The following is a 57,671-nucleotide window of genomic DNA, read 5'->3' as shown; positions in this document are numbered from 1 at the left end:
CGCGGCCCATTTTGCATTATATACGGTTTTGGCGGACTGGGAGCATATACGCTTCTTGCTCCTGTAGCCCAAGAACCGTTTCGTCTGTTTGTTGCTTCTATGGTGATGGCAACAAGTATGGAACTTGTAACAGCAAAGTTGATGATCCGGCTGTTCGGTTCATTCTGGTGGGATTACAGCCAGAAGCCTTTTAATTATAAGGGGATCATCTGCCTGGAAAGTAGTCTGGGCTGGGGATTCCTTGGGATATTTTTCTTCTGGTTCCTGGATGGATTTGTCCACGGCCTCGTTTATCTGATCCCCGACGGAATGGAAAAATGGCTGGCGGTTGGTCTTTTGTTTTATTATATAATGGATTTTACATATTCCATCTGGAACGAAAGAACGAATGAAGAAGATGATGATACGCCAATGATTGGCAGATTGAAAATATATTGATGATTGAATGGCTGCACTTCCATTTGGGACGGGCAGCTATTTTACCATATCAGCTTCGCCGATATGGCGCCTCCGGCAGAAAGAAGCGCCTGGCTTTTGGCGGTGAACGCCAAAACCAGCATGCGCAGGTATAAGGCCAATGAACGGCTTATACCATATCAGCTTCGCCGATATGGCGCCTCCGGCGGAAAGAAGCGCCTGGTTTTTGGCGGTAAGCTCTCAAACGGGGGTGTGCTTGGAATACCTGTAGTTTATTAAGAAAGAGGAACGTAATCATGAAAATTGTGCTGGCTTCTGCATCTCCACGGAGGAAGATGCTTTTGGAGCAGATTGGAATTATACCGGAAATACTGCCCAGCGGGGTGGAGGAAACAGTAACGAAGATTGTGCCTGAAGAAGTCGTTAAGGAGCTGTCGGAGAGGAAGGCAGAAGATGTGGCTTCAGGATATGGTGCGAGCAGAGAAGACGTTCTCGTAATCGGAGCCGATACGGTAGTGGCAGCCGGGGACGTAATTCTTGGCAAGCCGGTGGATCGGACAGAGGCCGTAAAGATGATCAGCATGCTTGCCGGAGGTACCCATCAGGTCTGCACGGGAGTTACTGTAATACGGATGAAAGATGGAAAAACGGCGGGCAGATGTACATTTGCAGAAAAGACGTACGTTTCCGTATACCCTATGACAAGAGAGGAAATCGAAGCATACGTGGACAGCGGGGAACCGATGGACAAAGCAGGAGCCTACGGGATACAGGGAAGGTTTGCTGCTTATATTAAGGGTATCAGCGGAGATTACAGCAATGTGGTGGGGCTGCCAGTAGGCAGGTTGTACCAGGAGCTGAAAAAATGGAATGAAAATGCACCAGGAGGGAATTTGCATGATTAAACTGATTGTTTCCGATATTGATGGGACATTGGTTCCGGAGGGGTCTCACGAGATCAACCCGGAACTGTTTTCGGTGATACTGGAATTAAAAGACAGAGGGATTCAGTTTGCGGCGGCCAGCGGCCGTCACTGGAGCAGTGTGGACAAGGTATTTGCTCCAATTCGCAGACGAATTTTTTATATAGCAGACAATGGGGGCTTTATCGGCCTCTATAATCGCTCCCTGTTTCTGAAGACGATTCCGAACGAGGCAGCAAAAGCATTTATTCGCGACATGAAGAAGGTTCCGGGAATGGATATCGTAATCAGCAGCCCGGAAGTCGCGTATATGGATTCTAAGAACAGGAGTTTCTGGACTGGATTCATGACGGATACCTCTATGACGTCAAGGTGGTAGATGATGTGGAGAACGTCGACGATGAGATTCTGAAAGTAGCGTGTTACTATGAAGGCGGACTGGAAGGAATCGCCGAACGGGCAGAAGCAGAGTATGGAGCATATGGGACCGCTACCATATCCGGCAGAGCGTGGATGGATTTTATTCCGCGGGATGTGAATAAAGGATGGGCTATGAACGTGCTTCAGGACAGCCTGAATATTAAACCCGAAGAGACAATGGTATTTGGAGACCAGTTAAATGATATCGAAATGATGAATCAGGCATACTACAGCTTCGCAGTTGCAGGAGCAAGAGAAGAAGTGCGCCGTACGGCCAGGTTTCAGACGGACAGAAGTGAAAGAGACGGCGTGCTGAAGGTGCTGAAATGCCTGTTGTGATTATAATGGAAGTCTTTGCGAGGAGAGCAGAATGAAGTTTGGAAAACGATGGAAAACAGTAGTGCTGCCTCTGACGGCAGCGGCTCTGCTGCTTGGAGGCTGCAAGGGGATTCCCCTTATGTCTGAGGCAAAGGAGTCCAAACAATATACGGAGCCGCAGACGATGATCTTTGTGGCAACGGAAAGAAACCGCTATGAATCGATTTATACGGACCAGATATGGGGAGTAAAAATGGACGACAGCGGTACTACATTTGAAAATTACCTTTTGGATCAGATAAAAAGCTTTTTAGAAGAGATGCGGACGGTCACTATGATGGCCAGGGAACAGGACATCAGCCTGGATGCCGCGGAAAAGGAAAAAGTGAACAGGCTGACAGAGGATTACTACAAAAAATTAAGCAGAGAAGACATTGAATATATGGGCATCGATAAGGACGATGTCCGGATCATGTATCAGGAATACTGCCTGGCTAATAAGATGGTTACAGAGACCACGAAAGATATGGATCTGGAAGTCAGTGACAGCGAGGCAAAGGTCATGGTGCTGCAGCAGATCGAAGTGTGGAACAAGGAAACGGCCGACCTCGTCTGGCAGAAGACTCAGGAAGAAGGAGCCGATTTCGCGGCGATTGCGGCAGAATATTCCCTGAATCCTGATTTGGAACGGAAACTGGGGCGGGGCGAGGATGATAAAGCGCTGGAGGATGCGGCTTTTGCCCTGACAGAGGGAGAAGTGAGCAGCGTGATTGAAGTGGGCCCTGCTTATTATATTGTAAAGTGTTTGAATGAATATGATATGGACGCGACGCAGGAACGGAAAAAGGTGCTGGAAATCGAGAAGAAAGATCAGATTTTCAGACAGATATACAACGAATATGCCCAGAAAAATCCGGTGGATTTTGGAGACGAAATGTGGGAAGAGCTGAAATTTTCGGGAGATGACGGCTGTACAACTACGAATTTCTTTGAAATGTATCATGAATATTTTAAAAACTGACTGTGACCTGAAAAGTGTGTGGCTGCCTGATGCAGCTTTTCAGAAAATAAGGGTGCTGTAAAAGGAAAATCATACATATCCCAATATCAGAAGGAACGGCCTGACCGCTGTCCAGGAGCAAAAGCTGGTATTTGGATATGAAATTCCTTATGCAGCACCCTTTTTACATAAAATCAGCTGGTTTAACGGAAGAATGCCCGGCAGAGATCAGTCAGCGCTTTCTGGTCGCTGGAGCCCATAAGCTCCCGGGCAGAATGCATGGCCAGCATGGGAATTCCCACATCTACTGCCGGCATGTTCAGCTTGCCGGAAGCGATGGCGCCAAGTGTGGAACCTCCCGGAATATCGGAACGATTGGAAAATTTTCTGTATGGAATCTCATTTTCCAGACAGAGGGATTCCGCCACGCTGACAAAACGGGCGTCCGTAGCATAAGACTGCCTGGCAGCCATTTTGATGACAACGCCGTCGTTCAGCATAATTTTATTCTTAATATCATTTCTCTCCCCGTGATTCGGATGAGTAGCGTGTGCCACATCCATAGAGAGGAGAAAACCGCGAAACAATGCGTCGTCCAGGAACTCTGTGAGACCGAAGGAAGAGTAAATTTTGCGCAGAATCCGTTCAGTAACTGCCGTATCCGCCCCCTGTTTTGTAAAACTTCCGATCTCTTCATTATCATACAGAGCGATGACGTTCAGTCCGTCGTCACGGGATGTTTCCACAAGGCCGCTCAAAGCCGCCTGAACGGATGTGACATTATCCAGCCGGGGAGCGGAATAGAATTCATTGGCGAGTCCGAGCTGTGTTCCCTGTTCTGTATTGTAAATATAGAGTTCATAGTCCAGAATTTCCCCTGCCATCACCTTCAGCTCAGAAGCCAGCAGATTGATAAAGTAGCATTCACGATCCAGAGCCTCCGTAATAAGCGTGAGTACAGGAAGCATATCGGACTGAGGATTCAGCGCCACGCCGTCATTGACCTTCCTGTTCATGTGAATCGCAAGGTTGGGAATGGTGAGGAGAGGCCGTTTGAAGTCCACGAAAACAGTTTTAGGGGAGAATGGATTGTTCCCTTTCAGACATACTTTTCCGGCGATGGAAAGAGGGCGGTCCAGCCATGTGCTGAGGATCGGCCCGCCGTAAACCTCCACGTTCAGCTTGCCATAGCGTTCGGAAGAAACCTCAGGAGATGGCTTCAGCTTGAGGCAGGGCCAGTCTGTGTGGGCGGAGGCGATGCGTATGGAAGCGGTTTCACGGAATTCCTTACCGATGCGGAATGCAAATAAGGTGGAGTCAAAAACATTAACAAAATAAGAGCCGCCCCGTTTCAGTTTAGTCCAGGGATTTCCAAGGCTGAGCGGAAGAAAACCGGCTTCAGACAGCTGACGTTCCGCTTCCAGAATGCAATGATATGGGGAAACGGAAGCATGAAGCGTCTGAGCCAGCGTTTGAAGGTCGTTGTCAGTATATAGATTCATAAAAAAAGTCCTCCTGGTATTTGTCCGGCGTTTTTAACGCCGCTGTCATAGTTCCTATCATATCATAATCAGGCGGAACTATACAAGTTCACTTGTGCGGAATCAGAGGATGATCCCAGGCCCAGCCGGCTGCTGAAGATTGAACTTGAAATCGATCTATGATATGATGGAGGAAGATTGTTTTACGGAAAGGATTAAGGGATGAACGAACAAAATACGGTTAAGGAGATGGTCCAGGAATTCTGTCATACCTGGTTTGAGCAGCGAGATGCGGAAGGGACGCTAGGGTTTCTTTCTGATGAAGTAGAATTTATCGGAACTGGTGAAAATGAGTCTGCATCCGGAATTACGGAAATGACCGAATATCTCAGGCAGGATATAGAAGAAAATCCTGAGCCGTTCGTTTGTAATCTCACAACGATTCATGAGTATGCGCCGGCAGAGCGCGTGCGCTGCATATCGACGAAGCTGACATTAAAGAATGCACATTATACATGGCGTCTGCGCGGCTTTTTTACATGCATACAGGAAGCAGACGGAAATTGGAAGATACGGAGCTTTTATGCTGCCGAGCCTGGCCTCAGCCAGAGAGAAGGCGAACATTATCCCCGTGCACTGGTGATGGAAACCATCGTCCGGCAGCGGCAGGAACTGCTCAATGATTCCCTTCCCGGCGGGATGATGGGCGGCTATATGGAGGACGGATTTCCGCTTTACTATATTAACCGTCATATGATGGATTATCTCGGATATGAGAATCAGGAGGAATTTGATGCGGATATCGGCGGACGGATATCAAACTGCATACATCCGGACGATCAGAAGATGGTGGACGAGGAAGTCGCGACCCAGCTGGCTGTAGGGGATGAATATGTCGTCGAATACAGGATGAAGAAAAAGGACGGCTCTTACATATGGGTTCACGATCTGGGCAGGAGAATTACGGCGGAAGACGGACGGCCTGCGGTTTCTTTTGTCTGTATCGATATTACGGTCCAGAAACAGCTTCAGGAACAGGTAAAGAAACTGTATGAAGAAGAACTGACGTATTTTGCAAAGCTATCTTCTGCGAACGGCTGCATTCAGGGTACGATCAACCTGACACAGAACAGGCTGGAAACCTTTTTGGCAGGCGAAGAGCGTTCTTCCCTGAAAGCAGGCGCCTCTTATTCGGAGGCTGTTGAAAATCTGGCCGATTCCGCTGTAGATGCGGAATATGGGGAGTATATCCGCAGGACCCTGGATCGTGAACGGGTGCTCCTCGACTACGAAAATGGTATCGTGGACTATCAGTTCGATTTTCTGCGGAAACGAAATGACGGAACGATTTTCTGGGCGAGTACGAAATTCCACTCTTGCCTTAACCGGGTTACAGGGGATATTATCGTATTCTTTTATACTGCGGACATTACAAAACAGAAGCTTCAGGAACGGCTTCTCAGCAGGATTGCCGATTTGGATTACGATATTATTATGGATGTTGATATGCAGAAGGACACGTACAGACTTGTTTCGTGTCACAAGGCTCTTGAGGGGGTTATTTCTGCAAATGGAAAATTCCAGAAGGGCATACGGGCGATTTCCGCACAGTATATGGACGAACATGGACAGAAGACGTATACGAAGAAACTGGATTATGCTTATATGAAACATCAGCTGCTTCAGCAGGATGCATACAGCTTTGTGGTGGAGATGAAGGACGTCTACGGCAATAAAGAAGTCAAGCGCGTTCAGGTATCATATATCAGCGAAGTCCTGGGCCACGTATGTGTTGCGTGTACGGATGTAACCGACGTGGTGCAGCAGGAGCAGAGGCAGAAAGAAGAACTGGCTGCTGCTCTGATTGCGGCAGAACAGGCCAATGCGGCCAAAACAGATTTTCTCTCCCGTATGAGCCATGAAATCCGCACGCCTATGAACGCGATTATCGGTATGAGCACCATAGCGGCGCAGTCGATCGGGGATGATGAACAGGTGGCGGACTGTATTTCAAAAATAGGAATTTCCTCCCGTTTCCTGCTCTCGCTGATTAACGATATTCTCGATATGAGCCGGATTGAAAGCGGAAAAATGCTTCTGAAAAATGAAAAGATACCTACAGAAGAGTTCCTCAATGGCATCAACTCCATCTGCTATGGGCAGGCAGCGGCCAAGGGCGTGGACTATGAATGCATTACGGACCCGATACTGGACGATTACTACATCGGGGATGCCATGAAGCTGCAGCAGGTACTCATCAACATTTTAAGCAATGCGATTAAATTCACAGGGGAAAGCGGCAAAGTTACATTTTCCGCCTCCCTGCATAAAAGGACGAAAAATGACGCTGTCCTGAGATTTATTGTGAATGATACGGGAGTGGGAATGAGCGGGGAATTCCTTCCCCATCTATTTGAACCGTTCTCCCAGGAATCTACGGGCACTACGACTCAATTTGGAGGAACCGGGCTGGGACTTGCCATTTCCAAGAGCATTGTGGACATGATGGACGGCCAGATTACGGTGCGTTCCATTAAAGGGATCGGCACGGAGTTTACCATAGATGTGAAGCTGGGAATTACAGAAGAAGAAAAACTGCGTCACCATCAAAAGACCCAGAGCTATAACTTTTCCCATTTGAAAACCCTGGTAGTAGATGATGATGTGGCTGTCTGCGAAAGCGCCATCGTCACTCTTCACGAAATGGGAATCAGGGCGGAATGGGTGGACAGCGGCCGTAAGGCGGTTGACCGTGTGAAGGAGTTCTGGGACGCAGGCAGGTATTACGACTTGATTCTGATCGACTGGAAAATGCCGGATATGGACGGGATTGAGACGGCGCGCAGGATTCGCTCTATTGTGGGGCCGGACGTTACCATTATTATCATGACTGCCTATGACTGGATTTCAATAGAACATGAAGCAAAACTTGCAGGAGTCAATCTGCTTATGAGCAAGCCGATGTTTAAATCCTCCCTTGTATCTGCATTTACAAAAGTGCTGGGAGGAAGGGAAGAGCCGGAGCATCAGGAAGAACCGGCAGATTTCAATTTCTCAGGCAGGAGGCTGCTGCTGGCTGAGGATAATGCGATTAATACGGAGGTGGCAGTAATGCTGCTTGAAAACAAAGGCTTCCAGGTAGATACGGCCGAAAACGGTCTGCGTGCCATGGAGCTGTTCAGCAAATCCCAGGAAGGATATTACAGCGCAATTTTGATGGATATCCGTATGCCGTTAATGGACGGTCTTGCAGCGGCTGTAAATATCCGCCATCTCAGCAACGCAGATGCAAAAACCATACCGATTATTGCAATGACGGCCAATGCATTTGATGATGATATTGAAAAGAGCAAAGCAGCAGGCATGAATGCCCACCTGGCCAAACCTATTGACCCGGAACGGCTTTATCAGACGCTGTATGATTTCATTTACGGAGAGGGGGTTTAAATAATGCAGGAGGATTCTCCTTCCATGCTTTCCACGATCCAGACGGCAGCTGTCATGGACAATGCGCCGATTGCAGTCTTCGTCAGCGCCTCAGACAACCGGGAGCTGCTCTACCTAAACCGTCTAGCGAAAGAGTTTGTGAGTACAATGCCTTCGGAGCAGAGGCGTACATGTTACCAGGTGGCAGGCTTTCAGAAGCCATGCCCATTCTGCAGTGCAGGGAAGATGAACAGGACGGAACTGTTTACAAGACAGTACCGCCATCCGGTCAATCAGCGCGTTTATCAGGTCAGCGGAAAATTGATCGAATGGGACGGAAGACCGGCTCAAATTGAGTATATATCGGATATAACGGAAGCACAGGCAAAGGAAATCCAGACGAAAGCTCTCAGCGAGGAGCTTCAGACCACCTTCAGCAGCATTCCTTGCGGGCTCTGCGTTTACCGCTATGACGGCCAACGTATTTATCCCGTGTTCCACAACCATGTTTTTTATGAGGTCATGGGATATTCCGAAGAGCATATTCATTCGGTCGAACAGGAGACGGATTACCTGGGGGTTCATCCGGATGATGTGGCGGCTTTGGAGGGAATCATTCAGGAAGCGATATGCAAAAACAGCATTCTTCATCATGTCTACCGTGTCTGGAATGATAAAAAACAGCAGTACAGTTGGATCCGTTTGGAAGGTTCTGTAAAACCCCAGGAAGACGGTACGAAACTGCTGTACGGCGTTTACAGTGACGTCAGCAGTCAGTACAGGATGGAAGAGTATTTTCAGACGGTCGTCAGGCATCTGCCGGGAGGCGTCGCTGTTGTCCGTTATGGAAAAGACGGAAGAATGGCGACGGAATTTCTGTCTGAAGGATTAGCTGCGATGACAGGTATGACGATGGAAGAAGCATGGGAGACGTACCGGAGCGATGTAATGGCCGGCATCCATCCTGACGATCTGGAGATGGTAAAAAAACAAATGGCTGACTTCATTGCCGGAGGCAGAAGCCAGTGTGAGATTTTATACCGCCTGAAAAAAGGGAACGGCTGTTATCTGTGGGTAAAAAATACGCTTTCTGTGATTCAGAGCGGAAACGGAGAATACAGGCTCTATACCAGTTTTCACGATGTGACCAGGGATCAGGAAATACAGGAACAGCTGCGCAGACAGTATAAGGAGCTGATTCTGCAGCACTATCGAACTATGGATCCGAATGCGCTTGTTGTCGGCCACTGTAATGTGACGAAAAATCAGATATATGAGATCATTGATCATACAGATTCCGATCTGCTGAGAACGTTTGGCACTGTCCGTGAAACATTTTTTACCGGACTCAGCAGCCTTGTAGTAGAAGGTGGAGAGCGCAGAGAATTCCTGAATCGGTATCTGAATGCACCGGCGCTTGCGGCGTTTGAACGGGGAGATACGGAGCAGATCATGAACTGCTTTATGAAACTTCCGAAGGAACAAGCAGGCCGTTATGTACAGTTTAAAATGAGCCTCGTAGAAACTCCGGATACCAGAGACATTACGGGAATACTGACGGTCACCGATGTAACGGAACAGGTTATTTCTGAACGGATTCTGAAGCAGCTTTCGGTAGTCAGCTATGATCTGGTGGCGGATGTGGATCTGAAGAATGATCACTTTACGCTTCTAAACGGGACCCTGGAATGTGGCGATATAGCAGCTGATGAAGGGCGGCATTCCCACAGGATTGCATATATGCTTAAGAACCAGGTGGTTCCAAAAGACCGGGAACAGGTAGCCAGAATGCTGGATCCGGCCTACATAACAGAGCGCCTGGAACGGGACGGTTCCTATTCCTTCCCCTATTCGATTGTAGGGGAAAGCGGCGATATTCTGACGAAAAACCTGACTGTTTCCGCTGTGGACCTGCGGCTGGGGCGCATTTGCCTGGCACGTACGGATATTACCGAATCGGTCAGGGAAGAGCAGGGGCTGCTAAACGTAGTTGCGTATACATTTGAACTACTGGCATTTATTAAAACAGATACGAGTCATCTGACGTTGCATACCCGCCAGACCGTACTGGAAAATCTGCCTCCGTTTGTAATAGAAAACTACGATCGTGCAGTAAAGAGTTTTACAAAAGATTTTGTTCAGAATAAAGACAGAGAATCGATTGAAAAACAGTTCCGGATGGAAACAATGCTTAAGAAGCTGGAGGATTCGCCGTCCGGTTATGATTTCGTCCTCCCATGGAAGGGCGACACCGGCCTACGGTATAAGCAGGTAAATGTACTTTGGGGAGACAGCGGTCATAAAACGATCTGTCTGGTGAGAGCAGATGTGACGGATATGCTGGCGGCGGAGCGGCGTACGAAAGAAGCTCTGGAGAAAGCGCTGGCGCAGGCGGAAGAAGCAAATCAGGCAAAGAGCGATTTCCTGTCATCCATGAGCCATGATATCCGTACACCTATGAATGCGATTATGGGAATGACAGCACTTGCTTCTGCCCACCTGGATAACCGGGAGAAATTGGAGAATTGTCTGCGGAAAATATCGTTTTCGTCCAGACACCTGTTGAGCCTGATTAACGATATCCTGGATATGAGCAAGATTGAACGTTCCAAGATTACTCTGAACCATACGAAAATCGTCCTGTCAAAACTGATGGGGCAGTTGGCCGATATGATGATCCCCCAGGCAGAGGCAGCAGGACTGGAACTTACATTCCTGGAAAAAGGAATTCATCATCCCGGCTTTTATGGGGATTCCCTCAGGATCAATCAGATCATGATTAACATCTTGGGAAATGCGATTAAATTTACTCCGGAAGGCGGAAGGGTAGAATTCACAGCAGAAGAAATTCCGCCCAAGAAGGACCTGGGAAATGCCCGGTATCGTTTTGCCATCAGAGATACGGGAGTGGGTATGGAGGAAGCCTTTCTGACTCACATTTTCGAACCGTTTACCCGGAGCCGCAATGCGGCGTCTGTGGAAGGTACCGGACTGGGACTCAGCATTACAAAGGGACTTGTAGATTTGATGGAAGGTACGATTGCCGTGGAAAGCCGTGTGGGTGAAGGAACCGTGTTCCTGGTGGAACTGGAGGGGGAAGCTGCAGCAGCCGGAGAAAGCACGGCAGAGATGGAGGAAACAGAAACAGTGAATGAGGAAGCAGAAAAACTGCTGGAAGGACGCCGCTTTCTCATCGCTGAGGACAATGCGATTAACTCGGAAATTCTGTGTGAGCTGCTCAATATGTGCGGTGCGCAGTCTGTGGTTAAAACGGATGGTTTCCAGGCAGTAGAGGCATTTTGTACTGCTCTTCCGGGGACGTATGACGCAGTTTGATGGATATACAGATGCCCGGCATGAACGGTTATGAAGCGGCCAGAACGATCCGAATGACAGACCGGGCGGATGCAATGACAATTCCAATCATTGCAATGACGGCCAATGCCTTTACTGAAGATATACAGGCAGCGCTGGAGGCGGGAATGAATGCCCATATTGCAAAACCAATCGATGTGAAACTGCTCTGGAGTACGCTGAACAACGTACTGGGCAGGGCGGATAAGGGCCATACAGGCAGATGACGGCCAAAATGACAGAATGTATTCATGACAAGGCAAAAGAGAAATCATCACTGATGCGAATGATTCTTTTAAAGTTTTTACTATCAACAAAGGAGAGAAAATAATGTCCCATGATAATTTAGCCAATCTGCTGGACTCTTTAACGGGCGTCAGCGTCTTTGTTATTGAGGACAAAACACAGCGTCTGTTATATTACAATCAACGCTGTAAAGACGCCGGCTGCGGCCGCATCGAACTTGGTATGAGATGTCAGGAGATTTGGCCGGCCGGGTTTGTCAGCAGCTTGCTTAAATGTGCGGAGGAAGGTTCTTCCAACCATATGGTACGCTATGCACCTTGGCTGAAATGCAGTCTGAATATTACGGCGGACCGCATTCTATGGGACGGCCGCATACCGGCAGTAGCAGTGACTGTGAGCCTCAGAGAACCGAACCGGCGCAGTCCAAGGAGAATAGTGATATTGGACGAATGTATGCCCAGAGCCTTGTGACGGTCTTCAATGAATGTGTAATTGCCAATCTCACATCTAATTCCTATATTAACTGTCAGAAGGATGGGATGTGGGATGGGATTCCAGTACAGGGCAATTTTGCGGTTGAGAACCTCAGATATGCACAAAAGACGATTCATCCCGATGACCTTGAGACGTTTAACATATATTTTTCCCGTGAGGCTCTGATCAGGCAGTTTGAAAAAGGAAGAACATATATTTCCAGACGTCTGAGGCGCATGGTAGAAGGCGGTGACTACCACATGGTAGAATTTACTGCAGCGAAGATCAGCCGGACAGAGGAAGGGGAATTCTGGTGCGTTCTTGTCTTTCGCGATGTTCAGGATGAATATCTGGCGGAACAGCAGCGGAATATTGAGGTCAGCCAGCTCGCAACGGCTGCCCGGACCGCTTATCAGATGCTGATTGCGGTCAATTTAACCAGGAATACATATCATATGTTGGAATATGGCCGTTTTCCTGTACAGAGGCCTGACGAGGCCGGCAGTTTTGACATGTTGATCGAACAGGAGCTGTCTACCGTACATCCTGATTACCGGGAAGAATTTATTAATAAATTTTCAAGGGAATCCCTTACCGACGTATTTGCCAGAGGAGAGCGGATTATAACGATGGAAGTGCCGCATCTGGGGGTGGATGGGACATATCACTGGCATTTTACACAGGTAGTGGGCGTGGAAAGCCCCTTTACTGATGATCTGATTGAGATCACCTTGTCCAGAAATATCGATGAGGAGCGAAGAATTCAGGAAGAGGCGCTGGAAAAAGAGCGAAAGGCTAAATTGCTGATGGAGGAGACTTTGAAGAAGGCGGAAAAGGCAAGCCAGGCTAAAAGCGATTTCCTTTCGAGGATGAGCCATGATATCCGCACTCCTTTAAACGCGATTATCGGAATGACTGAATTGGCACAGCTGCATTTGGCAAATGAAGAGCGGATGAAGGATTATCTGAGTAAAATTGCCGGTTCGGGAGCCCACCTGCTGGGACTGGTCAACGAGGTGCTGGATGTAAGCAAAATCGAAAGCGGCGCAGTTCAGCTGGCAGAGGACAGATTTGATTTATTCAGTATAATGAGGGAAACGGCAGAGATGGTCCGCCTGTCCATTCAGAACAAGGGACAGGTTTTGACGGTCGATATCGAAGAGGCGCTTCATTCAGAGGTGACGGGTGATGAAAGGCGTCTCAGGCAGGTGCTGGTCAATATTCTTGACAACGCGTCAAAGTATACCGAAAAGGGCGGCCGGATATTTTTCAGGCTCAGGGAACTTAAAAAAGACGAACAGCACATAGGCACATATCAGTTTATAGTCGAGGATGACGGCACCGGAATGAAGCCGGAATATCTCAGGCACATTTTCGAACCATTTAGCAGAGCTGACGAGAGCCGGCTCTGCAAAATTACAGGGACCGGCCTTGGAATGACAATTGTACAGAATATCGTTGCAATGATGGGAGGAGACATTCAGGTGGAGAGTGAGTATGGAAAGGGGTCGCGTTTTACGGTTACCCTTTGTCTGACACAATACAGCGCTTTGGAAAGCGACGTGCTGGCAGAGGAACTTCCAATTAAGGAGTCTTTTCCCGGTATCAGGGTGCTCCTGGCGGAAGATAATGCGATTAACCGGCAGATTGCCACGGAGATGCTTGAGTTGCTGAACGTACAGGTCGAGACTGTGGAAAATGGGCAGGAGGCCGTTGAGGCCGTTTGCCGCCATCCATCATCTTATTACAGTATGGTATTTATGGACATCCAGATGCCTGTCCTCAACGGCTATGATGCCGTAAGGAAAATACGGGATTCGGGGAAACAGGGAATTGAAGCTCTGCCGATTATAGCCATGACGGCTGATGCATTCGCTGAGGATGTGAAGCAGGCGCGCCTGGCGGGGATGAACGGACATCTCCCGAAACCAGTTTCAATCGACCGGTTAAAAAGCGTCCTGACGAAATGTCTGGAATGGAAAAAGGAAAAGCCTTTTGTACAATAGCCGGGCAGATAACATTCAGAGGTTGGAAAAAAACATGCAGCAGGGAGAAGAAGAGTATGATTGCACTGAAAATTGATGATATCAGGACGTTTACGTCACAGCTTTTTGTAAAAGAGACATTTGATTTCTTTCTCGTAAAGGATGCTCAGATTGTGACATTCAACACATTTTCCATAGACGGACGGATTCGTCAGGGATATTATACAGATGAGGAGCTGGAGGAAAACAGGATCGAGGCATTTTCTTACTGGAAAACGCTGCGTCCCGTATGCTATTCGCTTATTAAGGGAAAACGGCTTCCGGAGAGTTTTCATATCGTTCTCAAGCTGGCGCCGGGTGAGGCTGAGAAAGTCGTACGGCGTGCCGGAACTGCTGTCAGGGAAGAGGATGTGGAAGGGCTGTATCTGAACATCCGCTATGAAAACAGGGAGCTGGTCTGTGTAACAGGACTGTCCGTAAATTACTTTACTTTAGATAAGACTCTGGATGTGGAATGGGACAATACGGTCAGGCAGTTTTTTAAATCAAAAGAGATCATATATATGGAGGGGTAGGATAAAAAGATGAATATATACGAGTACATTGTAGTCGGCATAGACGGAGATTACGCGAATCTTAGACGGACGGACGCAGCAGATGAAGAGATTAAAATTGTAGCCCGCGCTCTTCTGCCGGAAGAGACGGATGAAGGGACAAAATTACGGTATGAGATGCTGGAGTATTCCATCATTGAATGAGAAAGTGCGTGAGAAAGAGAGGAGAAAATACAATGAAACATATTAAAATCACATCCGGGAAATATGAGTTTATTGCGCGTCTTGAAGAGGAAAAATCACCGGAGAGCTGTAAATGGCTGCTATCCATGCTGCCGTGGACGGATCAGATGATACACGTGTCATGGAGCGGGAACGCCTGCTTTTTCCGTCTCCAGGAGAGAGCCTTCAGCGTGCCTTTTGAAGATCCGATCAGAATTCCGTCAAAGGGCGAGGTGATTTTATATCCTGGAAATATACCGAGCCTTCAGATGGGTGGAGAACTCTATCTGGCATGGGGACCGAACGCGATCGCCTGCGGAAACGGAAACCTCATGGGAAATCATGTGCTTACGATAGAAGAGGGCCTTGAACAGCTGGCGGAATACGGAAATGAAGTCCATATCGGCGGAGGACAGACGACGACGCTGACGCTGATGGAAGAGTAAACGGGATAAGATTCCCTGATAGAAACAGAAAAAAGAATAAAAAGAGAGTGTTGCAAAAAATAAAATCAGATATGTCTTTGATAGAATTTCGCTCCAGGCAGTGATCGTGTCACTCCTTCTGGCATCAAAGGCGGTATTGATTCTTTTTTGCAACACTCTTTTTCAATTACAGAAAGAGTGAGAACAAAGAGTTCGCTAAAGCGGGGAACAACTACAATGGATCTATTTATCCGTTTACAAAGATCGGAAACTGACATGTGAAATCTGCCGCTACAGAGGGGCAATCATGATTTCCGTATTGTTTTTTTTACAGAATTCTACAAATGAAGCGGGAATATGGGAATCCGTTATTATGGTGTTAACTTCCGAGATGTGACCCATCTGGAGGAAACTGGGAGTACCCAGTTTGCTGCTGTCTATCATAATGACAATTCTCTTGGAGTGTTCCATCACCGTCCGCTTGAGGGAATATTCTGCGGTGCTGGGCGTGGAGAAATATCCGTCTTCCGTGATGCCGTACAGGCCGAGAAAGGCGCAGTCAAAATGCATGGTATGCAGCATATTTTCAGCGAACATGCCTGCGCAGGAATTCGAATTTTTCTGAAGCTCGCCGCCGAGGCAGATCACATGGATATTCGTTCTTGTATTCAGCTCAAGAGCTGTGGATAGCGTATCGGTTACAACGAGCAGATTCTGGTCGTTGGTGAGCAGGCGCGCCAGGCAGTAAACAGTCGTGCTGGAATCGAAAAAAATCTTGGATCCAGCTGTGATCAATGGAAGCGCCATCTGTGCAATTGCTTCCTTTTCAGATGGATGTGACATAATGCGCATTTGATAAGGCCGTTCGGTGACCATGGTATCAGGAGGAGCGATCGCTCCTCCGTGAGAACGGATAGCCATATGATTTTGCTCCAGTTCATTCAGATCGCGGCGGATCGTCATTTCCGTCACATTAAACAGGCGGCAAAGACTGCGGACCTCAACCTTTCCATATTTATTCAACATGCCCTGTATCTGGGCTAATCTTTCGCTTTTTAACATAATATCCCCTTCTTTCTGTTTGAAACGAACAATTTAATTAAACATTATCATACCAGAGATTATAAAAAATGTAAAGTTAAGATGATTTGACTAAAAAATAACAAAAACATCACGAATAAATATTATAAACGAACAATAGATGTCTTGACAAATGAGCAATTTGTGACTAATATAAACATATAATGATCGAATAAACGAACAATATTGGGCAAAATAGAAAAAGGGGATGGAATGAAACACGTTTATCTTACAGCGTTGACACCTGAAAAATTTGCGCCTTATGGAAGAGTTGTTGAACCTTATAAGAACAAAATTACAAAGTCAGGCGAACATTGGAAGTGCTGTTCACCAGTAGACTTCATCACTCTCCAGTCGCCGGTAGGGATCGGAATCGTATATTCGGAAGAACTGCCGGAGAAGATCAGCGCAATGGAACGCCATGTAAGCCGGGAAGAGGTTCTATAGGCGGGGACGGAGGATCTCGTGATGCTTACCGGGCTGCCCTGTATCTGGGAGCAGAAGAGGCAAGACCGGACCCTGAAACGGTAAAGGCATTTCTGATCAAGGCCGGACAGGTCGTCATTATGAGCCGGGGGACATGGCATTCCCCAGCCTTTGCAGTCAGTGGCCAGGCGAAATGCTACTTTATGGTGGAGTGGAAAAAGACCTGATCGATCAGGACGACAGCCCGTGGATTCCATTTGAAGGCGGAGAAGAAATCGCTGTAATCATGGAAATGGCAGGAGGAGCGGATGGAGAGGACAGAGTTTAAGCCTGACATTATTGGAATCGGAGAGTCCGATGTGGATTTATTTCTGAGAGTAAAACGGATGCCGGGAAAGGGAGAAAAAATACGGGCGGAAGAAATCGGAAAGATGCCGGGCCTTTCTGACAGAAGACATCAGGGATACAACAGGAGCGGGGGACAGTTTTAACGGCACGTTTCTGGTCTGTATCGCCAAAGGAATGGAAGCGGAACAGGCCGCAGAATACGGCGCAGCCGCGGCCGCCTTCGTTATACAGAAAGAAGGGGCCAGAACGGGTCAGCCGGATTTAAAGAAAATAGAGGCATTTCTCAGTAAAAAGCCTCAGAAAATATGGTGAGGAAACATGGAAGAAATTAGACAGTTACTGTCGGTCAATGGACAGAAGCAATTTGATGATATTGTAAGTCAGCGGGTGCTGGGAGCCTCCAGGCATATCCATATGATCGGTGATATGTTCCTGGATCTGGCGAAAAAAGCGGAAACGGAGAATATGGAACCAGGTCGCTTGATCGAAGAGATTACACAGGTTGCCGATTATTTTAAGCGGACAAGAGGAGAGGCCAGCTGTGCAGTTACGAATGCAGTGAATGAAATGCTGGTGGGCATGAAGGACATCGAAAAGAAGGCAGGGACGGAAGCGGTATGTACCGTCAGGCAGGCTGTTTTTGCATACAGGGAAAAAGCAGAATGTGATATCCGCATCGTTGTGGATTGCGGCGCACAGCTGGCAAAGGAAATGAGGAAGATTCTTGTATTTGATTATTCCAGTACAGTGAATGCTTTTCTGCAGAAGCTGGACAATCCGGAAGTCGAAGTGTATATACCTGAGAGCCGCAGCATTAACGGAGGTGCGGAATTTGCAAGGACGGCAGTTAGAAAAGGAATGAAAGTGCATTTTATCCCGGATTCGGCCATGATGTATTTTTTGAGGGATTGTGAGGCGGCGTTCTGCGGGGCGGAAACCCTGTTTCCGGACGGCACAGCCTTTAATACCACTGGTTCAGAAATCGTAGGTCTGATCTGCAAAGAGCTTAAAATCCCCTTTTACATACTGACGCCGATGGTGAAGCTGGATATCCGTGGAATCTATGGATATCGCAGAAAGACGGTGACCAATGATCTGAAACAGAGATTTCGATCGGTAGGCCTGACAGAGGAAGAAATGAAAAGTATTGATTTCAGATGTCCCGAACTCCTTCCGATCGACCGGTCCTATATTACGGGTTTCATAACGGAAATGGGAATTATTCCGACGGACAGCCTGTATGAGCAGGCGCTGGAATATCACAGAAAACTGGAAGGAGGCCGCGGGTATGTCTGAAAAAATAAAACTTCCGATGGTGTTGTCCATGATACAGCCGGAGCCTCTTCCTGGAAGCTACCGTCATGAGTCGATGAAGATCGGCGAAATTGCAGACCTGGTACTCAGGGAAGCAGATATGGTGGTTAAAAATGGTTTTGACGGTTTTATACTGCAGAACATGAATGATATGCCTGTGAAGCAGACGGCTCCTGTTGAAGCGGTCGCTTATATGACGGTGATCGGAGAACGCTTAAAAAGAGAGTTTCCAGAAGCTATACTGGGCATCCTTGTTAACTGGGACGGCGTGGCGGCTCTGTCTGTGGCCGACGCCGTAGGCGCTGATTTCGTAAGGGTGGAGCACCTGTTTACAGGCGCGGAGGTTACAAGCGCAGGATTATTGCAGGCACAGTGTTGTGAAATTGCAGCATTGAGGAAGAAAATAAAATCCAGAATTCCTGTATATGCAGATGTATATGAGGTCCACGGCGTTCCGCTGGGTGCAAAAAAAATTGAGGACGCAGCGTGGGAAAGCGTCCATGAAGCATTTGCCGACGGCCTTTTTATGGCTGGAAAAACGTCGGAGGAAAGTATCGCGATGGTGAAGAGAGCCAGGACTCGGACAGGAAGCGTACCGATTTTTCTGGGGGGAGGCGCTACGGGCGACAATATTTGTGAGCTGCTCCAATACTACGACGGCGTCAGCGTAGCTACATGGGTAAAGGACGGCGATATGAAAAATCCGATTAATCCGGATAAAGCGCGGATTTTTATGGAGCAGGTGCAGAAAGCGAAAGAGATGAAACTTGTAAACCAACATACATAAGGAAAAGGAAAGGGAAAGGGAATGATGCTATGAAAATGGTAAAAATGACATCAGGTAAGTTCACATTTATCGCCAGACTGGAAGAGGAAAAGAGTCCTGAGACATGTAAGTGGCTTTTGGAACGGCTGCCATGGGATGCAAAGATGATACAGGTCATCTGGAGCGGAAAAGCCTGCTTTATGCCGCTGGAGGACTGGGCCTACGGCTTGCCGGACGAACACATCATGAGAATCCCATCCAAGGGAGAAGTGATCGTATATCCGGGCGGCGTGCCTCACTTGCAATGGGACGGAGAATTCTTTATGTCCTGCGGACCGTGCAGTATTGCATGCCAGATGGGCCATCTTTACGGCAATCTGGTACTGACGGTTACAGAAGGGCTGGATGATCTGGAAGAGTTTAGCCGAGTCGTACAGATACAGGGGGAACAGACGCTTCACATTGAACTGATGGAAGAGTAAAAAAGGAAATAAATTCAATTGGGAGAAGGAGGGACTATTATGGCAGGAAGTACAGAAAAGAAAAAGATATCCATGACAACACAGATTCTGATTGCCACTATTGGGGGTGTGGTATTCGGCGGAATCGTAGGTCCATGGGCGGGCAATCTGAAGTTTATCGGCGATATCTTTATCCGCATGATCCAGATGTCGGTTGTCATTCTGGTTATGACGGCTGTTGCCGGTTCTGTAGGCAACCAGCAGGGCAAGGGTCTTGGAAGAATGGGATTTAATACTTTTAAGTGGTTTATTATCTTTACCGTGTTCGCAGCTGCTCTGGGATACATGCTCTGCGTTATCATTCAGCCGGGGCTTGGAATTGTGATTGCCAATCCGACGGAGATTACGGAAGTGGCAGAGGCAGGCAGCATTCAGGATACTCTGCTTGGATTTTTCTCTACCAATATCATTTCTTCCATGGCGGCAGGAAGCATGATTCCATGTATTATTTTTGCCCTGTTCTTTGGAGCGGCCTGCAGTATGTATACGGCTTCATCGGGAGACGACATAGTACTGAGATGGCTGAAGGGCGTTAACGGCGTTGTACTGAACATTATTCAAATGGTTATGAAACTGGCTCCGATCGGCGTGTTCTGCCTGCTTGCCAACGTAGCGGGAGCGATCGGATTCAAGGTTATTATTCCAATGATCAAGTTCCTGGCCTGCCTGGCGATCGGCGATCTGATTATGCTGGCCCTTTACATTCCGCTGGCAGGAATCCGCTGCGGCGTTAATCCGCTGATGATGCCTAAGAAGTTCATGAAAATGTCCATGATCGCTTTGACGACCACGTCTTCAGCAATTACCCTGCCAACAAAGATGGAAGACAGCGTAACAAAATTTGGCATCAGCCGCCGCGTATCCGATTTCGTAGGTCCCCTTGCAATGTCCATGAACAGCAACGGAGCAGCCATGTGCAACGTATGCTACATTATGTTTATGAGCCAGGCATGCAACGTGGCGCTGAAACCATCCCAGATCATCATGGGAATCGTGCTGTCCTGTATGCTCTGTATGGGCACAATTACCGTTCCGGGCGGTGCTGTCGTCAGTATGACGTTCCTTGCAACAAGCCTTGGACTGCCTGTAGACGCAATCGCTCTTCTGCTTGGAATCGACTGGTTCTCCGGAATGTTCCGTACGCTTCTGAACGTGGACGCAGATGTGATCGTTGCGATGCTGGTAGCAAATGCAGAGGGCGAATTTGACAAAGATGTTTATAATGGAACGAAAACCGTGGACTACATCGCTTAATGGGAGGATAAGACATGCCGATTAATAAAGAAAGGCTTTTTAACCGATTGCAGGAATTAGGGGAGATCGGAAAGCAGGAAGACGGTATCTACTGCCTGGCACTGTCGGAAGAAGAGAATAAGGCCCATCTGGTATGATTTTTATCCGTTCAAAGGACGGTTTGAGTCATAACGGGGCGGAATACAGCTCTCCGGAAGACTGCGCGGCGGGAACTGCAGTGCTTTACGGAGCGCTTTACAGGCTGGCCCAGGATATGCAGGAATCATAAGGCAGCGATACATAAAAACTATAGTAATAAGAACGCAGTGTTAATTTAAGAGGGGGATTGCAAAACTGAAACTGCAGTCCCTCTTCTTTCATAATTTTATAAAAGGTGCGGGATATGAAATCAGAATTTGATCAAATGCATGATATATGGAAAAAAATCATCTCTTTCGGACCAAGACCCATGGGTTCCTCCGCTCTGAAAAAATGCGGCTTCTTTCTCGAGGAAGAGATGGAAAAAACGGCTGACCGGGCTTTTACCGAGTGCTGGGACATACAGGCATGGAGTACAGGGGGATGGACGCTGGAAATAGAAGGATTTGAAGGTACGAAATCTTACCTCTTCCTCGGCAGCGGACCGTCTGAAGAATTTGAAGGGACGCTCAGGTATCTGGGAAAGAACAGATTGTGGAATATGTATTCCTGGGACAGATACGCGGTTGCAGGCAGGGATGGTGAGACTGAAGCATATGTAACGGTCAGGGGGAATGGCGAGGCCATTCCCCAGATGCTTTTTACAGGAAGAACAGAGCATCCTCATTTTCTTGTGGGACAGGAGGATGGAGAGCGGATGAAAGAAGCTGAGAGCAGAAAAATGAGCGTGCGTGGCTTTGCGAAAGTGGAGTGGAAGCCTGCGCAGTGTCGCAATGTAGTCGGACTTCTGGAAAGTAACCAGAAAAATCAGAAGGAAGAGAAGATCGTGATTTGCGCTCATTATGACACGGTTTATAATACAGCAGGAGCTTATGATAACGCTTCCGGCGTCGCCGTCGTGCTGGAGTTGGGCCGCAGGCTGAAGAAATACAGCCGGAACTGTACGATTGAACTTCTTTTAACGGATGGAGAAGAATATGACCTGACAGGAGCCAGGTACAGAGCCGAAAAATGCAGGGATGAGAAAATCTCCATGGTTTTATGTATTGACGGCGTGGGAAGAGAGCGGATTATGGAGGTGTGGAGCGGACCGGAACCATTGGAAAGAAAGATCAGGGCGTCACTTGATAAGAGCAAAGAATATTTTACTCCCGTCTATATCTGCCCGCCGCCCCCAGGAAGCGATCAGGAAGCATATTATTCCATGGGAATTCCATCATGCATGCTGACCTTCAATGACCAGGGAATTCTCCATTCTCCAAAGGACATTTATGAGAAAGACAAATTGGACAATATGAAGGTCATGGTAAGAATCACGGAGGACCTGCTGGAAAATCTGGGAATTATACATAAAAATGAATGGCAATGAAAGGTGAGGATTTATCATATGGAAAAAATAAAAGTATTGTTTGCGGGGGAATCCTGGTTTTTTACGACAACTGAAACGAAGGGATTCGACCAGTTCACTATAGGAGGATATGAGACGGAAATCGGCCGGGTCAGGGATTACATGAAGGACTATGCTGACATTACTCACATACCGGCTCATCTTGTATGCCAGGATTTTCCGAAAACGGCGAAAGCCCTTTCAGAATATGACGTGGTTCTGATCAGTGATGTGGGAGCGAATACATTTCTGCTCCATCCTGATACCTTTTTCAGGAGCCAGACGACGCCGGACCTCATGAAAGCCATTGCAGAATATACGGCAGCAGGAGGCGCCTTCGGTATGATCGGCGGCTATATGACATTTATGGGAATTGAAGGAAAAGGAAGATGGCGCGGCACGGTGATCGAGGAAATCCTTCCTGTTACCATGATGGATGGGGACGACCGTTCGGAATGCCCGGCAGGCGTCGTAATCCAGATCGACCCAGCCAGTCATCCGCTCCTTTCCGGACTTCCGAAACAGTGGAGTCCCCTGCTGGGATATAACCGGCTTAATGCAAAAGAGGGAGCTGAGATTGTTGTGTCTTATAAAAATGATCCGATTCTTACAATTGGGACTTATGGGGAAGGCAGGACTTTCGCATGGGCCAGCGACTGTGCGCCTCACTGGATGCCTGGCGAATTTTGTGATTCCCCATGCAATAAGCGGTTGTGGAAAAATATACTTTCCTGGGCGTGCGGCAGGATGTAAACAATAATGTAAAGGAATATGAGGGATTGGGACAGGATTGAGAGAATGGGCCGAAGGCAATCGGGTGTGGGCCTGGAAGATGATAACAAGTCTTCCAGGCTCTTTTTGCTGGCAGGACTTATTAGTTTTCAATAGAGAGAAATATCCACATTTAAACAGCGCTGTAAGAAAAAAGTAAGTATTAAATATTTATCAGTACTTGACATTGCATAGTACCTGTTATACTATAATAGATAGATACCTGTTGGAGTCAGCGTCGGTGTTAAGGAACGGCACTGTTCTGAGCAGGTACATAGATGGTAGAAAAAGGTGATGGATATGAATGCACAGTTTAAAAAAGGGGTGCTGGAATTGATCGTACTGCTTTCCGTAACGAAACGGGACATGTATGGATATGAGCTGGTTAGCGAAGTATCGAAAGTAGTGGATGTCAATGAAGGCACGATCTATCCTCTGCTGAAGCGGTTGACGAATGAACATTATTTCGAAACATATCTTCGGGAATCTACGGAAGGGCCGCCCAGAAAGTATTATCATCTGACGGCTGCCGGGGTGCTTTATAAGGATACGCTTAAGAGGGAATGGAAAGAATTCAGGAAACAGATGGATTCGTTTATGGAGGAGTGTGATAAGAATGAGTAAGGCTGAATTTTTGCAGTGCCTGGAAAAAAGGCTGGAAATATTAAATCAGAAAGAGCGGGCGGATATTTTAAGTGAGTACGAACAGCATATTGAGATGCGGATGAAAGGCGGACTCACGGAGGAAGAGGCGATTAAGGATTTCGGAGATATAGATGAGCTTGTAGAGGAAATTCTTGACGCATACAATGTTAATCCGGAATATGGGAAAAAGAAAAATATACTTCATGGAAAAAAGGTAGAGGAGACGGTCACAAAGGGAGCATCGAAAGTGGGAAGAGCGTTCAGACGAGTCTGGGAGGCCGTATGGAAAGGGATTTCTTCGGCAGGAAGAAAAATCAGGTCCTGGTGCGGGGCATTTTTGACATGGTGCCGTTCCATTCTTCATTTTCCGGAAAAGAGAAAGAAGGAAGATACAATGGATAAAGATTGGGATATGATGACAGAAACAGGAACGGACCGGGCAGAGTCCTGCAGAAGAAAAAGGAGGGAGAGCGGAAACTGGATGTCTGCGGCAGGCAGGACGTGCGGATGGATCTGGCATGCAGCTCTCTGGTGCGCGCTCCTTTTCCTGAAATGTCTGGTGATTTTCTTCGTATGGCCTGTTCTTATTGCAGAGCTGGCGGCTGTTGTAGGATTGGGTATACTGATTGTGCTTTTATTTATGGGATATCCTGTGATCGGCCTGGTTATCATAACTATCGGCTGTCTGATGAGCGGGGCTGTCGTCCTGTGGCTAGTTAAGGAAATCCTGTTCCTGAAAATCAAAGGAAGCAGAGAAGAAGTAAACATTCAGGAGATTACGGAAACCAAAGAAGAAAGCGAGGTATGTGAGGCATGAAAAAATACGGAATTATGGCGGCTGTCTTTGCTGCAGGCCTGCTGTTTATCGGTATAGGAAGCGGGATTGCATTTGCAGAGTTTTCTTCCTTCACATATGGAGGCAAGAGCACATTTGGAAATGGCCAGATGGAGGTCAGGCGTTTTGAAGAAGAGCGTACGCCGGACATGGCCTTTCGCCTGGACAGATACAGGAATATCGATGTGGTAGAAGATGAAAACCTTCCGGCAGACAAACTGATTTTTGAAATTGAATACAACCCGGAATTCGTAGAGCCGAGAATTGAGAAATATACGGAAGAAATCGAGATTTTTGACGAAGAAGAGACTGCTGTGGAAGAGACAGTTGGAGAGGACGCGGCGGGAGGAGACATGGCCGAGAGCGATGTGAGCGGAGACGGCCTGACCGAAGAAGACAGGATAAGAGAGAAGATGAAAAATACAGAAGAAGTCTTTCACATCTGGGAAAATTCCAAAAATGAGATGGAGCTGATGTGGGGGGTGAAGGACGAAGTGCTCCGGTCGGTGAAGGAACGGAAAATATATGATTATGACGTGGAATATTTCGGGAAAATGACCGTATATATGTCCCCACAAGCAAAGGAATATTTGAAATACCGGTAATGGGAAAAGAAAAACGAAAGATAATGTTAGCACTCATTTTAAATGAGTGCTAATTTTCTGTTGACATTTTAAAAACAGAGTATTACAATATCTTATGTGTAATAAAAATGCAGTGACTGTTCATGGCATATGGAACGGTTGCAAAATATAAATTTACAAAATAAGGAGTGACTGGTTATGGCAGCAAAAACAGGCAGTTTGTCAATTAACAGCGAAAATATTTTCCCGATTATCAAAAAGTGGCTGTATTCAGACCACGACATTTTTTACCGTGAGTTAATCAGTAATGGATGTGACGCGATTACGAAGTTAAAAAAACTGGCTCTGATCGGGGAGTATGAGCAGCCGGAGGATATGGAGTACAAGATCGAAATCCGCGTCAATTCCAAGGACAAGACGATCAGCATCGTGGATAACGGAATTGGTATGACGGAAGAAGAAGTGGAAGAGTATATCAACCAGATCGCATTTTCAGGCGCTCAGGATTTCCTGGAGAAGTACAAGGATAAAGCGAATGAAGACCAGATCATCGGACACTTCGGACTGGGATTCTACTCCGCATTCATGGTTTCGGACAAGGTTACCATCGATACCCTTTCTTACAAAGAAGGTGCTAAGCCAGTTCACTGGGAATCAGAGGGCGGAACTGAATTTGAGATGGGAGACGGCGACAGGGAACAGCCTGGAACGACGATTACCCTTTACTTAAATGAGGACAGCGTGGAATTTTCAAATGAATACCGCGCCCGTGAAGTCATTGACAAATACTGTTCATTCATGCCGGTGCCGATTTTCCTGGTTAACGAAACGGCTGATCCGGAGTATGAGACAATTGAAAAGGATGAGCTGACAGAGAAGGATACGGTCGTTGAGACGATTCTGGAAGAAGCTAAGACAGAGGAGAAGGAAAATGAAAACGGCGAAAAAGAAGTCGTAGAAGTTTCCCCTGCAAGGGAAAAATATAAAATATTAAAGCGGCCCGTTCCGTTAAATGATGTCAGTCCCCTCTGGAATAAGCACCCGAATGAATGCAAGGAAGAAGAGTATAAGGAATTTTACCGCAAGGTATTCATGGATTTTAAGGAACCGCTGTTCTGGATCCATCTGAATATGGATTACCCATTTAACTTAAAGGGTATCCTCTATTTTCCGAAAATCAATACGGAATACGATACGATTGAAGGTACGATCAAACTGTACAACAACCAGGTATTTATTGCGGACAACATTAAGGAAGTCATTCCGGAATATCTGCTCTTGTTAAAGGGTGTGATCGATTGTCCGGACCTTCCTCTTAACGTGTCCAGAAGTGCGCTGCAGAACGACGGATTTGTTAAGAAAATATCTGATTATATCAGTAAGAAGGTCGCTGACAAACTGTCCGGCATGTGTAAGACAGACAGGGAAACATACGAAAAATACTGGGATGATATCAGCCCGTTTATCAAGTTCGGCTGCATTAAGGATGAAAAGTTTGCAGAGAAAATGAACGACTATATCCTGTTTAAGAATCTGGACAACAAATATATGACATTAAAGGACTGTCTGGAAGAGAACAAGGAAAAACACGAAAATCAGATTTTCTATGTGACGGATGAAAAAGAACAGAGCCAGTACATCAATATGTTCAAAAAAGAAGGAATGGATGCAGTCATTTTGAAACATAACATTGACAGTCCGTTCATCAGCCATCTGGAGCAGAAGAATGAAGGCCTGAAATTCCTGCGCATCGATGCAGACCTTCATGATACATTTAAAGAAGAAGTGAAGGAAGAGGATAAAGAAGCTTTGAAAGCAGATATGGATAAGCTGACGGAAGTCTTCCGAAAAGCTCTTTCTATGGATAAACTGGAGGTTAAGGCAGAAAAATTAAAAGACGCAGATATGGCTTCCATGATCACCGTATCCGAAGAATCCAGAAGGATGCAGGACATGATGAAGATGTACGGCATGTACGGTATGGACCCGTCCATGTTCGGCGGTACAGGCGAGACGCTCGTCCTGAACCTGAACCACCCGCTTGTACAGCATGTTCTTGCTCATACGGATGAGGAAAATACATCAAAAATCTGCGAGCAGCTGTATGACCTGGCTGAACTGAGCCACGGCAGTCTGACTCCGGAGCGGATGACGAAATTTATCGCCCGCACGAATGAAATTATGATGATGATGGCAAAATAAAATAAGAAAAACGAAGGCACTGTAAAATAAAGCACATGCCCTCGTTACCAGTTTGCGTTTCAGGGCCGCCGCCATGTAACAATATCTGGTACCGAGGGCATTTTTTTGATAATAAACCGTTTGAATCCATAATCATGTAAATTACTTCCTGCTGTATATTCATATTGAAAATATGAAAAGATAATGTTATAATAAGTAGTAATCAATACTACATAAGATGTTATTTGGCGCGGGAGGCAAGTTATGACCTACAAAATTATCGGTGACAGCTGTACGGATTTAACAGAAGAATTAAAGAAAGACCCTCATTTTCAGACGATTCCTCTTACCCTTCAGGTAGGCAGTATACAGGTTGTAGATGACGAGACCTTTGATCAGAAGAAGTTTTTAGAACTGGTAAAGTCCAGTCCGGAATGCCCAAAGACGGCATGCCCGTCCCCGGAGGTATATAAGGAAGCATTTGAGTGTGAGGCGGATCATATATTTGTGATTACTCTGTCTGAGCATCTGAGCGGAAGCTATAACAGCGCCATGCTGGGAAAGCGTCTGTATGAAGAAGAATATGGCGAGGACAGGAAGAATATCGCAGTATTCAGCTCCGATTCCGCTTCTTCGGGACAGATGAACATGGCGCTTTATATACAGGAGCTCTGTGAAGAAGACCTGCCGTTTGAAGAGATTGTAAAAAGGACACTTCGCTACAGGGAAGGGATGCATACGTATTTCGTGCTGGAATCTCTTGACACACTGCGTAAGAACGGCCGGCTGACTGGTCTTCAGGCCTTTTTTGCAACGGCCCTTAATATTAAACCTGTCATGGGTGCGGATCACGGCGTTATCATTAAGCTGGATCAGGCCCGGGGCATTAATAAAGCGCTTGTAAGAATGTGTGAAATTATCAGGAAAGAAACTGAGAATTCCAAAGAAAAGCGTCTTGTAATCGCTCACTGCAACAACCGTGCTAGGGCAGAGCTGGTCAGGGAAGAACTGATGAAGCATATGGAATTCAGGGAAATTCTGATAACAGAGACGGCGGGAGTAGCTACGGTGTATGCAAGTGACGGCGGAATTGTAGTAGCGATATAGAATGCATAGACGGAGAGCAGGAGCAGGCTGTAACGTAACATGTAAACTGAGAGTGCTGCAAAAAAGAAAAAATCATTACCTACGATACCGGATGGAGTGATCTGGCCGCTGGCTGGAACGAAATCTGATATCGAAGATATGTCTGATTCTACTTTTGCGGCACTCTCCTTCTTTATTTTCGCCGGAGGAAACTTTATGGCTGGATTGGACGGTGGAATCCTTCTATGGATTCAGGAATACTTGAGGGGGCCGGCGTTTACGCCGGTGTTTCAGTGGATCACGTCGTTGGGTGATCATGGGATGATCTGGATTGTTTCTGCCTTTCTGTTTTTATGCATAAAAAGGACGAGAAAAGCAGGAATAGCCATGTTTCTCGCCATGTTCCTTTCCCTTCTCGTCAATAATATGTTTTTGAAAATAATAATTGCCCGCACGCGTCCCTATGAGGTGATTGAAGGGCTTCACATTCTGATCGCCCCGCCTTCCGATTATTCCTTTCCTTCCGGCCATACGGCGTGTGCTGTGGCTGCCGCCGCCGCTTTCTGGATGACGGCGCCTAAGGATGAGCGGATATTTCTGGTTCTGAAGGCAGGCCTCCTGATACTGGCTGTGCTGATTGCATTTTCCAGGCTGTACCTTGGCGTCCATTATCCGACGGATGTGGCTGCCGGCGCTGTGTCTGGTGCGGCAGAGGCCTGGATCAGCGTCCGGCTGATTGAGAGGTACAGACAGTATCGATCAGGAGCTACAGGGTGATGAGAGAAGCTTCGCTCTGAACTTTCTGAAAAAAACTGCACGTATGGTATCCGTCCGCAACGGCGTGGTTTACGGATATGCCCAGCGGAAGCAGGAAGCGACCGTCGGATTCATGATATTTTCCAAAGAGGATTACGGGATAAAACATATTGGATTCTGCATACGTATCGCTGCCGTATCCGGTGAAAGTAAGCCATGGAACACAGGAGATCGGACAGAAATTAGGAGGGGTATCAGGCTTGGCTTTGATACCCTTTACGTTTTTGTACATTTCCATATCAGACACCGCCCGTTTGTAGAAAACAGAAAAATCTTCACTGTATTCTGTCCATATGTCGGAAAAGGTTTTGTCGTCATCATGAAATATGGTATAGGAAGGATGGCAGAGATCCCAGTATCCCAGATGGCCGTCTGAATCGAGGCTCATGCGCAACTCTTTCGTATCATTGACTGCGCGGATCAGGATATAAACGAATACAGGGTAGAAGCGAAGTTCCTTTTCTTTAACCTGTTTCAGTAAATTTGTAATATCGATCTCCGCATTCAGGTTATAGCGTGTTTTAATAATATTCCGGTAGTAATGATAGTGTTCCCGGCGTTCCCAGGTGTCCATATCAATCATGTGGAATCCCATGGCAAAAGCTCCTTTTCATTATGTTCTTTCTTCAGTTTATCACGAAATTTCGAAAAATTCACCCGTTTTCCAGATTCTTACAAATCATTAAGATTTCCATTATTCACTTGAATAGAACCATTGCCTGCCATATAATGAAAAATAGTTACGCGCAGGGAAAGCGCGGAACTATTTGCTGCGGCTTGACCGGAAGGTCAAGGCGATTCCCGTAGCTTTTAAGGAGCGAGAGAACGAGCGAAATAAAAATAGTTACGCGCAAAACGATTTGCTGCAAAGAGAGGTACTGCCATGGAATTACGACTGGCCGGTATGGATGATCTGCCGTAGCTGAGAGTGGTATTTAAAGAGATTATAGAACCTATGATCAGGAATAATGTCCGGATATGGGACGGGATCTATAATGAAGTGATCGCGGATGATATGGTTCTGCATGAATTTGGATTTGAAATTCCCGTGCCTATTTATGGATCAGGGAATGATTGTAATAAAATAAAGAAGATATTGGAGGGGTAACTATGAGAAAAAGAGGGTATGGAATCATTATTTCAGCAGCTTTTATGAGCGGATTGACTGCCTGTGGAAGCGGCGGCGCGAATCCGGCAGAACCAGTGAGCAAAACCGACACACAGGTGGAGACAGCGGAAACAGCAGGGAAAGAACAGGCAGATGAGGCTGACGAAACAGACAAAGCAGCTTCTGAAGCGGTAGTCTCGAAGGAGACTAACGGCGTGGAACGAACAATGAAAAGTGCCGGTTATGACAGGAGATCAGAAAGGGCTGCATTTATTTATGCACTGAATCAGCTTTATTCAAACCATAAATTGCCGGATGGCAGTGACTGCGGTTTTGATGGATATGGAGATATATCGGAAAATAAGTTTGCAGTATATGACGTCGATTCCGATGGAAGGGACGAACTGATTATACAGTATACCACTACATACATGGCTGGAATGGCAGCCGGCATATACGGCTATGATGAAGCGTCAAATACTATCAGGGAAGAACTGCTGGAGTTTCCGGCGCTTACATTCTATAATAACGGAGTAATCGAGGCAGGATGGTCTCACAACCAGGGCCTGGCTGGAGATTTTTGGCCATATACGCTGTACCGGTATAACCAGAATACAGATACTTACACGTCGGTCGGGATGGTAGATGCATGGGACCGGTCATACTGGGAGTCAGATTATGATGGAAATCCGTTTCCAAATGCAATTGACAGAGATGGGGACGGGATCATTTACTATGTTATGACAGGCGGAGAATATGAAGTCAATACGCCGGTCGACTCCAAAGAATATAATCAGTGGCGGAATTCCTATGTCGGCGGAGCGGAGGAGATTTATATCCCATTCATCGATCTGACTAGGGAAAATATTAACAGTCTGAACTGAATGGCAGTTACAGTCAGAGAAGAACTGGGGAACAGGCTGAACGGTAAATCATGTGATGAAAATAAGGAGCGTACATAAAATATGGATAAATCAGGTTTTCGACTCGATGGAAAGAAAAAGAAGGGAGTCCGTATCGGCCTCAGAAATACAGTTTTAGCGCGGCGCTGCTTGCAGGTGTGTGTGCTGCGGTGTTTCCCATAACCGTTATGGCTGACGAGGGCGGTCCTGGAGCGAACCTTACAGGAAATGAAACTTCAACAGGCCAGCAGACAGATACATCCGGACAGTCATCTCAGACAGAAGAACGCCCGGTATCTGCAAATGCATTTAAGAAAATAAACGGACAGTATGTAAATATGTATGGAGATCCTGTTCCGGGAGTACTGGCCAGAGGAGTAAGCGTTGCAAAATATCAGGGAGACATCGACTGGAACAGGGTCGCAGCGGATGACATATCCTTCGCCATAGCCAGAATCGGTTATGTGGACTCGCCGGATCCATACTATGACCAGTACATGAGAGGGGCCGCGGCCAGCGGACTGAAGACGGGAGTATATCTCTACTCCATAGCGGATACGGTGGAAAAAGCGGCTGAGGAAGCCAGGTATGCCGTACGTATGGCCAAGGAGTACAAAATTTCCTATCCCATCGCCATGGATGTGGAATCCAAGAACATCGGCGACGTATCGAAACAGGAACTGACGGACATTATTAATACATTCTGTAAGATCGTTCAGGATTCCGGGTTCCACCCGATTGTGTTCAGCTATAATGACTGGCTGGTAAACCGTATGGATACATCTCAGATCCCATATGATATCTGGTATGCCCGCTATGGAACCACACATGAATACCCAAACCGTACGATTTGGCAGTGTACAGAAGAAGGCCGTGTCGACGGAATCAACGGAAATGTCTGCATCGAAATGGCATTTAAGGATTACAGCCAGGTCATTCCCTCAGAAGGATGGAAATGTATTGACGGCAATTGGTACTATTATAAAGATTACCAGAAGTACACCGGATGGCAGCAGCTGGACGGCAGAATGTATTACATGGATCCGGCGAATGACGGAATCATGACGGCTGGAAAGGTCCTTGTGATCGAAGGCAGTTCCTATACATTCGGCAGCGATGGCGCCGTCCAGTAATATTCGGTAAAACGGGTAATTTCAATATTAATTAAGAAAGAAGGTCCCCCTGGGAAATTCCCCGCTCTTTAAAGCGTCTGGTCATGGAATTTAAGACCAGGCGCTTATTTGCGCTCCAAAGAGGGGCGACCAGCAGCTTTTTGGGGCCGTCCCCGCTGATTCGGTGGATTACGACGGACGGAGGCAGGTTTCCGATACAGTCGATGACAAGATCCAGATATTCCGGCAGTTCCATGGTTGGAAAAGGCGCTTTGCCGTACAGGGCGGCCAGCTCCGTGCCAGTAAGCACATGGAGCAGCTGGAGTTTGATTCCGTCTATACCGAGTTCTCCAAGAAAACGGACCGTCCGGAGCATCATTTCCCGTGTCTCTCCCGGAAGTCCCAGAATGACGTGGACGATTACGGGGAGTCCGGCAGCCTTTAAACGGTGAAAGGTATTCAGGAAACAGTTTAATGGATAACCCCGGCGGATAAAACGAGCGGTATCTTCATGAATTGTCTGGAGTCCAAGCTCTGTCCAGACAGGTTTTTGGACGTTTACATCCGACAGCAGGCGGATGATTTCATCAGGCAGGCAGTCGGGCCGTGTTCCGATGGAGAGAGCCGCGATATCAGGATGACTGGCAGCAGAAGAAAACAGCTGCTTTAAGTAGGGAACAGGTGCGTACGTATTTGTGAAGGACTGAAAATAAGCGATATATTTCCTGTCTCTTCCGGCGATTTTACGGGACACATTCTTTTTGGCCTCTTCAATCTGAGCATATACGGCCGGCGGGATGTGATCCAGAAGCTCCTGGGGGCATGGCGACAGAGGCGACATTCGGACAAATGAAGGATCAGAAAACAGCGGGACAGCAAAATCTCCGGAGCCGCCTTCACTGCAGAAAATACAGCCGCCTCTGCCGCAGGCGCCGTCCCTGTTAGGACACGTCTGCCCTCCGTCCAGAGCCAGCTTGTATACCTTCTGCCCAAACGTTTCCTTAAGATAATAATCCAGTGAATAATACGGTTTTCCATTCCAGTCTCTCACGCGGTCCGCCTCCGATGCATAAAATTCTCCCAATATTTTACCATCTGCCATACGAAAAGTCGAGTATCAAGATTTTTCATAATAACTTCGAAAAATATTATATTGTTGCCCCCTTCCCCCCAGTGGTATAATGTGCACGTAAGCAATGAGCCATGCAAGATCAGATATGAAAGTATTACCGTCGTGCTTGCACGTAAGGAAATGCTTCATGTCTGATCTTATAGGGCGAAAGCCCGTGACCGAGATGTAGCGGAGCGCAATCGAGGGCGCAGCATGGCGAACTCCCAAGGCAGGAAGTAAAAGCGTCGTGCTTGCACGTAAGGAAATGCTTTCATGTCTGATCTTATAGGGCGAAAGCCCGTGACCGAGATGAAGCGAAGAGGAATTGCGCCTTACACATTGGGAACAAATGAACGGAATCATCATTAAGGGGAAAAGGAGAAGCGATATGGAAGCAAAACAGACATTGGAGTTACTGGACAGCGGAAAAGCCGACGGCCTTTTTGCAGAACTTTACGGCAGTTCGGAAACAGCAGTTCAGAGAGAACGCTATAAAGAAGTAGTAAAGGGTTTTGAAAAGGAGTTTGGAGACAGGGATCTCCTCCTGTTCAGCTCTCCAGGGCGTACAGAGATCAGCGGGAACCATACGGATCATAATCACGGCAAGGTTTTGGCAGGAAGCATTAACCTGGACTGTGTAGGAGCTGCTGCAAAGAACATGTCGAATAAAGTACATATTGTCAGTGTTACATTTGACCAGAAATTTACGATTGATTTGAACGAGCTGGAGCCAAGCCCTAAGAAAGCAGGTACGGTTGACCTCGTAAAAGGTCTTTTAAAAGGATTTCAAAAGTCAGGATATGAGATCGGCGGATTTGACGCATATATTACCAGCAACGTGATCAGTTCGGCTGGTGTCAGCTCATCAGCCTCATTCGAAATGCTGCTATGTTCCATGCTGAATACGCTGTTCAACGATGGGAGGATGAGCACCGTTGCCTATGCCCATATTGGAAAGTTTGCAGAGAATTACTACTGGGATAAAGGGTCGGGCCTTCTGGACCAGATGGCCTGCGCCGTTGGAGGACTGATTACCATAGACTTTATGGAACCGTCCGTTCCGAAGGTAGAGAAGATAGAATTCGATTTCAGTTCCCAGAATCACAGTCTTATTATTGTCCAGACGGGAAAGGGCCATGCTGATTTGAGCGCCGACTATTCCTCTGTTCCCAATGAAATGAAGAAAGTTGCAGAATTTTTCGGGAGGGAAGTCTGCTCTCAGATTACAGAGCAGGAAGTGATTGACCATCTACAGGAAATCAGGGCGTATGCAGGCGATCGTTCCGTACTCAGAGCGCTTCATTTCTTTGAAGAAAATAAGAGAGTGGAGGAAGAAGTTAAAGCCCTCAGGGAAAACAGATTCGGCGATTTCCTTCAAAACATTACTGCGTCCGGCAACTCTTCCTGGAAATGGCTTCAGAACTGTTATACGAACAGCAATTATCAGGAGCAGGGCATTACGATTACGCTTGCGTTAACGGAGCTTTTCATCACGGAGAAGGGAAAAGGAGCGTGCCGCGTACATGGAGGCGGATTTGCAGGAGTGATTATGGCGATGCTTCCCAATGATCTGGTGGATGAATATGTGGACTATATTGAAAAGGCTACCGGAAAGGGAAATGCTTACAGGATGAGCATACGCCCTTACGGCTCTATTTGTATCAACGATTTGTTATAAAAAGCCGGATAGACACCCATGGAACATCTGAATCGGTCCTCAATAGAAGATCGGTGTCAATCCGTCTATAGAAGAATCAGTGCCAATCCGTCATAGAATGTCCGGACCGGTTCACCATGTATTTGACAGACGGCCGCAGAACGATTAGAATAAAGTATACCTGTACTCAGAAACCCATTATCCATCATAAATTGGAGAGGAGTATCTGATATATTGGGAGAAGCCGGCCGTTCTATAGGCGATCAGCAGAGCGCGGATATGCATGATACGGACCGGCGGCAAGAATACATGTTCAAGGGAGGATCATATGAAGGTAGAACAGAAATTACAGGAAATGGGACTTACGCTTCCGGACCTACCAAGGCCCAACGGTTTGTACGTGCCGTCAAGGAGAGTCGGTAATCTGATTTATATCGCAGGCCAGACGCCGGATATACATGGAGTACGCCAGGTAGTGGGCGTTGTAGGCGAAGACTTAACGATCGAGGACGGACAGAGATCTGCCCAAATCTGTGCATTGAATATCCTGTCGGTTCTGAAAGCAGAACTGGGGGATTTGGACAAGGTAAAACAGTTCGTGCAGATCATCAGCTATGTACGATGTGCAAAAGGATTTGGCGAGCAGCCGGCAGTTATCAACGGCGCTTCCGCATTGTTCCGTGATTTATATGGAGAAGCAGGTCTGGCAGCAAGGCTTGCCATCGGTACAAACGAGCTTCCGGGCGGCAGCGCTACAGAGATTCTGGCAGTGGTGGAAGTAGAGGATTAACTGAAATATTATGAGACTATGGTCTCGTAATACAAAATCAACCGGGTGAGCACCTACCGTATGCAAGGCTAATCTTGCATACGGTTTTTTTATTCAATAGGATATTGCTCCTATTGAATAAAAAACGCTCCGCTATGGACAGCGTGCCCCGCTTTATCGGGTAGGCGCACTCGCGCGTAGGGAATTATGCCGCGGAAGCGAACGCACTGCGGCGGTAAGGAATCATTTCGCTGAAGCGATTACATGCCCCGCGTTAAAGGGCCGCCGCAGGCGGAGAAACCAAGAGCGGGACTGTTTTTAATAAACAGGAACATATATCTGATGAAATAAAAACAGATTTACGGAGGTAGGAGCGTTGATGCAGAACAAGGAGAAAAGCAGCGCATACACGTTAATGAAATTCAGTTTACCGCTTATTTTCAGCGGTATTCTACAGCAGCTGTATAACTGGGCGGATGCGTTTATCGTAGGAAACGTGGATGGCGAACTGGCGCTGGCGGCAATTGGATCAACCAGTACGGTCATCAATCTATATCTCATGGCCATAACCGGTTTCACCCTTGGGCTTTCCATCCTGTTTGCACAGAAATTCGGAAGCGGAGATACGGCGGTTATACCTAAAATAATCACGGCATTTACCATACTTTTAGGAGCGGCATTTGGATTGCTTGCAGCCACAGGAATCGGACTGGCCCCTCAAATACTGCGCCTGCTGCATACGACCGGCGATACCATATCCATGGCGGAAAATTATTTGCAGATCGTTTTAATAGGCATGCCGTTCCTGGCTGTTTATAATGTTTATGCGGCCGCTCTCAGAGGAATCGGAGACAGCCACGCCCCTTTTCTGTCTATCTTACTTTCTTCGGCAGTAAATGTGGCGCTGGATATCCTATTTGTTATGGTTCTGCGCCTGGGCGTTGCAGGCGCAGCGGCGGCGACTGTGATTTCCCAGTCGGTAATGACCGTATTTTTGATTGTATACAGCTTCAGAAAATATTCCCTGCTCCGTTTTTGCCCGGATAAACATGCATTGGATAAGAAGTTCCTGATTCCGGGCATGCGCCTTGGATGTCCTCCCATGATTCAGTCCAGCGTAGGCGCGGCCGGCAGCCTGATACTTCAGAACTTCATGAACGGTTTCGGTACTCAGACGGTGGCTGCAATAACTACGGCGTACCGTGTGGACTCTATCGTGCTGCTTCCCATTATCAACCTGGGATCCGGGATTTCGACCATTGTTGCCCAAAATTACGGAGCAGGGAAGAAGACACGTACCCGGGAGGTACTTGCAGCCGGCATTGCTATTATGACCGCGGTCTCTCTGCTGTTGACAATGGTGGTGATTATGGCTGGAGGACGTCTTATCGCCATATTCGGCGCGGGGCCGGAGGCTGTACGGATTGGAGGCGGTTTTTTCCGGCGGATCGCAAGCTTTTATTTGGTCTATGGCATTGCTACAGCAATGCGCGGCTATCTGGAGGGGATTGGAGATGTGCTTTATTCCAGCATGTCAGGGATCCTGTCTCTGGTCTCGCGCATCATCCTGTCCTACTGCCTGGAACCGTTTTACGGCAACATGGTAATTGCGTTCGCAGAGGCTTATTCCTGGGGAATCCTGCTGGTCCTGTATCTTATCCGTATATCCTGGGTGAGGCGCGGCGGCCTCAGAAAACTGCGGCAGTAAAAACCTTGTGTATTTTCCATATTTCAGGCCTCTATTTTGAAAAATTAATAATTTATTTATAGGAAAACCATATATTTTGTGGTATGATGGAACCTGCTTCTGAAAGAAAGGACATTTTAGATGAGACAGAACAGGTTAATCACAATTTTTGCATACCTGCTTATGATTGCAGGTTGCATGGGAATTGTTTTCCTGATAAGTAAAGTAGCGGATACCGATTCTTTTCCAGAAGAGACAGGAAGAGTGATCATAGAGGAGACCCCTTCTCCGACAGACCCGGTGGACGATGAAACAGAACGTGCCCTTCAGCCCGCTGAGCCGGAAAGCAAAGAAGAACAGAATACGGGAGGCAGGAGAAAATGGTATACGGCCCGTCACCGGTCTAAGCCCCAGGCCGAACCGGAAGTGATCGAAGAGGAAGAGCCGAAAGGCCCTCCAAGGCTGATTCTGGCCACCGATCTCCATTATATGTCGCCGAAGCTGACCGATTATGGAAAGGCTTTTGAAGTGTTTACGGCCAGGGACGACGGAAAGGTGGAGCGGTATTCTTCGGAACTGCTGGATGCGTTTTTTAAAGAGGTGCTGGAATACCGCCCCAGTGCATTGATCCTGAGCGGCGATCTGACGGTTGACGGAGAGAAGATTAACCACCAGGAGCTGGCGGCCAAACTGGCGGCAGTGCAGGAAGAGGGCGTTCCCGTTCTCGTAATTCCGGGCAATCACGATATTAACAATCCGAACGCATCTTCTTATATCGGAGATGTGAGGGAAGAGGCGGAGAATATAACGCCGGAAGAATTTTACGAGATTTATCACAGCTTTGGTTACGACGGCGCTGCTTCCAGGGATGAGAATTCCCTGAGCTACCGATATGTACTGGACGATACACACTGGCTTCTTATGCTGGATTCCTGTGAGTATGAACCTTACAACAAGGTGGGAGGCAGAATCAAGGACGAAACGTATACGTGGATCAGAGAGCAGTATGAAGCGGCGAAAGAAGCGAATGCAGTGATGATTCCTGTGGCCCATCACAATCTGATGGGAGAGAGCCGGGTCTATCCGACGGAGTGCGCGATTGAGGGTGGGGAAGAGATAATTTCCATCCTTCATGAGTACAATGTGCCTCTCTATCTCAGCGGTCATCTCCATCTGCAGAGGATCAAACAGTTTCAGGCGGAGCCAGGAACGGTGGTAGATGATCATGTGACAGAGGCGGTAACGGCGTCTCTTTCCATAGCGCCGTGCCAGTACGGGGTAATCGAATGGAAAGAGGATGAGAGCATGTCTTATTCGGTAAAGACGGTTGATGTGTCCGGATGGGCGCGTGGCAACAGACTTGAAGACGAAAACCTGTTGAATTTCGATACATACAGTGAAGAGCTGGTGAAACAAGTTGTTTCTGATCAGATATATAAAAAGATCTATTCGGTTCCGGACGATATGAAGAGGAGAATGGCTGACCTCTACGGCCAGCTTAATTTCGAATATTGTGCCGGAAAAGAGGCGGATAAAAGGGAAGTCAGGGACAGCTACGGCTACGAACTCTGGGAGAAAACCCAGTCGGACAGCCAACAGCTCGTTCTGATTGAAAAGATGATGGCTGATCTGAAAGAAGACAATACCAGCTGGGAAAGCGGGCCGGCCAAAGAGACGGCTGCTGAAAGCAGTATAAACTGAAGTTTTATAAGCAATAATAGAGTAAGATTAGAATGGAGGAATGAAATCATGAAAAAGTATGTTTGTGATACATGTGGTTATGTATATGATCCGGAAATCGGTGACCCTGACAACGGCGTTGCACCGGGAACAGCATTTGAAAATATTCCGGATGACTGGGTATGCCCGCTGTGCGGTCTGGGAAAAGAGGCTTTTTCAGAAACTGAATAATGTGGTAATGAGAGAATGCTGGCCTCTGCCGCATTCTCTTTTACATAGAGATAAAGGATTGTAAGGAGATGGGGACAATGAACAAAGTAGAAGTAAGACCTGGTATTTACTACGTAGGCGCCGTAGACTGGAATGTAAGGAGTTTCCACGGGTATTCCACAGACCATGGAGCGACATACAATGCTTATCTGATTGTAGATGAGAAAATAGCGCTGATCGACACGGTGAAAGGGCCTTTTGCAAAGGAACTGATCGACCGCGTCTCTGAAATTGTAGATATGAAAGACATCGATTACGTCGTTTCCAATCATGTGGAGATGGATCATTCCGGCGCCCTGCCGGCAGTCATGAAGGAAGCTTCCAACGCTGTAATCGTTACCTCATCGCCGGCCGGACTGAAAGGACTTCAGGCGCATTACGGCACGGAGTATTCCTATCAGCCGGTAAAGGCCGGAGATACGCTGAGCCTGGGGAGCAGAACGCTGACCTTTGTAGCAACGCCTATGCTTCACTGGCCGGACAACATGGTGACATACTGTCCTGAGGAAAAAATCCTGTTTTCCAACGATGCCTTTGGACAGCACTTTGCATCCAACAAACATTTTGACCTTCAGACAGATTTAAGCGTTGTTTACCAGGAGGCGAAGAAATACTATGCAAATATCCTGATGCCTTATGGAGCTCAGGCGAAGAAGGCTCTGGAGATCGTGAAAGGACTGGATCTGGAAATGATCTGTCCAAGCCACGGCGTGATCTGGACACAGCATATTCCGGATATTCTTCAGATGTATGAGGAATACAGTTGCCAGCCGCCGAAAAAGGAGGCGTGTATCGTCTTTGACTCCATGTGGCACTCCACTGAAAAAATGGCATTTGCCATTCTGGAAGGCTTCTCCAGGGCAGGCGTGTCAGCAAAGCTGTATGATCTGAAAGAATGCCATATTTCCGATATCATGACGGATATTCTGACGGCAGAATACGTAGCTGTCGGTTCATCTACCTTGAACAACCAGATGCTGCCTACGGTAGCGTCATTTCTGTGCTATATGAAAGGGCTTGCTCCAAAGAACAGAAAGGGCTTTGCATTCGGCTCATACGGATGGGGTGGCCAGAGCATCGGACAGGTGGCCGAGAGCATGACGGGAATGGGCTTTACCATGATCTGTGATCCGGTGAAGCAGCTTTACATCCCTTCCGATGAGCAGCTGGGCGCTTTGGAAGAAAAAATATATGAAGCGGTAAAGGACTGATTAAATGACGGAAAAAGAAAAGGCGGCAAAAGGCCTTCTGTATGATGCAAATTATGATGAGGCGATTCTTGCGGAACGCCTGCACTGCCAGGACATGTGCTATGAATACAATCAGATCCGCCCGTCCAGGCTGGAGGAGCGCAGGAATAAGATGAGGGGAATTCTGGGCAGAACTGGAGAGACCTTTCACATTGAACAGCCGTTTTTCTGCGATTACGGATACAATATTGAAATTGGAGAAAATTTCTATATGAACTACAACTGCGTGATACTGGACGCGGCTAAGATTACGTTCGGCAGCAATGTTTTTATTGCGCCTAACTGTGGTTTTTATGCGGCCGGCCATCCACTGGATGCAGAGCAGCGCAATCAGGGGCTGGAGATCGCAAGGCCCATTACCATTGGAAACAACGTGTGGATCGGGGGAAATGTGGTGGTTGTTCCGGGAGTGACCATAGGAGATGATACGGTAATCGGAGCGGGAAGCGTCGTTACAAAAGATATTCCGTCCGGCGTCATTGCAGCCGGCAGCCCATGCCGCGTGATCCGGAAAATTACAGAAGAGGACAAGAAAAAGTATCATACCAGGACGGATTGACGGCAGAAAAAATAACAATACATAACTTCAAGTTATACAAACCATCAAAAACCCGTATGCCACGGAATATTGACTTTAAAATAACAAAGTGGTAAAACATTGCCTGAGAGTAGAGCGTGATGACCGTGAGGTCAGTCATGACCCGCCATTTTTTTGAAGAGTGGGGAATGGAACGCAATAAAAGAAAAGAGGGAATGTTTATGAACGGAATTACAATGATGGTTCTTGCAATTGTTGTACTGGGCGGCGCATACCTGATTTACGGCCGTTATCTGGAGAAAAAGTGGGGAATTGATCCGAATGCGAAGACTCCGGCCTACGAAATGGACGACGGAGTGGACTATGTTCCGGCTGATACAAATGTGGTATTCGGCCACCAGTTCGCATCGATCGCCGGAGCAGGACCGATTAACGGACCGATTCAGGCGGCGATGTTCGGATGGCTTCCAGTCCTGTTGTGGATCCTTGTGGGCGGTGTGTTTTTCGGAGCTGTCCAGGATTTTTCGGCGATGTACGCGTCTGTAAAAAACAAAGGGCGTACCATCGGCTATATTATTGAAGAGTATATCGGAAAGACAGGGAAGAAACTCTTCCTGCTGTTCTGCTGGCTGTTCTGTATCCTTGTAGTTGCAGCGTTTGCGGATGTAGTGGCCGGCACATTTAACGGCTTTATGGCAGATGCGGCAGGAGCTGTAACGACAGTCAAAGCAAACGGAGCTGTAGCGACGACTTCCATGCTCTTTATTATCGAAGCAGTAGGGCTTGGAATGATACTCAGATACGGAAAATTACATAAATGGGTCAATACGGGTATTGCTCTTGTCATGCTCGTGGCAGCAGTGGCAATTGGAATGAATTTCCCTGTTTATATGACCTCTTCTACATGGCATGTCATTATTTTTGTATATATTATGATCGCTTCCGTAGTTCCCGTATGGAGCCTTCTGCAGCCAAGAGATTATTTAAACAGCTACCTGTTGGTGTTTATGATTGGAGCAGCAATCTTGGGGATTTTCGTATCCAACCCGTCCTGCAACCTGAATACCTTCAACGGGTTTACGGTAAACGGGCAGTATATGTTCCCGATCCTGTTTGTAACGATCGCCTGCGGCGCTGTATCCGGGTTCCATTCACTCGTATCCTCCGGTACGGCCTCCAAGCAGATTAAGAATGAGAAAAACATGCTTCCCGTTTCCTTCGGCGCCATGCTGATGGAAAGCATGCTGGCAGTAATCGCGCTGATCGCAGTTGCATCCTTTGCAGATGGAGAGGCAGCGGCGGCAGGTCTGAAGACACAGCCACAGATTTTTGCGGGAGCAATAGCCAATTTCCTTATGAAGGCAGGACTTCCATACGCGCTTGTATTTACGCTGATCAATCTGGCCGTATCCGCATTTGCTCTGACATCACTCGACTCTGTTGCGAGAATCGGACGCCTTTCCTTCCAGGAGCTGTTTCTGGATGAAGGAGTTGATGAAGAGAACATGGGACCGGTGAGAGCCGTGCTTACGAACAAATATTTCTCCACGGTTATTACTCTGTTTCTGGCTTACCTGCTGGCAAAGGTGGGATATGCGAAGATCTGGCCGCTGTTCGGTTCGGCAAATCAGCTGCTGTCGGCGCTCGCTCTAATCGCATGTGCCGTTTTCCTAAAGAAGACAAACCGTCAGGGTGTCATGCTTTGGGTTCCTATGTTCTTCATGCTGGCAGTTACGTTTTCCGCTTTGGGGATAACGATTTACAATTTAGGCACGGAATTTTTCACGAATGGTCTTGACCTTGGAAATACGCTTCAGTTGATTTTTGCAGTGCTCCTTCTTCTCCTGGGACTGATTGTCGCTGTTCAGGCATCAACCGCCTGAGAGGAAAAGAGCCGGCTGCAAAGAAACAGGTAAGCAGCAGTGAGGCCGTGCAGGCGTAATAAATAAATGATAACGTCGTTTTATCCGGCAAAAACAGGGTTGACAGAGAAGGGATATCGATGTTACAATTAACGAAATTATTAGAAAGAGGTGCTGTATGTCCGCTGTGTCTGTATTTAGGACGATCAACTAAATATTGGAAAGGGTTAGAAAGCTGCAGAGGAAAATACACTCTGCTGCGGCAAAGAAACGGGAAAGCTCCGTTTGTTTGTGTTACCCTTTTTAAAAGACATACCAGACAGGCTGCATCCATTTAAGTTTATAGCAAATTGTTTTGCCCGCAGGAGCATTCTGCGCCGTTATAGGTGTGGTATGTCTTTGCGGGCATTTTTAATGCACAGAAGAGCGTTGTAAATTTCCTTGTGCATCAAAATTCCGCCGGTGATCGTCCTTGGATCGGAGACGTACGGTCTCTGAAGCAGCCTGTTGCATCTGCGGGAATTTAATATAGAAAGAGAGAGAATTGCTTTATGATGTGTGAATCGGTTCGTTATGCATAGCAAAGGCTGTTGCATGGAATCAGATAAACGAGATTCAAAATAGAATAGCCTTTGCTCAGTCCTGAAAACGAAGTTTAGGAGGAGCAAAATGAGCTATATGAAAGCGGCTGACGTACTGCCGCAGGAATTAATTGATAAAATTCAGGATTACATCGACGGAGGATATATTTACGTACCGCGAAAGGACACAAACAGGAGAGCCTGGGGAGAAAAGACTAACCGAAAGCATGAAACGTCCGCCAGGAATACGGAAATGTACAGGAAATATCAGAATGGGATGACAGTAGCCCGCCTTTCCGAAGAGTATTACTTATCACCGAAGAGCGTACAGAAGATCGTCGCAAGATTAAAAACACAAAATGAAAATTAAGATCAGGAAAAGCGTTCCTTTAGCGGAGCGCTTTTTCGTTTCAGAAACGAGATGACGGTTGAGGCGGTATGCAGGAGGCTTTATAATAAATTTATCAACAGCGAGAAACGATTTATCAGGAGAAAAAGAATGAAAGCAAAAAAGATGAAATCGACAAATAATAAAGTTAAATCCGTAAATAAGCATACCTCTGATACAGAATGCAATCGTACTATTAGAGGAATAATCATAAAAATTATGAATAAGCAGGCGCAGGCACAAGTGGATGGTGATCGTATTATGTGCCTGGTGCCGGGGGTGCTTACGGCTGGCAGGAATCTCCTTGCGGCAGGGGATAAGGCGGAAATCGAAGATTTGGCGGCGGCCAGTTCAAGCTGGTCGATATACTTCCCAGAGATACGTCTCTTTACAGAGGGGACAGGAGAGCGAAGGGAGAAGAAATACTGATTGCGGCGAATGCCGATCAGGTTATCGCAGTAGTTACAGCTGACTATTTTATGCAGCAGGCGGGTTTTGCGGAAGCGGCAATCATTGCGGCTAAAAGAGCGGGAATCCGGGTCGGCGTTTTTATCAGCAAGTGGGATACGGCTGGAGAAAGCATAAAGAAGGCGCTCTGTGAGAAGATGGAATTGTATAGGAAGTCGGCGGACTTTATACTTGCTGGTTCGGCCAGAGCATGTCAGGATGAACTGGCGCCTGAGGTCAGAGGAAAGACGACGGTTATCGTTGGAGACAGGTCGTGTGGAAAGACGTCTTTAATTCTGGGAATTCTGGAAACGCTAGGAGAAAACGTACGTCCAGAAACAAATTTACCGGGCACACACACGACTGAGCTGTATGCAGGCCCGGATGAAACATTCCTGATCGACACGCCTGGATTTCGAGACTTTTGCCTATCAAATGTATCCGTAAAGGAGCGGGAAGAGACGTTTCCGGAAATTGCCGGATGGGCGGTAAAATGCTATTTCAGCAGTTGTACACATACCTACGAAGATGGCTGTCAGGTCATTCAGGGACTGAGGGAGAAGAAGATTAAGCGGGAGCGGTATGACGCCTGGCGGAAAATGTCTGAAAGCGCCAGAAGCGGGCGGCAGGCATCGGAGATTTCCATACCCAAAATCGATTATCGTCACCGGGAATGCAGGGAAAGTTTTCTGTGTAAGGAATGTGGCGAGCCGGTTGCGCCGGACGGAGCGGGAAGCAGACACAGGAACCACTGTCCGAAATGCCTCTCCAGCGTTCATGTGGATATTGAACCGGGGGACCGTGCTTCTCTCTGCAGCGGAATCATGGATCCGATCGGCGTATGGGTGCGCAGAGACGGAGAGTGGGCGATTATTCACAGGTGCAGGCTTTGCGGGGAGCTCAGCTCTAATCGAATAGCGGCGGACGACAATCCAGCCCTTCTGATGTCAATTGCGGTCCGCCCGTTGGCCAGAACACCCTTTCCGTTGGATAAGATACAGGAACTATACTGTACAAACAAGTCGGAAATACGGTAAAAGTAAAGTCTGGCATGACGTATCATGTTATATCGTCCAGGAGCGCATCGATAATATTTTCTCGTTTTAGCTTGCCGACGGCGTATAACATTGTAATGAACTCGATAAAGAATACGCCGAATACGCTGATTCCGATGCTGGTCCACGGAAATACAAAGTCGATTTCGGCTCCTCCGGCGGTCAATCCTCTGTATATCAGCCAGGAGAGAATCACTGATACAGGAAGACCGAACAGCAATGTCCTTATGCCATAAAAGGCACATTCAAAATTTATCATTTTTTGGAAATCACGGTCGGACATCCCGACAGAGCGCAGCATAGCGAGCTCCCGCCTGCGTAGTCTGATATTGGTGGAAATCGTGTTGAATACATTTGCAACAGCAATCAGTGAAATCATAATGACAAAAACACAGGTGAAGAGATTGATAATGAACAGAATATTGTGGTTTTGTTCCAGCATTTGGTGTACATTATATAGCGTATACCGGGATGTAATACCTGCGTTTTTAATCATGGTTTCCATTTCAGACGTTGATTGAGAGGGGGTCTCCGAACGGAAGGTCAGACCCATCGCCGTGTGGGCGCCGGGGGCTTCAAACGTCTCTTTCATGTGATAAGGAGCCACGGCCATAAAGACATATGGCCTCACTTCGGAAGGGGGCTTGGGGAGCGTATCAACTGGTATGGTATCCACAAATGTAATACGAATATCCTGTTCCGGACCTGTCTTTGCGCCTTCCCTTGTAGTGGGAGTAATTTGAAAATTCATGGAACGGTCTGAGAACATATCCATCAGCCCGCTGGCTTTGCCCTTTCCGTTATCCGCTCTTTTCGCCTTGGCGACGGCGATCATTTGTCCATCCCGTCCTGTATATTCTTCCAACGGTAAGTCCAGGCTTTCAAGAAAGCGAAGATACACGCTGTCCTCAATAAACTGGATGTCCATTGGCAGATCCAGGCTTTCGCCGGCCAGGACGTAGTCGGAGGATTCCCGGTATTCATCGGTAAAAGTATCCGTTTCAACGTAACATGAAAATGAGGAAAGAGCCTGATAAGAACTTTCATAAACTCCTTCGGCTGTTCTTAACTCATCGTAAAGGTCGAATATTTCATCCTCATTCATACAACCGGAATGGAAATCTTCCGTTGAGAAATTATCTGATGAGAAATTATTTATACAGATATCATCAGTGGAAAAGCAGATATCATAGTCGCTGTCCACAACCGCCTGTTCCGCAGCACGCTTCAGATGAGTTCCGAAGGTATTCGCGGATATAAATAATACGACACTTAGAGTAAGGGACAGCACGATGCTGCGGTAACGCCGTCTGTTCCGCTTGAAGTTTTTGAGCGCAAGGGTTCCTTCTAAGCCGAATATACGCTTCGCGAATTTTGACGTTTTCACGGATTTTTCGTCCACTTTGATCTCGTTTGTCTGCCGGATACATTCCATGACAGGAGTCCTTGCGGCTTTTTTGGCCGGAATATAGGCTGAGATAATTATGGTAACCATGCTGACTGCGGCCGCCGAGGCAAGTGAGGAAATGGATACTGATAAGGTTAAGGGTACGGTGTCGTAGAGAATGTTCCTGAAATTCTTATCCACGAGGGAAATGACGAAATGAATGCAGGGGAGTCCAATCAGAATTCGGCCGGAATACCGACGGCGCCGATGCACAGCCCTTCAAATAATACGGAGTTCCTAAGCTGACGTTTCGTTGCCCCTATGGACATAAGAATTCCGAACTGGCGTATCCGGTCGTTCAGCGAAATGGAAAAGGAATTGTAAATTAAAAAAATGGATCCCAGCATAATTAATGCGGTAAGAATACCTCCTACCGAGTACAAAAGCGTATTGAATATCCGGTCGTCGGAGAGGCCCATAAAACGCAGCACTTCATCATTAAAGGCATAGTTCCGGCTTTCGGCGAGACTGGCGGCATAAGTATGAACCTTCCGCGGATTTTTCAGCGTTACAAATACGCTGTAACTGTCCGCCCGGCCGGATTTTTCAGCCATGGTTATCATGGTATATCCTGGAGCGGTATACTCTTCAAATGGAGGCCGTTCACATATGCCCACGACGGTATAGGTCTTCCGCATTTTCGGTACGAGGATTTCCTTCGACGCTCCGGACCCATTTATCCCGGTGTAAGGGGTATGCTGGCTGAGAACTTCATTCCCGCTCATGCGGTTTCCAACAGAGAGAGAAATAGTGCTTCCTGTGGATATTTTAACGCCGCCGTTTGCTGCGACGTGGGCCGGAACCAGAATTTCTTTACTGTTTTCCGGCAGTCTGCCTGAAATGAGGCGTATGGGCAGGGTATCAAAGGTTTCCTTATTGAATCCGGCTATAAAGAGATAGGGCTTGCCAGGATTGTTTCCTCCTTTCAGTACCGCATAGCCGATATTCTCAAATGACGCAGTTTCTGCAGCTTCGATGTCGTGGCTCCGCTCCTGTATGAACGTGGGAGATGCATCTAAAAATGCCGCATGCCAGCCGCCGTATTTTACGATGGCTCCATTAACCACGTAATTCTGAAGGGAAACGACAAATACGGAAACGGCCGTGATCATGGCAGTGGACAGTATGACGCCGGTCACCGTTACAGCAGTCCGCACACGGCTTTTTTTCATGCTCTGCAGGGCTATTTTGCTGAAGATATTCATGTACGCGCCACCTGCCTTTCATCCCGCGTCACTTTGCCGTCTGCTATACAGATAATGCGGTCTGCCTGAAGAGCGATGTTCTCATCATGGGTGACGATAATAAGAGTCTGTTTATATTTTCTGTGGCTTAATTTCAGAAGATCAATAATTTCTTGTCCGTTCCGGCTGTCCAGACTGCCTGTAGGTTCGTCTGCAAGACAGACCTGCGGGGCGTTCATCAAAGCGCGCCCGATGGAAACCCGCTGCTGCTGTCCTCCTGAAAGCTGATTGGGCAAATGCCTTTTCCGTTCCTGAAGCCCCAAAAGATCCAGCAAGTCATTCAGCCGTTCTTCGTTCACCTTACGTTTGTCCATCAAAATCGGCAGGGTGATGTTTTCTACCACATTCAGAGTGGGGATGAGATTGTGAAACTGATAAATCAGTCCAACCTGGCGTCTACGAAAGATAGCAAGTTTTTCGTTATTTTGGGAATATATGTCCTGTCCGTCCAAATAAACCTTTCCGCTTGTCGGTATATCCACACCGGCAATGATATGCAGCAGCGTGGATTTGCCGGAACCGGAAGGGCCGGTTATTGCGATAAAGTCTCCTTTTTCGATTGTAAGCGATACATGGTTAAGGGCAGTAACCTGATTTTCGGCTTTGCCGTAGACCTTGCACAAATCTTCGATTTTTAAAAACTCCATTATGTGTACCTCCTCTTGTACTTATATCAGATATAATAGAGCTGTTCGCTTACATCTCGGTGACTTTTCAGTGAGAGATCCGTCACTTTGGAAAATGAATATCGAATACCGCTCCGCTTTGAGGATGATTTTTGGCGGTTACGGTTCCGCCCTGACGTGTTATGATCATCCTGCAGAGAGCAAGTCCGATCCCGTACCCTGACTCATTTGCGTTCTTTCCACGGTAAAATCGGTCAAATAGGTGTGATAAGTCTTCCTTATCGAAGCCTGGTCCGCTGTCATGGATAACAATTCTGGTAAACAGTGGGTTGTCCACGCAGATAATCTCAATTTTACCGTTATTGCCTGCGCTTTCCATGCAGTTTTTGAGAAGATTCTGAATCGCTTCCGCCAACCAGCCGGAGTCGCCCCAAATCGTTAATCCTTTCGGAATATCCAGCTTCAGGTCAATACCACGCAGCTCCATCGGAATTATCAGCGGACAAAGCGCGGCGTCTATCAGGCTGTCTACCTCTGTCTGACTGTTTTGGAATACTACGATACCGGCGTCCAGGCGTGATAATTTCAACAAGGAAGTGAGCAGCCAGTCCATACGAAGGAGCAAACTCTCTGTCTCACGCAGAAGCCTTTTCCGGTCATGTTCATCCGCATTATTTTCTAACAGGGACAGAATCAGATTTACGGAAGTGAGCGGAGTACGAAGCTGGTGAGCGATGTCGGCCAGAGAATCGGCAAGGTGTGCCTTCTCCTTTTTTAAAGCAGCGTTCTGTTCCCGGATACGTAGGGTCATTTTGGCAATCTCGGTCTGCAGAATGGAAAGTTCTCCTTCTTCCAACGCATTGATATAAAAATGATCGGCGTTGTGGAGAACGAGATCGATTTCCTCTGAAATTTTTGCAATGCGGTTATATCTGGCTTTTGTAAACACGATAAACGCCGTTCCAAAGGCGGCGGCAGAAACGACGGCAAGAATTCCGGCTGCCGTATTGATCGTGAATCCAAAGGCGGCAGTAGCGGCAGCAATAAGGACGAACAAAACGGCAAACTGCCGGAACTCTTTATTTCTAAGCATACTTGTCCCCCAATCGATATCCTGTTCCGCGGACGGTCAGAATAATTTTTGGGTCTGCGGGATTGTCCTCGATCTTTTCACGCAGTCGTTTAATGTATACGGTCAGCGTATTGTCATTGACAAATTCGCCTGCGGCGTCCCACAATTCGTCCAGCAGCCGGCCTCTCGTGATGATACGCGATGGGTTGTTTATAAATATCAGCAGCAGCCGGTATTCCAAGGCCGAAAGAAAAACTTCCCGGCCGTCTTTTTTTACGGTGCCTCCGGCCGTATCCACATGGAGGCCGCAGACGTTTAACGACGACGGGGCATGGGCATTTTTTCGCAGAGCGGCGTTAATCCGCGCGATCAGCTCACGAGGACGGAAAGGTTTGACGATATAGTCATCCGCGCCTATATTCAGACCGGTAACAACGCTGGCCTCATCGCCAGAAGCGGTTAAGAAGATAACAGGAATATCCTGAGTTTCCTTGAGCTCTGTACAGACCGCGAATCCATTTCCGTCGGGAAGAGAAATGTCAACCAGGGCCAGGTCAAATTTATTTCCGGCGGCTATGAAAAGTGCTTCCTCCTGCGTGCGGGCAAGGGTAACGGAGAATCCTTCTGAGTGAAGTAAGAGCACAAGATTTTTGGAAATGGACTGATCGTCCTCAATCAAAAAAATACGTATCATTGATTTACCATCCTTTGTTTTCATGATTGCAGGAGTACGATGTATACCTGCAACACTATTAACTTCATTATATTTCTTGTAAACGAAATATACAAGCCGGGCGTTATGCCGCACATCTTATTTCCGCTTCTTGACCCGTTTTTTCAGTCGAGAAGATGGGCGTCTGAACTGTTATAATTTCCTGAGAAAAGGAGAGATCATAAACAAAAAACTCGATTGCCGGAATAAAGTATTAAAATGTGATAGAGATATGGTACAATGTTCGTAAAGCGAGCATTGTACCAGCGCATACCGATTTCTGCGTTAACCGCAGAAAGTCGGGCGCTAAAATCCGCCGGAGGCGCCGTATCCCCGAAGGGGATATGGTACAATGTTCGTAGAGCGGATATTCTGAGGAGGGTGAGAGCTTATGCGTTTGGAAAACCTGATTAATGAAAATTTTGATGAGCTGAACGAGAATGATATGATGATCTGGCGTTATATACAGTCCCATAAAAAGGAGTGCTGTTCCATATCTATTGTTGAATTGGCCCAAAAGTGCTGTATATCCAGAACAACGATTTCCAGATTTACGCAGAAACTGTCATTTGAAGGCTTTCGGGAATTTAAAATACGGTTAAAACTGGAGTTTGAACAGGAGCAGATTCAAAATGCACTTTTGCTGGACGATGTTTGCATGAATTATGCCAAGTGTATTCAAACGGTAAAAGAAACAGACATGAACGAAATCTGCGAATATATTTCAAAGGCGGACAGGCTCTTTGTGTTTGGAACAGGAGAAGTGCAGAATGCGGCGGCTCAGATGATTAAACGAATGTTTTTGAATGCAAAACGCTTTTTCGTAACCTTATATGGAAAAAGCGAAGTTACAATGGCTATGGAAGACTTAGGACCGAGGGATTTTGTGATTATTATTTCTTTATCCGGGGAAAATCATCTGGCTGTTGAGACAGCAAAAAAGTTAAGGGGAAAAGGAGTCTATATCCTTTCCATCACAGGTCTGAGTAATAACACGGTAGCTAAAATGAGCAATAAAAATTTATTTATTACAACTACTAAACTGATGAATACAGGAGGCGTATCGCTGGAAACCTGCAGCTCTTATTTTAATATCGCGGAGCTTCTGTGCGTAAAGTACCTGATGTATTTAGAAAAGACAAAATCAGAATGTGAATCATAGATGTACATGAGATGTAAAAAACATCCAAATTTCAGGATATTTAATATCTGGAATTTGGATGTTTTTTTATTTCTTTTGTGTCATATGTACAGAAAATGTGCAGAAGAAAGAAAGCTGTACATGTTCCGTAAATGGCCCCAAACCATTGAAAAACCGTGAAAGAGCGGATACAATGAGACCATCGAAGGACGTCCGGAAAAAATAAGAGGAGGTAGAAATGTGAAAGGAGCAATGCAAAAAATACAGCGTTTTGGAGGAGCGATGTTTACACCCGTACTGCTATTTTCTTTTGCAGGCATTATGGTGGGGCTGTCGACGCTCTTTATGAATGAATCTATATTCGGGGAAATCGCAGCGGATGGCCACATATGGTACAGGATCTGGTATATGATCCAGGAAGGCGCCTGGATGGTTTTCAGGCAAATGCCCCTGCTGTTTGTGATCGGACTGCCGATCGGGCTGGCTAAAAAACAAAACGCCAGGTGCGTTTTGGAAGCGTTTGTTATCTACGTTACGTTTAATTATTTTCTGGCGGCGGTTCTGCAGTTCTGGGGACCGATGTTCGGAGTGGATTATCTGGCGGAAGCGGGAGGAACCAGCGGCCTTGCAATGATTTGTGGAATAAAGAGTCTGGATACGGGAATGTTTGGGGCGCTGATTATTTCTGGAATCGTCGTATGGATACATAACCGGTATTTTGACAAAGAACTGCCGGAGTGGCTTGGCATTTTCACAGGATCCAGTTATGTAGTGATGATAGGATTTTTTGTTATGATTCCGGTTGCGTTTGTGTTTGCCGGAGTCTGGCCGAAGGTTCAGGCAGCCATCTATACGCTTCAGGATTTATTTAAGGCAAGCGGAACGATAGGCGTAGGTTTATATGCGTTCTGTGAAAAGATTTTGCTTCCTACAGGACTGCATCATTTTATCTATGCGCCGTTTACCCTGGATTCTGCAGTCGTGCCGGGAGGAATCGAAGCATATTGGGCGTTGCATTTAAATGAGTTCGCCAATAGCACGCTGCCTTTAAAAGAGCTGTTCCCGGCAGGCGGATTTGAATTGTTTGGAAATGCCAAAGTGTTTGCTCCAATAGGAATCACGCTCGCATTTTATACGACGGCAAGAAAAGAAAAACGCAAACAAGTGCTTACGCTGATGATTCCGGCGGCCCTTACGGCCATGCTGACAGGAATTACGGAACCGATTGAATTTACGTTCCTGTTCATCGCTCCGGTACTGTTTGTGGTTCATGCCCTCTTATGTGCCTGCATTAATGCGGTTATGTATATGGCCGGAGTGTCTGGAGCCTTTGGAAACGGATTGATTGCATGGCTGTCGCTTAACTGGATACCTCTGGGTAAGAATCACTGGCAGACGTATGTGATTCAGGTAATCATAGGACTGGCTTTTTCCATGGTATGGTTTCTTGTGTTCCGGTTTCTGATTAAGAAATTTAATTTTCTGACTCCGGGCAGAGAAGAAGACAATATGGAGACAAAACTGTATACAAAAAAAGATTATAAGGAAAAAAACGCAGCCAAAGAAGGGAGTTCCTATGCAGAGCAAATTCTTACTCTTCTGGGCGGCAAAGAAAACATAATTGATGTTACGAACTGCGCCACAAGGCTCAGAGTGAATGTACAAGACGAAAGCCTTGTGCGTCCGGAAATTGAATTTAAAAAGATAGGAGCTCACGGTTTGAGCGTAAACGGGAAGGCTGTGCAGGTAATTGTAGGGCTCAGAGTGCCAAAGGTGAGGGAAGAATTTGAAGCATGTCTTTAAAAGACAAAGAAACAAATCAGAGTTAGACAATATTAAAGATACCAGAAGATGTTGCAAAAAGGAATAGAGCATTGCCGCCGATACCAGATGTAGTGACTTGGCCACCGCCTGGAACGAAATCTGGTATCGGCGGCAATGCGGATTCGACTTTTGCAACACCCTCGACATCTGTCCATTGAGAAGAAAGGAAGGACAATTATGAAACAGTTTTCAATAACAATAGCCGGAGGCGGCAGCACATTTACGCCAGGTATTATTATGATGTTGTTAAATCATCAGGAAGAATTTCCGATCAGGAAGTTATGTCTCTATGACAATGATAAGGAGAGACAGGAGATCATAGCGAAAGCATGTGGAATTCTTTTGGAAGAACGTGCGCCGCAGATCGAATTTTACTATACAGTTGATCCGGCAAACGCGTTTTCTGATACGGATTTTGTTATGGCCCATATCCGCGTGGGAAAGTATGCGATGCGTGAAAAAGATGAGAAGATTCCAATGAAATATGGCGTAGTAGGACAGGAGACATGCGGCCCAGGCGGGATTGCTTATGGTATGCGCTCCATTGGAGGAATCCTGGAAATCCTGGATTATATGGAAAAGTACAGTCCGAACGCATGGATGCTGAATTATTCCAATCCGGCCGCCATAGTGGCGGAGGCCACAAGGCGCCTCCGTCCGAATTCCAGAATCATCAACATCTGCGATATGCCACTTGGAATTATGGTGCGGATGGCGAAAATTCTCGGCATGTCGGAGAAGGATCTGGATATCAGCTACTACGGATTGAATCATTTCGGCTGGTGGACCGCAGTAAAAGATAAAAATGGAAATGATCTTATGCCGCGGCTGAAAGCGTATGTCTCAGAAAATGGATATGACATTAATATTGAAGAAGACCAGCATGCGGACCAGAGCTGGCATGAAACTTTTAGAAAGGTCAGAGATGTATACGCGGTGGACCCTGATACGCTGCCCAATACTTACCTGAAATATTACCTGTATCCGGATTATGTCGTAGCTCATACGGATCCGCAGTATACCAGAGCAAATCAGGTTATGGACGGCAGGGAAAAAGAAGTCTTCTCTGCGGCGGGAGATATTATTAAAAACGGTACGGCAGAAGGATGCAGGTTCCAGGCGGATGATCACGCGTCCTATATTGTTGACCTGGCCAGGGCGCTGGCGTTTAATACAAAAGAAAAAATGCTTCTGATTGTGCCAAATGGGGGCGCAGTTGAGAATTTTGACCCGGAAGCCATGGTTGAAATTCCATGTATTGTAGGGAAGGACGGCTATGAGAAGATTGCCCAGGGAAAAATACCTCAGTTTCAGAAGGGCCTCATGGAACAGCAGGTGAGTGTTGAAAAACTGGTTGTGGAAGCATGGATAGAAGGAAGCTATCACAAGCTGTGGCAGGCATTGACGTTATCGAAAACCGTGCCGAGCGCTGCCGTTGCAAAACAAATACTGGATGATCTGATTGAAGCAAACAGAGAGTTCTGGCCGGAACTTCGGTAACAGCAGGCAAGTCATTCTGTTAAATACATAGAAAAAGGTGATCATATGAAAAGTGCGGTATTTTATGGAAAACATGATTTGAGATTAGAGGACAGCGAGAGGCCGTCGGTCGGAGACCACGACGTGCTGATTCAGGTAAAAGCCTGCGGCATATGCGGAACAGACGTCCATATTTATGAAGGCGATAAGGGAGCGGCACAAGTGACGCCGCCGACTATTCTGGGTCATGAATTTTCCGGAGTAGTCGCAGCAATCGGAAAGAAAGTTAAAAACTGCAAACCAGGCGACCGCGTTTGTGTCGATCCAAACTGTTACTGCGGCAGCTGTGAACCGTGCCGGAACGGCGCAGCGCATTTCTGTAAACATATGAAAGGTTACGGAACGACGGTAAACGGAGGTTTTGCTGAATTCTGTTCCGTGGACGAACGACAGGTATATCCCTTGGGGCCCAATACTACTTTTGAACAGGGAGCCATGGCCGAACCGGTGGCATGCTGCTTCATGGAATCGACATGTGTGGTATAAAACCGGGACATCAGGTGGTCATCATAGGCGGCGGTATGATCGGTCTTCTCATGCTTCAGCTGTCAAAACTGGCGGGAGCGGCGAAGACGGCTCTGATTGAACCTGTGGAGGTCAAAAGGCTGACGGGAAAGAAATTGGGTGCTGATATATGCATCGATCCAACAGGAAAGGATGTTAAGAAGATACTGGAAGAAAATGGAATGAACTGGATCAATACGGTCATTGAATGTGTGGGAAGACCGTCCACGATCCGGCAGGCCATAGATCTGGCCGGTCCAAAGGGTGTGGTAATGATGTTCGGCCTGACAAGGCGGATGAAGAAATTGAAGTCAGACCTTTTGAAATATTTCAAAAGGAATTGGAACTAAAGGCCTCATATATTAACCCATATACACAAAAAAGGGCGTTGGAGCTGATTGACTCGGGAAGGCTGGATGTCAGCTGCATGATTGCCGAAATTTGTGGTTTGGACAAATTAAAGGATATATTATCTGATCCTAAGATGAGGGCAAAGGGAAAGTTCGTGATTTCTCCGGAAATCTGAGAAAGATCTAAGAGATACAAAAAAAGGGTGCTGCATAGGCTAAATCAGCGTTGCATCGATACAAGATTACGTTCCAAGTCATTACATCTGGTATCGATGGCAACGCTATATCCTATTTGCGGCACCCTCTTTTATTTCTTCTATGTTTCTATTGTAAATTATAATTACTCATCAAACAGTTTCCCATACAGTTCTTCGGCTAGGGAATCGGCATAAGTCTGATCTGCGATGTCATGTGTCGTGATCAGGATATCCTGGATCAGTTCCAGGCGTTTTAAACTGATCTCTTCCGGAATCAGGCCGTCCAGTTCGCCCTGAAGCTGGTCATCCAGAGAGTCGGCGGAGTGATTTTTTATAAAATCTTCCACAATCGTGTTTGTCTTTGCTTCCTCTTCCTGAACAAGAGAGGACATCTGCTTTGCAGCTTTGCTGGTGGAAACAGCTACGATCAGAGAACCGACACCCATAATGGTCAGAACGCCGAAGGTCAAAAGACGGGCAGTCCCTTCGATCGGAACATGGATGACGTTTGCCCATAACAGGACGGACAATACGACGAGAACGGCCCCTACGCCGTAAAATGCAGAAGCAGAGGATTTCATATCCTGATACTTCTGGGACTTATTCACGTATACGTGTGACTGTGTACGTGCGGCAGCCCTTTTTGCGTTCTCTCCCGGCGAAAGCATGTCTGGTGTAAAGCCGGCTTCCGCCATAGCCGCCAGGCGCTCTGCCTTCTGCTTTTCCATTTCTTCTTTTTTCATGGCATCAGCCACTTCCTTCGATTCGACCAGAGGCCCCCCGCAGTCGGTACATACGGTGATCCCGTCGATAAATTCCATGTCGCATTTTGGACAATAAGGCATATTCAGTTCCTCCCCCTGTTATTTAACGAATTTGTGCGCCCGGCTTTCTGCGGTGAACGCAGAAACCGATATGCGCAGGTATAATGACCGCTTTGCGGTCATTATACCATATATTCTGACACTGTGCCACAAATTGAGGGGGATTTGAGGAAAAGCTGAATTGAAAAAGTAAATTCCAGTGCGGGACTAAATTCCACTGGTCTTTAAAATTTAGCCTGAATTATCAGGTTTTTAACGTAAAGATTCTAGATATCTGCTATAATTAGTTTGACTTCTTATAAAAAATCCGATTTCCGGACATGGCAAACGGGCTACTGGAATTCTGCGTGCGAGACTAAATTCCACCAGCCACATTC

Annotated in this window: 58 protein-coding genes and 1 pseudogene (1 of these 59 running past the window's edge); 49 read left to right on the top strand and 10 right to left on the bottom strand. The window is 47.0% G+C overall.

Translation table 11 applies throughout. The features are described 5' to 3' along the window. The 5 genes from DXA13_RS03210 to DXA13_RS03190 form a co-directional block, all read left to right on the top strand. Nucleotides 1-438: the 3' portion of a putative ABC transporter permease gene (locus tag DXA13_RS03210; protein ID WP_118241904.1), read on the top strand. It extends 117 nt beyond the left edge of the window; 438 of the gene's 555 nt are visible here — the last part of the coding sequence; the start codon falls outside the window, past its left edge; it ends in the stop codon at nt 436-438. 275 nt (nt 439-713) lie between these two features. Continuing rightward, on the top strand, nt 714-1,322 hold the full coding sequence (locus DXA13_RS03200; RefSeq protein WP_347559670.1) for a Maf family protein: 609 nt from the start codon (nt 714-716) through the stop codon (nt 1,320-1,322). Next, the gene (locus DXA13_RS22710; protein ID WP_347559669.1) at nt 1,315-1,719 is read left to right on the top strand and encodes an HAD family hydrolase; all 405 of its coding nucleotides are present in this window, start codon (nt 1,315-1,317) and stop codon (nt 1,717-1,719) included. The genes DXA13_RS03200 and DXA13_RS22710 overlap by 8 nt, the downstream gene beginning before the upstream one ends. Nucleotides 1,720-1,724: 5 nt before the next feature. After that, on the top strand, nt 1,725-2,099 hold the full coding sequence (locus tag DXA13_RS22705; RefSeq protein WP_347559668.1) for an HAD-IIB family hydrolase: 375 nt from the start codon (nt 1,725-1,727) through the stop codon (nt 2,097-2,099). 31 nt (nt 2,100-2,130) lie between these two features. Further along, complete coding sequence (locus DXA13_RS03190; RefSeq protein ID WP_118241901.1) at nt 2,131-3,099, top strand: peptidyl-prolyl cis-trans isomerase; 969 nt, start codon at nt 2,131-2,133, stop codon at nt 3,097-3,099. Nucleotides 3,100-3,281: 182 nt separating this feature from the next. Here DXA13_RS03190 and DXA13_RS03185 read toward each other — a convergent pair whose 3' ends face one another. Continuing rightward, the gene (locus tag DXA13_RS03185) at nt 3,282-4,580 is read right to left on the bottom strand and encodes a M18 family aminopeptidase (RefSeq protein ID WP_118241900.1); all 1,299 of its coding nucleotides are present in this window, start codon (nt 4,578-4,580) and stop codon (nt 3,282-3,284) included. Between the two features lie 201 nt (nt 4,581-4,781). On the opposite strand from DXA13_RS03185, the gene DXA13_RS03180 reads away from it, so the two are divergent. The 8 genes from DXA13_RS03180 to DXA13_RS03155 all read left to right on the top strand — a co-directional run bounded on the left by DXA13_RS03180 (nt 4,782) and on the right by DXA13_RS03155 (nt 15,266). Beyond that, the gene (locus tag DXA13_RS03180) at nt 4,782-8,006 is read left to right on the top strand and encodes a response regulator (RefSeq protein WP_118241899.1); all 3,225 of its coding nucleotides are present in this window, start codon (nt 4,782-4,784) and stop codon (nt 8,004-8,006) included. Between the two features lie 3 nt (nt 8,007-8,009). Then, nucleotides 8,010-11,321: an ATP-binding protein gene (locus tag DXA13_RS03175; protein WP_347559667.1), complete on the top strand. Its 3,312-nt coding sequence runs from the start codon at nt 8,010-8,012 to the stop codon at nt 11,319-11,321. Beyond that, nucleotides 11,321-11,566 (top strand): response regulator, encoded by a 246-nt coding sequence (locus DXA13_RS22700; RefSeq protein ID WP_347559666.1) that lies wholly within the window; start codon nt 11,321-11,323, stop codon nt 11,564-11,566. The genes DXA13_RS03175 and DXA13_RS22700 overlap by 1 nt, the downstream gene beginning before the upstream one ends. Before the next feature lie 103 nt (nt 11,567-11,669). Beyond that, complete coding sequence (locus tag DXA13_RS21445) at nt 11,670-12,056, top strand: hypothetical protein (RefSeq protein ID WP_243008943.1); 387 nt, start codon at nt 11,670-11,672, stop codon at nt 12,054-12,056. Continuing rightward, nucleotides 12,035-14,065, top strand: coding sequence for an ATP-binding protein (locus DXA13_RS03170; protein WP_243008942.1), 2,031 nt, complete (start codon nt 12,035-12,037; stop codon nt 14,063-14,065). Before DXA13_RS21445 ends, DXA13_RS03170 begins: the two co-directional genes overlap by 22 nt. A 56-nt stretch (nt 14,066-14,121) precedes the next feature. Next, a complete protein-coding gene (locus DXA13_RS03165) occupies nt 14,122-14,619 on the top strand; it encodes a DUF5721 family protein (RefSeq protein ID WP_118241992.1) in 498 nt (165 codons plus the stop codon). A 9-nt stretch (nt 14,620-14,628) separates the two neighbouring features. Continuing rightward, nucleotides 14,629-14,802 (top strand): chorismate--pyruvate lyase, encoded by a 174-nt coding sequence (locus DXA13_RS03160; RefSeq protein ID WP_118241898.1) that lies wholly within the window; start codon nt 14,629-14,631, stop codon nt 14,800-14,802. 32 nt (nt 14,803-14,834) lie between these two features. Next, a complete protein-coding gene (locus tag DXA13_RS03155) occupies nt 14,835-15,266 on the top strand; it encodes a DUF3830 family protein (protein ID WP_118241897.1) in 432 nt (143 codons plus the stop codon). Nucleotides 15,267-15,536: 270 nt separating this feature from the next. Here the strand turns inward: DXA13_RS03155 and DXA13_RS03150 are convergent, their stop codons facing one another. Further along, nucleotides 15,537-16,307 carry a DeoR/GlpR family DNA-binding transcription regulator gene (locus DXA13_RS03150; RefSeq protein WP_118241896.1) on the bottom strand — a complete coding sequence of 257 codons (771 nt, stop codon included), beginning with the start codon at nt 16,305-16,307 and terminating at the stop codon, nt 15,537-15,539. A 231-nt stretch (nt 16,308-16,538) separates the two neighbouring features. On the opposite strand from DXA13_RS03150, the gene DXA13_RS21440 reads away from it, so the two are divergent. The 17 genes and pseudogenes from DXA13_RS21440 (at nt 16,539) to DXA13_RS03070 (ending at nt 29,358) form a co-directional block, all read left to right on the top strand. Beyond that, nucleotides 16,539-16,772, top strand: a complete 234-nt coding sequence (locus DXA13_RS21440; RefSeq protein WP_243008941.1) for a hypothetical protein — start codon at nt 16,539-16,541, stop codon at nt 16,770-16,772. A gap of 172 nt (nt 16,773-16,944) precedes the next feature. Further along, nucleotides 16,945-17,079 (top strand): hypothetical protein, encoded by a 135-nt coding sequence (locus DXA13_RS22300; RefSeq protein ID WP_278287021.1) that lies wholly within the window; start codon nt 16,945-16,947, stop codon nt 17,077-17,079. Then, a complete protein-coding gene (locus DXA13_RS03140; protein WP_118241894.1) occupies nt 17,060-17,242 on the top strand; it encodes a hypothetical protein in 183 nt (60 codons plus the stop codon). Before DXA13_RS22300 ends, DXA13_RS03140 begins: the two co-directional genes overlap by 20 nt. 175 nt (nt 17,243-17,417) lie before the next feature. Further along, nucleotides 17,418-18,395: a hypothetical protein gene (locus tag DXA13_RS03130; RefSeq protein ID WP_118241892.1), complete on the top strand. Its 978-nt coding sequence runs from the start codon at nt 17,418-17,420 to the stop codon at nt 18,393-18,395. Continuing rightward, nucleotides 18,388-19,200, top strand: coding sequence for a BtpA/SgcQ family protein (locus DXA13_RS03125; RefSeq protein ID WP_118241891.1), 813 nt, complete (start codon nt 18,388-18,390; stop codon nt 19,198-19,200). The genes DXA13_RS03130 and DXA13_RS03125 overlap by 8 nt, the downstream gene beginning before the upstream one ends. A 29-nt stretch (nt 19,201-19,229) precedes the next feature. Further along, complete coding sequence (locus DXA13_RS03120; RefSeq protein WP_118241890.1) at nt 19,230-19,661, top strand: DUF3830 family protein; 432 nt, start codon at nt 19,230-19,232, stop codon at nt 19,659-19,661. A 39-nt stretch (nt 19,662-19,700) separates the two neighbouring features. Beyond that, the gene (locus tag DXA13_RS03115; RefSeq protein ID WP_118241889.1) at nt 19,701-20,954 is read left to right on the top strand and encodes a dicarboxylate/amino acid:cation symporter; all 1,254 of its coding nucleotides are present in this window, start codon (nt 19,701-19,703) and stop codon (nt 20,952-20,954) included. Nucleotides 20,955-20,968: 14 nt separating this feature from the next. Continuing rightward, on the top strand, nt 20,969-21,091 hold the full coding sequence (locus tag DXA13_RS22295; protein ID WP_278287020.1) for a hypothetical protein: 123 nt from the start codon (nt 20,969-20,971) through the stop codon (nt 21,089-21,091). Beyond that, nucleotides 21,079-21,222: pseudogene (locus DXA13_RS03110) on the top strand (Zn-dependent hydrolase); the annotation flags it as partial. The gene DXA13_RS22295 and the pseudogene DXA13_RS03110, both read left to right, overlap by 13 nt. 114 nt (nt 21,223-21,336) lie before the next feature. Further along, on the top strand, nt 21,337-22,461 hold the full coding sequence (locus tag DXA13_RS03105; RefSeq protein ID WP_118241888.1) for a M28 family peptidase: 1,125 nt from the start codon (nt 21,337-21,339) through the stop codon (nt 22,459-22,461). A gap of 18 nt (nt 22,462-22,479) precedes the next feature. Further along, on the top strand, nt 22,480-23,232 hold the full coding sequence (locus tag DXA13_RS03100; RefSeq protein WP_118241887.1) for a glutamine amidotransferase: 753 nt from the start codon (nt 22,480-22,482) through the stop codon (nt 23,230-23,232). 318 nt (nt 23,233-23,550) lie between these two features. Beyond that, nucleotides 23,551-23,874, top strand: coding sequence for a PadR family transcriptional regulator (locus DXA13_RS03095; RefSeq protein ID WP_118241991.1), 324 nt, complete (start codon nt 23,551-23,553; stop codon nt 23,872-23,874). Beyond that, the gene (locus DXA13_RS03090) at nt 23,867-24,712 is read left to right on the top strand and encodes a DUF1700 domain-containing protein (RefSeq protein WP_118241886.1); all 846 of its coding nucleotides are present in this window, start codon (nt 23,867-23,869) and stop codon (nt 24,710-24,712) included. Before DXA13_RS03095 ends, DXA13_RS03090 begins: the two co-directional genes overlap by 8 nt. Then, nucleotides 24,709-25,335 (top strand): hypothetical protein, encoded by a 627-nt coding sequence (locus tag DXA13_RS03085; protein ID WP_118241885.1) that lies wholly within the window; start codon nt 24,709-24,711, stop codon nt 25,333-25,335. Before DXA13_RS03090 ends, DXA13_RS03085 begins: the two co-directional genes overlap by 4 nt. A 177-nt stretch (nt 25,336-25,512) precedes the next feature. After that, entirely contained in the window at nt 25,513-27,516 is a 2,004-nt protein-coding gene (gene htpG / locus DXA13_RS03080) for a molecular chaperone HtpG (RefSeq protein ID WP_118241884.1), read from the top strand. Between the two features lie 243 nt (nt 27,517-27,759). Then, nucleotides 27,760-28,602, top strand: a complete 843-nt coding sequence (locus DXA13_RS03075; RefSeq protein WP_118241883.1) for a DegV family protein — start codon at nt 27,760-27,762, stop codon at nt 28,600-28,602. Between the two features lie 195 nt (nt 28,603-28,797). Continuing rightward, a complete protein-coding gene (locus DXA13_RS03070; RefSeq protein ID WP_118241990.1) occupies nt 28,798-29,358 on the top strand; it encodes a phosphatase PAP2 family protein in 561 nt (186 codons plus the stop codon). Here the strand turns inward: DXA13_RS03070 and DXA13_RS03065 are convergent. Next, nucleotides 29,348-29,992: a chloramphenicol acetyltransferase gene (locus DXA13_RS03065; protein ID WP_118241882.1), complete on the bottom strand. Its 645-nt coding sequence runs from the start codon at nt 29,990-29,992 to the stop codon at nt 29,348-29,350. The genes DXA13_RS03070 and DXA13_RS03065 overlap by 11 nt on opposite strands. A gap of 360 nt (nt 29,993-30,352) precedes the next feature. On the opposite strand from DXA13_RS03065, the gene DXA13_RS20870 reads away from it, so the two are divergent. The 3 genes from DXA13_RS20870 to DXA13_RS03055 all read left to right on the top strand — a co-directional run bounded on the left by DXA13_RS20870 (nt 30,353) and on the right by DXA13_RS03055 (nt 32,540). Next, nucleotides 30,353-30,505 carry a hypothetical protein gene (locus DXA13_RS20870; RefSeq protein WP_181995510.1) on the top strand — a complete coding sequence of 51 codons (153 nt, stop codon included), beginning with the start codon at nt 30,353-30,355 and terminating at the stop codon, nt 30,503-30,505. A 2-nt stretch (nt 30,506-30,507) separates the two neighbouring features. Next, on the top strand, nt 30,508-31,389 hold the full coding sequence (locus DXA13_RS03060) for a hypothetical protein (protein ID WP_118241881.1): 882 nt from the start codon (nt 30,508-30,510) through the stop codon (nt 31,387-31,389). 188 nt (nt 31,390-31,577) lie between these two features. Further along, a complete protein-coding gene (locus DXA13_RS03055; RefSeq protein WP_243008940.1) occupies nt 31,578-32,540 on the top strand; it encodes a glycoside hydrolase family 25 protein in 963 nt (320 codons plus the stop codon). Between the two features lie 31 nt (nt 32,541-32,571). On the opposite strand, the gene DXA13_RS03050 is transcribed toward DXA13_RS03055, so the two are convergent. Beyond that, nucleotides 32,572-33,570 (bottom strand): TIGR01212 family radical SAM protein, encoded by a 999-nt coding sequence (locus DXA13_RS03050; RefSeq protein WP_243008939.1) that lies wholly within the window; start codon nt 33,568-33,570, stop codon nt 32,572-32,574. A 448-nt stretch (nt 33,571-34,018) separates the two neighbouring features. Here DXA13_RS03050 and DXA13_RS03045 point away from each other — a divergent pair, with 448 nt between their 5' ends. The 11 genes from DXA13_RS03045 to DXA13_RS03000 all read left to right on the top strand — a co-directional run bounded on the left by DXA13_RS03045 (nt 34,019) and on the right by DXA13_RS03000 (nt 45,796). Then, entirely contained in the window at nt 34,019-35,308 is a 1,290-nt protein-coding gene (locus tag DXA13_RS03045) for a galactokinase family protein (protein WP_118241989.1), read from the top strand. 307 nt (nt 35,309-35,615) lie between these two features. After that, nucleotides 35,616-36,077, top strand: a complete 462-nt coding sequence (locus DXA13_RS03040) for a RidA family protein (protein ID WP_118241988.1) — start codon at nt 35,616-35,618, stop codon at nt 36,075-36,077. A 358-nt stretch (nt 36,078-36,435) separates the two neighbouring features. Then, nucleotides 36,436-37,764 carry an MATE family efflux transporter gene (locus tag DXA13_RS03035; protein ID WP_118241878.1) on the top strand — a complete coding sequence of 443 codons (1,329 nt, stop codon included), beginning with the start codon at nt 36,436-36,438 and terminating at the stop codon, nt 37,762-37,764. Between the two features lie 120 nt (nt 37,765-37,884). Further along, nucleotides 37,885-39,444 carry a metallophosphoesterase gene (locus DXA13_RS03030; protein ID WP_118241877.1) on the top strand — a complete coding sequence of 520 codons (1,560 nt, stop codon included), beginning with the start codon at nt 37,885-37,887 and terminating at the stop codon, nt 39,442-39,444. A 48-nt stretch (nt 39,445-39,492) separates the two neighbouring features. Further along, nucleotides 39,493-39,654 (top strand): rubredoxin, encoded by a 162-nt coding sequence (gene rd / locus DXA13_RS03025; protein WP_118241876.1) that lies wholly within the window; start codon nt 39,493-39,495, stop codon nt 39,652-39,654. Between the two features lie 77 nt (nt 39,655-39,731). Further along, nucleotides 39,732-40,904 (top strand): FprA family A-type flavoprotein, encoded by a 1,173-nt coding sequence (locus tag DXA13_RS03020; protein WP_118241875.1) that lies wholly within the window; start codon nt 39,732-39,734, stop codon nt 40,902-40,904. 4 nt (nt 40,905-40,908) lie between these two features. Beyond that, entirely contained in the window at nt 40,909-41,502 is a 594-nt protein-coding gene (locus tag DXA13_RS03015; RefSeq protein WP_118241874.1) for a sugar O-acetyltransferase, read from the top strand. Nucleotides 41,503-41,639: 137 nt separating this feature from the next. After that, nucleotides 41,640-43,364, top strand: a complete 1,725-nt coding sequence (locus tag DXA13_RS03010; RefSeq protein ID WP_347559665.1) for a carbon starvation CstA family protein — start codon at nt 41,640-41,642, stop codon at nt 43,362-43,364. A gap of 621 nt (nt 43,365-43,985) precedes the next feature. Further along, nucleotides 43,986-44,294 carry a CD3324 family protein gene (locus tag DXA13_RS03005; RefSeq protein WP_278287023.1) on the top strand — a complete coding sequence of 103 codons (309 nt, stop codon included), beginning with the start codon at nt 43,986-43,988 and terminating at the stop codon, nt 44,292-44,294. Between the two features lie 129 nt (nt 44,295-44,423). Then, nucleotides 44,424-44,741, top strand: a complete 318-nt coding sequence (locus DXA13_RS21435) for a hypothetical protein (protein WP_243008938.1) — start codon at nt 44,424-44,426, stop codon at nt 44,739-44,741. After that, nucleotides 44,669-45,796 carry an RNHCP domain-containing protein gene (locus tag DXA13_RS03000; protein WP_347559682.1) on the top strand — a complete coding sequence of 376 codons (1,128 nt, stop codon included), beginning with the start codon at nt 44,669-44,671 and terminating at the stop codon, nt 45,794-45,796. Before DXA13_RS21435 ends, DXA13_RS03000 begins: the two co-directional genes overlap by 73 nt. Before the next feature lie 22 nt (nt 45,797-45,818). Here the strand turns inward: DXA13_RS03000 and DXA13_RS22695 are convergent, their stop codons facing one another. From DXA13_RS22695 to DXA13_RS02980, 5 genes are all read right to left on the bottom strand, one after another. After that, entirely contained in the window at nt 45,819-47,309 is a 1,491-nt protein-coding gene (locus DXA13_RS22695) for an ABC transporter permease (protein ID WP_347559664.1), read from the bottom strand. A 128-nt stretch (nt 47,310-47,437) separates the two neighbouring features. Beyond that, nucleotides 47,438-48,466: an ABC transporter permease gene (locus DXA13_RS22690; RefSeq protein ID WP_347559663.1), complete on the bottom strand. Its 1,029-nt coding sequence runs from the start codon at nt 48,464-48,466 to the stop codon at nt 47,438-47,440. Then, nucleotides 48,463-49,152, bottom strand: a complete 690-nt coding sequence (locus tag DXA13_RS02990; RefSeq protein WP_118241872.1) for an ABC transporter ATP-binding protein — start codon at nt 49,150-49,152, stop codon at nt 48,463-48,465. Before DXA13_RS02990 ends, DXA13_RS22690 begins: the two co-directional genes overlap by 4 nt. A gap of 82 nt (nt 49,153-49,234) precedes the next feature. Beyond that, nucleotides 49,235-50,224, bottom strand: coding sequence for a HAMP domain-containing sensor histidine kinase (locus DXA13_RS02985; RefSeq protein WP_118241871.1), 990 nt, complete (start codon nt 50,222-50,224; stop codon nt 49,235-49,237). Then, nucleotides 50,217-50,897, bottom strand: a complete 681-nt coding sequence (locus DXA13_RS02980; protein ID WP_118241870.1) for a response regulator transcription factor — start codon at nt 50,895-50,897, stop codon at nt 50,217-50,219. Before DXA13_RS02980 ends, DXA13_RS02985 begins: the two co-directional genes overlap by 8 nt. Before the next feature lie 409 nt (nt 50,898-51,306). Between DXA13_RS02980 and DXA13_RS02970 the strand changes: the two genes are divergently transcribed. From DXA13_RS02970 to DXA13_RS21425, 5 genes are all read left to right on the top strand, one after another. Continuing rightward, nucleotides 51,307-52,077 carry a MurR/RpiR family transcriptional regulator gene (locus DXA13_RS02970; RefSeq protein ID WP_118241869.1) on the top strand — a complete coding sequence of 257 codons (771 nt, stop codon included), beginning with the start codon at nt 51,307-51,309 and terminating at the stop codon, nt 52,075-52,077. A 231-nt stretch (nt 52,078-52,308) separates the two neighbouring features. Next, the gene (locus DXA13_RS02965; RefSeq protein WP_118241985.1) at nt 52,309-53,859 is read left to right on the top strand and encodes an alpha-glucoside-specific PTS transporter subunit IIBC; all 1,551 of its coding nucleotides are present in this window, start codon (nt 52,309-52,311) and stop codon (nt 53,857-53,859) included. A gap of 198 nt (nt 53,860-54,057) precedes the next feature. Next, nucleotides 54,058-55,380: a 6-phospho-alpha-glucosidase gene (locus tag DXA13_RS02960; RefSeq protein ID WP_118241868.1), complete on the top strand. Its 1,323-nt coding sequence runs from the start codon at nt 54,058-54,060 to the stop codon at nt 55,378-55,380. Between the two features lie 45 nt (nt 55,381-55,425). Further along, nucleotides 55,426-55,905 (top strand): alcohol dehydrogenase catalytic domain-containing protein, encoded by a 480-nt coding sequence (locus DXA13_RS21430; protein ID WP_243008937.1) that lies wholly within the window; start codon nt 55,426-55,428, stop codon nt 55,903-55,905. After that, the gene (locus DXA13_RS21425) at nt 55,872-56,273 is read left to right on the top strand and encodes a zinc-binding dehydrogenase (RefSeq protein WP_243008936.1); all 402 of its coding nucleotides are present in this window, start codon (nt 55,872-55,874) and stop codon (nt 56,271-56,273) included. Before DXA13_RS21430 ends, DXA13_RS21425 begins: the two co-directional genes overlap by 34 nt. Before the next feature lie 340 nt (nt 56,274-56,613). On the opposite strand, the gene DXA13_RS02950 is transcribed toward DXA13_RS21425, so the two are convergent. Then, complete coding sequence (locus DXA13_RS02950; RefSeq protein ID WP_118241867.1) at nt 56,614-57,315, bottom strand: hypothetical protein; 702 nt, start codon at nt 57,313-57,315, stop codon at nt 56,614-56,616. Nucleotides 57,316-57,671: the final 356 nt, after the last annotated feature.

Source organism: Clostridium sp. AM58-1XD (genome assembly GCF_003464085.1).
Lineage (GTDB): Bacteria > Bacillota > Clostridia > Lachnospirales > Lachnospiraceae > Lachnoclostridium_A.
The sequence above is the reverse complement of the archived record's forward strand: the minus strand, read 5'-3'. Positions and strand labels throughout refer to the sequence as shown.

Excerpts from the sequence above, each read along its gene's own strand:
- DXA13_RS03015 (WP_118241874.1), top strand. The coding sequence starts at position 40,909 with ATGACGGAAAAAGAAAAGGCGGCAAAAGGCCTTCTGTATGATGCAAAT.
- DXA13_RS03035 (WP_118241878.1), top strand. The coding sequence starts at position 36,436 with ATGCAGAACAAGGAGAAAAGCAGCGCATACACGTTAATGAAATTCAGT.
- DXA13_RS03100 (WP_118241887.1), top strand. The coding sequence starts at position 22,480 with ATGGAAAAAATAAAAGTATTGTTTGCGGGGGAATCCTGGTTTTTTACG.
- DXA13_RS03140 (WP_118241894.1), top strand. The coding sequence starts at position 17,060 with ATGGAGAGGACAGAGTTTAAGCCTGACATTATTGGAATCGGAGAGTCC.
- DXA13_RS03120 (WP_118241890.1), top strand. The coding sequence starts at position 19,230 with ATGAAAATGGTAAAAATGACATCAGGTAAGTTCACATTTATCGCCAGA.
- DXA13_RS02965 (WP_118241985.1), top strand. The coding sequence starts at position 52,309 with ATGCAAAAAATACAGCGTTTTGGAGGAGCGATGTTTACACCCGTACTG.
- DXA13_RS03200 (WP_347559670.1), top strand. The coding sequence starts at position 714 with ATGAAAATTGTGCTGGCTTCTGCATCTCCACGGAGGAAGATGCTTTTG.
- DXA13_RS03165 (WP_118241992.1), top strand. The coding sequence starts at position 14,122 with ATGATTGCACTGAAAATTGATGATATCAGGACGTTTACGTCACAGCTT.
- DXA13_RS03115 (WP_118241889.1), top strand. The coding sequence starts at position 19,701 with ATGGCAGGAAGTACAGAAAAGAAAAAGATATCCATGACAACACAGATT.
- DXA13_RS03125 (WP_118241891.1), top strand. The coding sequence starts at position 18,388 with ATGTCTGAAAAAATAAAACTTCCGATGGTGTTGTCCATGATACAGCCG.
- DXA13_RS03175 (WP_347559667.1), top strand. The coding sequence starts at position 8,010 with ATGCAGGAGGATTCTCCTTCCATGCTTTCCACGATCCAGACGGCAGCT.
- DXA13_RS03095 (WP_118241991.1), top strand. The coding sequence starts at position 23,551 with ATGAATGCACAGTTTAAAAAAGGGGTGCTGGAATTGATCGTACTGCTT.
- DXA13_RS22710 (WP_347559669.1), top strand. The coding sequence starts at position 1,315 with ATGATTAAACTGATTGTTTCCGATATTGATGGGACATTGGTTCCGGAG.
- DXA13_RS03190 (WP_118241901.1), top strand. The coding sequence starts at position 2,131 with ATGAAGTTTGGAAAACGATGGAAAACAGTAGTGCTGCCTCTGACGGCA.
- DXA13_RS21425 (WP_243008936.1), top strand. The coding sequence starts at position 55,872 with ATGCTGCTTCATGGAATCGACATGTGTGGTATAAAACCGGGACATCAG.
- DXA13_RS03040 (WP_118241988.1), top strand. The coding sequence starts at position 35,616 with ATGAAGGTAGAACAGAAATTACAGGAAATGGGACTTACGCTTCCGGAC.
- DXA13_RS02950 (WP_118241867.1), bottom strand. The coding sequence starts at position 57,315 with ATGCCTTATTGTCCAAAATGCGACATGGAATTTATCGACGGGATCACC.
- DXA13_RS21445 (WP_243008943.1), top strand. The coding sequence starts at position 11,670 with ATGTCCCATGATAATTTAGCCAATCTGCTGGACTCTTTAACGGGCGTC.
- DXA13_RS02970 (WP_118241869.1), top strand. The coding sequence starts at position 51,307 with ATGCGTTTGGAAAACCTGATTAATGAAAATTTTGATGAGCTGAACGAG.
- DXA13_RS03150 (WP_118241896.1), bottom strand. The coding sequence starts at position 16,307 with ATGTTAAAAAGCGAAAGATTAGCCCAGATACAGGGCATGTTGAATAAA.
- htpG (WP_118241884.1), top strand. The coding sequence starts at position 25,513 with ATGGCAGCAAAAACAGGCAGTTTGTCAATTAACAGCGAAAATATTTTC.
- DXA13_RS02980 (WP_118241870.1), bottom strand. The coding sequence starts at position 50,897 with ATGATACGTATTTTTTTGATTGAGGACGATCAGTCCATTTCCAAAAAT.
- DXA13_RS02985 (WP_118241871.1), bottom strand. The coding sequence starts at position 50,224 with ATGCTTAGAAATAAAGAGTTCCGGCAGTTTGCCGTTTTGTTCGTCCTT.
- DXA13_RS21435 (WP_243008938.1), top strand. The coding sequence starts at position 44,424 with ATGAAAGCAAAAAAGATGAAATCGACAAATAATAAAGTTAAATCCGTA.
- DXA13_RS21430 (WP_243008937.1), top strand. The coding sequence starts at position 55,426 with ATGAAAAGTGCGGTATTTTATGGAAAACATGATTTGAGATTAGAGGAC.
- DXA13_RS03010 (WP_347559665.1), top strand. The coding sequence starts at position 41,640 with ATGACCCGCCATTTTTTTGAAGAGTGGGGAATGGAACGCAATAAAAGA.
- DXA13_RS20870 (WP_181995510.1), top strand. The coding sequence starts at position 30,353 with ATGATCAGGAATAATGTCCGGATATGGGACGGGATCTATAATGAAGTG.
- DXA13_RS22300 (WP_278287021.1), top strand. The coding sequence starts at position 16,945 with ATGCTACTTTATGGTGGAGTGGAAAAAGACCTGATCGATCAGGACGAC.
- DXA13_RS03065 (WP_118241882.1), bottom strand. The coding sequence starts at position 29,992 with ATGGGATTCCACATGATTGATATGGACACCTGGGAACGCCGGGAACAC.
- DXA13_RS22690 (WP_347559663.1), bottom strand. The coding sequence starts at position 48,466 with ATGAATATCTTCAGCAAAATAGCCCTGCAGAGCATGAAAAAAAGCCGT.
- DXA13_RS03085 (WP_118241885.1), top strand. The coding sequence starts at position 24,709 with ATGAAAAAATACGGAATTATGGCGGCTGTCTTTGCTGCAGGCCTGCTG.
- DXA13_RS03130 (WP_118241892.1), top strand. The coding sequence starts at position 17,418 with ATGGAAGAAATTAGACAGTTACTGTCGGTCAATGGACAGAAGCAATTT.
- DXA13_RS22295 (WP_278287020.1), top strand. The coding sequence starts at position 20,969 with ATGCCGATTAATAAAGAAAGGCTTTTTAACCGATTGCAGGAATTAGGG.
- DXA13_RS03180 (WP_118241899.1), top strand. The coding sequence starts at position 4,782 with ATGAACGAACAAAATACGGTTAAGGAGATGGTCCAGGAATTCTGTCAT.
- DXA13_RS03160 (WP_118241898.1), top strand. The coding sequence starts at position 14,629 with ATGAATATATACGAGTACATTGTAGTCGGCATAGACGGAGATTACGCG.
- DXA13_RS22700 (WP_347559666.1), top strand. The coding sequence starts at position 11,321 with ATGGATATACAGATGCCCGGCATGAACGGTTATGAAGCGGCCAGAACG.
- DXA13_RS02960 (WP_118241868.1), top strand. The coding sequence starts at position 54,058 with ATGAAACAGTTTTCAATAACAATAGCCGGAGGCGGCAGCACATTTACG.
- DXA13_RS03030 (WP_118241877.1), top strand. The coding sequence starts at position 37,885 with ATGAGACAGAACAGGTTAATCACAATTTTTGCATACCTGCTTATGATT.
- DXA13_RS03070 (WP_118241990.1), top strand. The coding sequence starts at position 28,798 with ATGGCTGGATTGGACGGTGGAATCCTTCTATGGATTCAGGAATACTTG.
- DXA13_RS03020 (WP_118241875.1), top strand. The coding sequence starts at position 39,732 with ATGAACAAAGTAGAAGTAAGACCTGGTATTTACTACGTAGGCGCCGTA.
- DXA13_RS03105 (WP_118241888.1), top strand. The coding sequence starts at position 21,337 with ATGAAATCAGAATTTGATCAAATGCATGATATATGGAAAAAAATCATC.
- DXA13_RS03075 (WP_118241883.1), top strand. The coding sequence starts at position 27,760 with ATGACCTACAAAATTATCGGTGACAGCTGTACGGATTTAACAGAAGAA.
- DXA13_RS03170 (WP_243008942.1), top strand. The coding sequence starts at position 12,035 with ATGTATGCCCAGAGCCTTGTGACGGTCTTCAATGAATGTGTAATTGCC.
- DXA13_RS03155 (WP_118241897.1), top strand. The coding sequence starts at position 14,835 with ATGAAACATATTAAAATCACATCCGGGAAATATGAGTTTATTGCGCGT.
- DXA13_RS03185 (WP_118241900.1), bottom strand. The coding sequence starts at position 4,580 with ATGAATCTATATACTGACAACGACCTTCAAACGCTGGCTCAGACGCTT.
- DXA13_RS03060 (WP_118241881.1), top strand. The coding sequence starts at position 30,508 with ATGAGAAAAAGAGGGTATGGAATCATTATTTCAGCAGCTTTTATGAGC.
- rd (WP_118241876.1), top strand. The coding sequence starts at position 39,493 with ATGAAAAAGTATGTTTGTGATACATGTGGTTATGTATATGATCCGGAA.
- DXA13_RS22695 (WP_347559664.1), bottom strand. The coding sequence starts at position 47,309 with ATGGTTACCATAATTATCTCAGCCTATATTCCGGCCAAAAAAGCCGCA.
- DXA13_RS21440 (WP_243008941.1), top strand. The coding sequence starts at position 16,539 with ATGAAACACGTTTATCTTACAGCGTTGACACCTGAAAAATTTGCGCCT.
- DXA13_RS03045 (WP_118241989.1), top strand. The coding sequence starts at position 34,019 with ATGGAAGCAAAACAGACATTGGAGTTACTGGACAGCGGAAAAGCCGAC.
- DXA13_RS02990 (WP_118241872.1), bottom strand. The coding sequence starts at position 49,152 with ATGGAGTTTTTAAAAATCGAAGATTTGTGCAAGGTCTACGGCAAAGCC.
- DXA13_RS03090 (WP_118241886.1), top strand. The coding sequence starts at position 23,867 with ATGAGTAAGGCTGAATTTTTGCAGTGCCTGGAAAAAAGGCTGGAAATA.